Origin of the sequence: Actinoalloteichus caeruleus DSM 43889, assembly GCF_000429185.2 — a bacterium.
GTDB classification, from domain to species: Bacteria; Actinomycetota; Actinomycetes; order Mycobacteriales; family Pseudonocardiaceae; genus Actinoalloteichus_B; species Actinoalloteichus_B caeruleus.
Genome location: NZ_AUBJ02000001.1, coordinates 1,037,243 through 1,094,913, shown reverse-complemented (window position 1 = coordinate 1,094,913; position 57,671 = coordinate 1,037,243). Strand labels below are relative to the sequence as shown.

General features: G+C 70.5%; 24 protein-coding genes (2 of these 24 running past the window's edge). 18 read left to right on the top strand and 6 right to left on the bottom strand.

Features of this window, described 5'->3' with window-relative positions; all coding sequences use genetic code 11:
- On the bottom strand, window positions 1-20,425 hold the 5' portion of the coding sequence (locus G443_RS04215) for a non-ribosomal peptide synthase/polyketide synthase (RefSeq protein WP_051313660.1). Its footprint begins 7,136 nt before the window's first position; only the first 20,425 of its 27,561 coding nucleotides appear in the window; it begins with the start codon at window positions 20,423-20,425; its stop codon lies beyond the left edge, outside the window.
- Window positions 20,426-21,121: 696 nt separating this feature from the next.
- Window positions 21,122-21,340: an MbtH family protein gene (locus tag G443_RS04210; protein ID WP_026417948.1), complete on the bottom strand. Its 219-nt coding sequence runs from the start codon at window positions 21,338-21,340 to the stop codon at window positions 21,122-21,124.
- 257 nt (window positions 21,341-21,597) lie between these two features.
- Between G443_RS04210 and G443_RS04205 the strand changes: the two genes are divergently transcribed.
- Complete coding sequence (locus G443_RS04205) at window positions 21,598-22,746, top strand: aminotransferase-like domain-containing protein (protein ID WP_035291614.1); 1,149 nt, start codon at window positions 21,598-21,600, stop codon at window positions 22,744-22,746.
- A gap of 775 nt (window positions 22,747-23,521) precedes the next feature.
- Complete coding sequence (locus G443_RS04200) at window positions 23,522-25,909, top strand: beta-galactosidase (protein ID WP_035291617.1); 2,388 nt, start codon at window positions 23,522-23,524, stop codon at window positions 25,907-25,909.
- 501 nt (window positions 25,910-26,410) lie between these two features.
- On the opposite strand, the gene G443_RS04195 is transcribed toward G443_RS04200, so the two are convergent.
- A complete protein-coding gene (locus tag G443_RS04195) occupies window positions 26,411-27,364 on the bottom strand; it encodes an SDR family oxidoreductase (RefSeq protein WP_026417950.1) in 954 nt (317 codons plus the stop codon).
- A 197-nt stretch (window positions 27,365-27,561) separates the two neighbouring features.
- Here G443_RS04195 and G443_RS04190 point away from each other — a divergent pair, with 197 nt between their 5' ends.
- The 5 genes from G443_RS04190 (at window position 27,562) to G443_RS04170 (ending at window position 33,955) form a co-directional block, all read left to right on the top strand.
- A complete protein-coding gene (locus G443_RS04190; protein WP_026417951.1) occupies window positions 27,562-28,413 on the top strand; it encodes a helix-turn-helix transcriptional regulator in 852 nt (283 codons plus the stop codon).
- Between the two features lie 902 nt (window positions 28,414-29,315).
- Complete coding sequence (locus G443_RS04185; RefSeq protein ID WP_026417952.1) at window positions 29,316-30,254, top strand: ParA family protein; 939 nt, start codon at window positions 29,316-29,318, stop codon at window positions 30,252-30,254.
- On the top strand, window positions 30,251-31,003 hold the full coding sequence (locus tag G443_RS04180) for a hypothetical protein (RefSeq protein ID WP_026417953.1): 753 nt from the start codon (window positions 30,251-30,253) through the stop codon (window positions 31,001-31,003). The genes G443_RS04185 and G443_RS04180 overlap by 4 nt, the downstream gene beginning before the upstream one ends.
- A gap of 7 nt (window positions 31,004-31,010) precedes the next feature.
- The gene (locus G443_RS25320; RefSeq protein WP_051313662.1) at window positions 31,011-32,408 is read left to right on the top strand and encodes a restriction system modified-DNA reader domain-containing protein; all 1,398 of its coding nucleotides are present in this window, start codon (window positions 31,011-31,013) and stop codon (window positions 32,406-32,408) included.
- Between the two features lie 557 nt (window positions 32,409-32,965).
- Complete coding sequence (locus G443_RS04170; protein WP_026417955.1) at window positions 32,966-33,955, top strand: class I SAM-dependent methyltransferase; 990 nt, start codon at window positions 32,966-32,968, stop codon at window positions 33,953-33,955.
- Between the two features lie 652 nt (window positions 33,956-34,607).
- On the opposite strand, the gene G443_RS04165 is transcribed toward G443_RS04170, so the two are convergent.
- On the bottom strand, window positions 34,608-35,747 hold the full coding sequence (locus tag G443_RS04165) for a serine hydrolase domain-containing protein (protein ID WP_026417956.1): 1,140 nt from the start codon (window positions 35,745-35,747) through the stop codon (window positions 34,608-34,610).
- A gap of 93 nt (window positions 35,748-35,840) precedes the next feature.
- On the opposite strand from G443_RS04165, the gene G443_RS04160 reads away from it, so the two are divergent.
- The gene (locus G443_RS04160; protein WP_026417957.1) at window positions 35,841-36,431 is read left to right on the top strand and encodes a PadR family transcriptional regulator; all 591 of its coding nucleotides are present in this window, start codon (window positions 35,841-35,843) and stop codon (window positions 36,429-36,431) included.
- A gap of 156 nt (window positions 36,432-36,587) precedes the next feature.
- Here G443_RS04160 and G443_RS04155 read toward each other — a convergent pair whose 3' ends face one another.
- Window positions 36,588-37,346, bottom strand: a complete 759-nt coding sequence (locus tag G443_RS04155; protein ID WP_026417958.1) for an Atu4866 domain-containing protein — start codon at window positions 37,344-37,346, stop codon at window positions 36,588-36,590.
- A gap of 820 nt (window positions 37,347-38,166) precedes the next feature.
- Complete coding sequence (locus G443_RS04150) at window positions 38,167-39,318, bottom strand: cystathionine gamma-synthase (protein ID WP_026417959.1); 1,152 nt, start codon at window positions 39,316-39,318, stop codon at window positions 38,167-38,169.
- Window positions 39,319-40,448: 1,130 nt separating this feature from the next.
- On the opposite strand from G443_RS04150, the gene carB reads away from it, so the two are divergent.
- The 10 genes from carB to G443_RS04100 all read left to right on the top strand — a co-directional run.
- Window positions 40,449-43,859, top strand: a complete 3,411-nt coding sequence (gene carB / locus G443_RS04145) for a carbamoyl-phosphate synthase large subunit (RefSeq protein WP_155886055.1) — start codon at window positions 40,449-40,451, stop codon at window positions 43,857-43,859.
- A gap of 49 nt (window positions 43,860-43,908) precedes the next feature.
- Complete coding sequence (gene sbnA, locus G443_RS04140; RefSeq protein ID WP_308208829.1) at window positions 43,909-44,928, top strand: 2,3-diaminopropionate biosynthesis protein SbnA; 1,020 nt, start codon at window positions 43,909-43,911, stop codon at window positions 44,926-44,928.
- Window positions 44,915-45,919, top strand: a complete 1,005-nt coding sequence (gene sbnB / locus G443_RS04135) for a 2,3-diaminopropionate biosynthesis protein SbnB (RefSeq protein ID WP_026417961.1) — start codon at window positions 44,915-44,917, stop codon at window positions 45,917-45,919. The genes sbnA and sbnB overlap by 14 nt, the downstream gene beginning before the upstream one ends.
- A 5-nt stretch (window positions 45,920-45,924) precedes the next feature.
- A complete protein-coding gene (locus G443_RS04130; protein WP_162147281.1) occupies window positions 45,925-47,586 on the top strand; it encodes an FAD/NAD(P)-binding protein in 1,662 nt (553 codons plus the stop codon).
- 63 nt (window positions 47,587-47,649) lie between these two features.
- Complete coding sequence (locus G443_RS04125) at window positions 47,650-49,218, top strand: carbamoyltransferase C-terminal domain-containing protein (protein ID WP_026417963.1); 1,569 nt, start codon at window positions 47,650-47,652, stop codon at window positions 49,216-49,218.
- 145 nt (window positions 49,219-49,363) lie between these two features.
- Window positions 49,364-52,531 (top strand): non-ribosomal peptide synthetase, encoded by a 3,168-nt coding sequence (locus G443_RS04120; protein WP_026417964.1) that lies wholly within the window; start codon window positions 49,364-49,366, stop codon window positions 52,529-52,531.
- A complete protein-coding gene (locus G443_RS04115; protein WP_026417965.1) occupies window positions 52,524-53,324 on the top strand; it encodes a thioesterase domain-containing protein in 801 nt (266 codons plus the stop codon). The genes G443_RS04120 and G443_RS04115 overlap by 8 nt, the downstream gene beginning before the upstream one ends.
- A gap of 9 nt (window positions 53,325-53,333) precedes the next feature.
- Window positions 53,334-54,635: an MFS transporter gene (locus G443_RS04110; RefSeq protein ID WP_211237474.1), complete on the top strand. Its 1,302-nt coding sequence runs from the start codon at window positions 53,334-53,336 to the stop codon at window positions 54,633-54,635.
- A 340-nt stretch (window positions 54,636-54,975) separates the two neighbouring features.
- The gene (locus G443_RS04105; protein ID WP_026417967.1) at window positions 54,976-56,109 is read left to right on the top strand and encodes a serine/threonine-protein kinase; all 1,134 of its coding nucleotides are present in this window, start codon (window positions 54,976-54,978) and stop codon (window positions 56,107-56,109) included.
- A gap of 46 nt (window positions 56,110-56,155) precedes the next feature.
- Window positions 56,156-57,671, top strand: the 5' portion of a protein-coding gene (locus tag G443_RS04100) for a DEAD/DEAH box helicase (RefSeq protein WP_245588724.1). Its footprint extends 1,481 nt past the window's final position; only the first 1,516 of its 2,997 coding nucleotides appear in the window; its start codon is at window positions 56,156-56,158; its stop codon lies off the right edge, out of view.

Here is a 57,671-nt window from a genome sequence, read left to right as displayed (position 1 = left end):
TGACCTGCTCGAGGACCCGCGTCCACCGTGCGAGGAACCCCGTGATGGTCGTCCGGTCGAACAGATCGGTGGCGTACTCGACGAAGCCCGTGAGGTTCCCGCCGTCAGCCGAGTCCTCCGTGAGGGAGACCAGCAGGTCGAAGCGGGCCGTTCCCGTGCTCGTCGACAACGGGCTCACGGTCGCGCCGGGCACGGTCAGGTTCGCTTCCGGCGTGTTCTGGAGCACCATCGCGACCTGGAACATCGGGTGGTACGCCGGCGAACGGTCCGGGTTCAGTACCTCCACCAGGTGGTCGAACGGGACGTCCTGGTGCGCGAAGGCACCCAGGCTCCGCTCCCGTACCCGGCGCACCAGTTCGCGGAAGGAAGGGTCACCTGACACGTCCGCTCGCAGTACCACGGTGTTGACGAAGAACCCGACCAGATCCTCCAGTGCCTCGTCCGTGCGGCCGGCGACCCCGCTGCCCAGCGGGATGTCCGTTCCGGCGCCCCAACGGGACAGCAGGGCGGCCAGACTCGCCTGGAGGACCATGAACACGGTCGCGCCGGTCTGGCGGGCGACGTCCGCGACCCGCCCGCTGATCTCGGTGCCGAGGTCGAACTCGACGGTGTCGCCGAGGAACGACGCCACCGCGGGGCGGGGCCGGTCGGTGGGCAGGCTGACGACCCCGCCCAGTCCCGCCAGCTGGTCCCGCCAGTAGTCGACCTGGCGGGAGAACAGGCTGCCCGGGTCGTCCACCTCACCGAGGAGGTCCCGCTGCCACAGCGTGTAGTCGGCGTACTGCACCGGGAGCGGCGACCACGCGGGCGCGGTGTCGGAGCGGCGTGCCGTGTAGGCGGCGACCAGATCACGGACCAGCGGCGCCACTGACCACCCGTCGCCGGCGATGTGGTGCGTCACCAGCATCAGCACGTGCTCGCCCGGACCGACGGTGAGGGCACGCCCGCGCACCGGGAGGTCGCGGTCCAGGTCGAACGGCTGGCGGGCCAGCGCCCCGGTCACCGTCGGAAGCTGGTCCTCGGTGACGTCGAGCGTGGCCCAGTCGACGACAGCCGCCTCCGGGGAGACGACGAGCTGACGTGGTTCACCGTCCACCTCGGGGAAGATCGTGCGGAGGGCCTCGTGCCGTCCGACGACGTCGCGAACGGCGTCCCCCAGCGCCTGGAGGTCCACTTCGCCGGACAGCCGCAGCGCCATCGGCATGTTGTAGGTCGCGGAGGCGCCCTCGAAGCGCCACAGGAACCACAGCCTGCGTTGGGCGAAGGACAGGGGTACGACCTCCGGTCGTTCCCGCGCGCCCAACTCCGTCCGCACGCCGCCGTCCCAGCCCAACCCGCTGACCAGCCGCCGTACCGACGAGGCGTCGAAGAGCACCCGGATCGGCAGTTCGACGCCCAACACCGCCCTGACCCGGCTCACCAGGCGGGTCGCCAGGAGGGAATGACCGCCCAACAGGAAGAAGTCGTCATCCACCCCGACGTCGGTGACCCCCAGGACCTCGCCGAACAGGCCGCACAGCACCTCCTCGACCGAGGAGAGCCTGCCGGTGCTCACCGCGGAGGCCGTCACCGGAGCGGGAAGGGCCCGCCGGTCGAGCTTCCCGTTCGGGCTCAGGGGAATCTCGGGAATCGCGACGAGCGCGGAGGGCACCATGTACTCCGGCAGTCGTCCCGCCGCGTGCGCGCGGACGGATGCGAGCAACTCGTCCGTCGCCAGCGCCGCGAAGGGCACGTTGACGACCTCGCCGGCCGAGGCGGCCGAGGCGAGGTACGAGCCGGTCACCACCGTCTGGTCGAGCGAGGCCGGGACCAGGACGACGTCGAAGAGGTCCGGGGACTCCGACGACCACGTCGGGTACGCCGACAGCCCCCGTTCGGCGGCCCAGGCGACGACGTCCTCCGGGTCGACCAGGGAACCCACCTGTTCCCTGGACTCCCCGGCGAGTCGGGCGTTGGGCAGGCCGGTGACGCGGACGGGGTCCTCCACGCGCGCGACCAGCTCGTCCAGGGAGCCGATGGCGGAGCCCCACTCCGACACCGGGGCGGCCCCCAGGTCCAGCGCCCTGGCCGGCTCCTTGTGCAACACGACCTCGTACCGGTGCCTGGTCAGCTCGTTGTGGTGGCCGCCCCGCTTGAGCCGCAGGTCGACGGCCCCCACCCTTCGGTCCCTGGCCGCCAGACCCGCGAAGAACTCCGGGGCGACGAGCAGTTCCCGTTCCCGGTGCACGGCGTGCCGCACCGCGGCGGCCAGCCCGGAGCCCACCACCCCGTGCCGACGCCGTTGCACCGCCGTGTGCAGTGCCTCGACCGTCCGGAGGTTCCTGACATCACCCACGATGACGCGACCGCCCGGCGCCAGGACGTCCAGCAGGCCGTCCAGCACCCGCTCCAGGTACGCGCCTCCCGGGAAGTACTGCGCGACCGAGTTGAGCACGATGGTGTCGAAGTGGTCGGTGGGCAGGCCGTCCACCACGTCGGCGGCCTGGTGGCGGAGGACGACCCGGTCGTGGAGACCGGCCGAGGTGACCTCGGCGGTGAGGCGTTCGATGACGGCGCCGGAGAAGTCGGTGCCCCAGTACTCGTCGCAGTCGGGGGCGAGGCGGGAGAGCAGGAGACCCGTGCCGACGCCGACCTCCAGGATGCGGCGTGGGTGGTGGGATCGGATGAGGGAGACGATGGCGTCGCGCCATTCCCGCATCTCCGGTAGGGGGATCGGCGCCCCGGAGTAGGAGCTGTCCCACCCGGTGAAGTCCTCCCCGAAGACGTCGATGCGCGAGTCGGTGTACAGGGAGTCGTAGGTCTCCCGCCACTCGCTGAGCTTCCCCGCGACGTCCTCGCCCCCATCCCCGTCCCCGGGCACGACGTACCCGACCAGGCGGCGGTCACCAGGCTGGTCCTCCCGGACGACCACCACCGAGTGCGCCACCTCCGGATGTGACCGCAGGGCGGCTTCGACCTCACCCGGTTCGATCCGGTAGCCGCGGACCTTGACCTGGTCGTCGGACCGGCCGAGGAATTCCAGTTCGCCCGCCGCGTTCCACCGCACGACATCGCCGGTCCGGTACATCCGGGAGCCGGCCGGCCCGAAGGGATTGGCCACGAACCGACCCGCGGTGAGACCTGGTCGCCGCAGGTAGCCCCGCGCGAGCTGGCCTCCGCCGACGTAGAGTTCGCCGCTGACCCCGGCCGGCACCGGACGCAACCTGTCGTCCAGCACCCGCACGACGGTCGATGCCGTCGGCTCGCCGATGGGGGGAACGGCCGCGACCCGCTCGTCGGAGTACCACCGCGTGACGAACACCGTCGCCTCGGTGGGGCCGTAGATGTTGACGACCCGACAGCCCGGTGACACGTCGTGCAACATCTCGACGAGATTCACCGGGATCGCCTCGCCGCCGAACACCACGGTGTCCACGGTGGGCGGATGTGCCGCCGCCTCGAAGAACTGGGTGAACGCCGAGGGCACGGCGCTGAGCAGTCCGGTGGGCGCGTCAACGCCCCGGTCGAGCAGTCCCAGCAGGTCGTTGACGACCTCGACCGTCCCGCCGCACGCCAGCGGCGGGAACATTTCGAAGACCGAGACGTCGAAGTTCAGCGACGTGGTCGCGAGCATCCTCCCGAGACGACGGGGCCCCAGGTCCGCGATGGCGAAGCTGACGAGGTCACGAAGCCCGCGGTGCGGGACGACCACGCCCTTGGGCGTTCCGGTGGACCCCGACGTGTACATCACGTAGGCCGGGTGGTCCGGCAGGAGGGGCTGCCGACGCTCGTCGTCGGTGGGTGCGGTCGACGGCATGACGGCCAGTTCCCCACCCAGGGTGTCCAGCAGGGCGGTGCCCTCGTGGAGGGCGCCGAGCCGTTCCGCCAGGGAAGTGGTGGCGAGCACCTGGGTGGGGCGGGCGTCGGCCAGCATGAACGCCAGGCGGTCGGCCGGGTAGTCCGGGTCGAGCGGCAGGTACGCCGCACCGCTCTTGAGCACTCCCAGGATCGTCACGACGGTCTCGACCGACCGGGGCACCAGTACGCCGACCAGGTCCTCCGGCCCCACCTCCTTGCTGGTCAACCAGTGGGCCAGCCGGTTCGACCGCGCGTCGAGCTCCGCGTAGGTCAACTCCGAGGAACCGTCGGTCACCGCCACCGCGTCCGGGGTGCGCGACGCCTGCGCCACGAACAGGTCGGGGAGGAGCTGCCCGGGTCGCACCTCCCGCCGGACGGCGGGGGCGGACGCGGAACCATCGGTCCCCACGAGCTCCGCGTGGCTGATCGGGCGGTGCGGGTCGGCGACGAACTGTTCGAGCAGACGCAACCAGTGCTCGACCAGGAGTTCGACGGTGTGCCGGTCGAACAGGTCCGTCGCGTACTCGACGAATCCCGTCGCGCCGTCCGACCGCCCGTCCTCGGGGCGGACACGCTCGGTCAGGGAGAACAGGAGGTCGAACCGCGCCGTTCCGGTGTGCGCGGTCCACGGCGTGACGACCAGGCCCGGCAGCTCCAGTGTCGGCGCTGACGCGTTCTGCAGGGCCAACGCGACCTGGAACAGCGGGTGGTGTGCTTGGGAGCGCCGAGGATTGAGCACCTCGACGAGGGTTTCGAAGGGCACGTCCTGGTTCGCGTACGCCGACAGGCTCCGTTCCCGGACCTGTTCGACCAGTTCCGCGAAGGTGGGATCACCGGAGGTGTCGGTCCGCAGCACCAGGGTGTTGACGAAGAACCCGACGAGGTCATCAAGCGCCTGGTCGGTCCGGCCCGCGATCGGTGCCCCGAGGGGGATGTCGGTGCCCGCGCCCAGTCGGGTCAACAGCGCGGCCATACCCGCCTGGAGCAGCATGAACACCGTGGCACCGTGCTGGCCGGACAGCGCCAGCATGCCTTCGTGCAACGGCGCGGGCAGAGCGAACTCCAGGAAACCGCCGCGGTGTGACGCTACCGGCGGGCGGGGCCGGTCCGTCGGGAGCGGCAGGGTCTCCGGGAGCCCGGCGAGCTGGTCGGACCAGTACCGGACCTGGCTGGAGAGGACGCTCTCCGGGGCCTCCAGCGTGCCGAGCACCCGGTGCTGCCACACCGTGTAGTCGGCGTACTGCACCGGCAGCGGCTCCCAGCCGGGTTCGTGCCCGTCAAGCCTCGCCGTGTACGCCGCCACCAGGTCGCGGACGAGCGGAGCCATCGACCAGCCGTCGCCGGCGATGTGGTGCATGGCGAGCACGAGCACCCGGTCGTCCGAGGCCAGGTCGAACCGCCACACCCGGATCGGGGCGTCGGTGGCGAGGTCGAAGCCGTGCCGGGCGACCTCGGCCAACAGCCGTGGCAGGGCCCGCTCGGTGGCCGTCCTCGTCTCCCAACCCAGGTCGACCTCGTCGAGGGCGAGCACGTGCTGGTGTGGTGTGCCGTTGGTTTCGGGGAACACGGTGCGCAGCGCCTCGTGCCGGCCCACCACGTCGTGGACGGCCGCCGTCAGCGCCTCCTCGTCCAGACGCCCGGTGAGCCGCAGCGTGACGGGCATGTTGTAGGTGGCCGAGGGGCCCTCCACCTTGTAGAGGAACCACAGGCGTTGCTGCGCGAAGGACAGCGGAACCACATCCGGACGCGGCTGCCGCACCAGGGGTTCCCGGACCGGTCCACCCGGCAACCGGGCCGCGAGGCCAGCCACCGTCGGGGTTTCGAACAGGGCGCGGATACCCATCTCGACACCGAGGACCGAGCGAATCCGGCTCGCCAACCGGGTCGCCAACAGCGAGTGGCCCCCCAGGGCGAAGAAGTCGTCATCGACGCCGACCGAGGTCGAACCGAGGACGTCCGCGAACAGTTCGCAGAGCACTGCCTCCCTCGGGGTGCGTGGCGCGCGGAGCCCCTCCGAGACGAACGCCGGAGCGGGCAGGGCACGGTGGTCGAGTTTCCCGCTCGGTGTGAGCGGCATGGCGCCGAGGACAACGACGGCCGAGGGCACCAGGTGGGCGGGCAGGTGACGCGTAGCGAACTCCCGCAGGGTCTTGGGCAGTCCCGTCACGGCCCGGGCCGTCGTCGGTTCGTTCACGGCCGGCCGGGTGTCCGGTTCGGTCCGGTGCGTTCCGGCCAGCGCCGTCCCAGCCAACGTCGGTGGCAGCAGCACCGCGTCGAAGAGTTCCGGTGACCGGGGGTGCCAGGTGGTGACCACCAGGAGCCCTCGCCGCTCACCCCAGCTGGCGACGTCCTCGGGGTCGACGCCGTCGACGACGAGCGGGCGCCCGTGGTGGTCGAACGCCTCGCCCGCGATCCTCGCGTTCGGCAGACCCGTGATGCGGAGCGGGTGCTCCAGCGTGCCGGGAAGTCCGGCGAGGGACACCACGTCCCGCCCCCAGACAAGGGCGGGCGCGTCCTCGAGTGACACCACCTCCGAGGGCTTCCGGTGCATCACCACCTCGTAGCGGTGCCGGGTCAGCTCGTTGTGGTAGTCACCCCGCTTCAACCTGATCTCCAGCCCGTCCACGCGGTCGGCGAACCGGCCGAAGAAGCGGGGCGCCACCACCAGCTCCTTCTCCAGGAGCACGGCGCGGTCCACGGCGACGCGCAGCGGAGCCGGTCTCGGCTTCCTCCCCCCGGGGTGCCTCGCCAGGTGGATGCCGGTGTGCAGCGCGCGGAGGGTGTCGGCGTTGCGGACGTCACCGATCAGGACACGCCCACCCGGCGCCACCAGGGCCAGCGCGGCGTCGACCACCCGCTCCAGGTAGTCCCCGCTCGGGAAGTACTGGACCACCGAATTGATCACCACGGTGTCGAAGAAGCCCGCCGGTAACCCGTCGACCACGTCGGCGGCCTGGCACCGCAGCACCACCCGCTCGGCCAGTCCCGCCGTGGCGACCTGGCCACGCAACCGGTCGATGACCGCTCCGGAGAAGTCCGTGCCCCAGTACACCTCGCAGTCGTCGGCCAACTGGGAGAGCAGCAGGCCCGAGCCCACCCCGATCTCCAACACCCGCGCCGGCCGGTAGGACCGGATCAGCGAGACGATGTCCTCCCGCCACCGCCGCATCTCCTCCAAGGGGATCGGCTGGCCCGTGTACGAGCTGTCCCATCCCGTGAAGTCCTCGCCGAAAGCGAGGTCGTTCGGCCGCGTGTAAACCGAGTCGTAGGTCTCGCGCCACTCCGTGACGTGTTCGGCGCCATCACCGCCGGGCCGCTCCGCGGGAACGACGTAGGCGACGAGACGGCGGTCGTCGGCCTGGTCCTCCCGCGCGACGACAGCGGCGTGCCGGACGCCCGGGTGCTGGCGGAGCGTCGTCTCGATCTCCCCTGGCTCGATGCGGAAGCCCCGGATCTTGACCTGGTCGTCGACGCGTCCGACGAACTCCAGACTGCCGCCGCGATCCCGGCGCACCAGATCGCCGGTCCGGTACATGCGGGCCCCGTTCCCGACGAACGGGTCGGCGACGAACCGGCTCGACGTCAGGCCGGGCCTGCCCAGGTAACCCCTGGCCACCTGTTCTCCCGCCACGTACAGCTCGCCGGCGACTCCGCGAGGTACTGGGCGGAGACCCTCGTCCAGCACGAGGGCCCGGAGGCCGGGCAGCGGTCCACCCAACGGGCTGAACCCCGGGCCGCGCTCCGCCACGTCGCCGAGTACCAGGTGGCTCACGTGGACGGTGACCTCGGTGATGCCGTACATGTTGACCAGATCCGGGCCTCCGGTGCCGAACCGTTCCCGCCAGGCCGCGAGGCGGTCGACGTCGAGTGCCTCACCACCGAAGACCACGGTGCGCAGCCGGAGCGGCGGGAGTTCGGCCGAGTCCACCACGGTGTCGGCCAGCTGGTAGAACGCCGACGGGGTTTGGCTGAGCACCGTCACCTGGTGTTCGGTGAGCAGGCGCAGGAATCTCGTCGGAGTGCGGCTGACCTCGAAGGGGACGACGACCAGTCGACCACCGGAGGCGAGGGCTCCCCACATCTCCCACACCGAGAAGTCGAAGGACGTGGAGTGGAACAGGGTCCACACGTCGTCCGGTCCGACGTCGAAGAGCTGACCGGCGGAGGCGAGCAGGCGCAGGACGTTGCCGTGAGGGACGACGACCCCCTTCGGCGTACCGGTCGAACCGGAGGTGTGGATCACGTAGGCCGCGTTGGCGCGTGTCGTGCCACGGGGAGGGTCGGTGGCGGGAAGTGACTGGTCGAGGGACCAGCGCACGGAATCCGCGTCCACGACCGCGACGAGGCCGGTGTCGCGGCGGATCAGCTCCAGTCGGTCCTCCGGGTAGTCGGGGTCCAGCGGAACGTAGGCCGATCCGGACTTCAGCACCGCGAGAACCGCGACCACGAGGTCGACCGACCGGGGCAACAGCACGCCGACGAACCGTTCCGGCCCGGCCCCGTGCGCACGCAGCCAGTGCGCCAGCCTGTTCGCCCTGGCGTCCACCTCGGCGTACGTCAGGCTGATCTCGTCGTCCACCAGGGCGACCGAACCCGGCGTTCTCCTGACCTGGGCGGCGAAGAGTTCGGCGAGGTCGTCCACAACGGGCGTCGGCACGGTTGGTCCCGCCAGCCCGGGGTTCCCCGTCTCCTCGGCCCACTCCTGCTGGGAAAGCAGTGGTACCGATCCGATGGAGCGTCCGGGGTCGGCCAGCACGCCGCGCAGCAACCGCTCCCACCGGTCGACCAGGTCGCGCGCCCCGGACTCGTCGAACAGGTCGGTCGAGTACTCGAGCATGACCTCGATCCCCGCGCCACCCGCTCGTTCGGTCAGCGAGAACAACAGGTCGAACCGGGAGGTCCCGGTGTGCGCCCACACCCCGCGCGCCGTGAGGTCCGGCAGCGACACGGAGCCAGTCGGGGCGTTCTGCAGCGCCAACGCGACCTGGAACAACGGGTGGTGACCGGCGGAGCGGTCCGGGTTGATCCGCTCCACCAGGTACTCGAACGGCACGTCCTGGTGCGCGTAGGCGGCCAATGCCCGGTTGCGGACACGCGCGACGAGCTCAGAGAAGCCCGGGTCGCCCGAGGTGTCGGTCCGCAGCACCAGGGTGTTGACGAAGAACCCGACCAGGGGGTCGAGCGCTTCGTCGGCGCGGCCGGCGATCGGTGACCCGATGGGCACGTCGGTGCCCGCCCCCAACCTGGTCAGCAGGGCCGCGAGGCTGGCCTGCAACACCATGAACACCGTGGCACCGGTCGCGCTCGCCAACGCGGCGAGCTCACGTTGCACCTCACCGTCGAACTCGGCGGAGACGAACGAACCGCGGTAGGACGCCGTCGCCGGCGCCGGGCGGTCCGAGGGCAACCGCAACCGGCCGGGAACACCCTCCAGCTGGGCCGTCCAGTAGTCCACCTGCCGCTCCAGGAACTCGCTCGGAGCGTCGGGAACACCCAGCAGGTTCCGCTGCCACATCGTGTAGTCGGCGTACTGGACGGGCAGCTCGGCCCAGCCCGGTCGTGCGCCGCGTCGCCTCGCGTCGTAGGCGGAGCTCAGGTCCTCCAGCAACGGCGCCATCGACCATCCGTCGGCGGCGATGTGATGGACGACCAGGAGGAGCACGTGCTCGTCGCCACCGGTCTCCAACAACCTGGCGCGCACGGGTACCTCGCGCGACAGGTCGAAGACCTCACGCGCGTACCGGGACAACACCTCGTCCAGCCGGGCCGTCGGCACCGCCTCGACCCGCCAGTCCACCACGGCCGCGTCCGGCTCGAGGACGACCTGGTGGGGTTCACCCGACCTGTCCGGGTACACCGTGCGCAAGGCCTCGTGACGTCCCACGACGTCCGCGACGGCGGCTTGGAGCGCCACGCGGTCCAACCGGCCGCTCAGCCGCAACGCCAACGGCATGTTGTAGGTGGCGGACCTGCCCTCCAGCCGGTGCAGGAACCACATGCGCCGCTGCGCGAACGACAGCGGCACGATCTCCGGACGGGGCAGAGGGCCCAGCGCCGGCCGGGCCGGGCCGGACGCGTCGAGCCGCGCGGCGATGCCGGCAGGGGTGGGGAAGTCGAAGATCACCCGAATTCGCAGTTCGACCCCGAGTTCGGCCCGGACCCTGCTGGCCAAGCGGGCCGCCATCAGCGAATGACCACCGATCGCGAAGAAGTTGTCGTCCACGCCCACGTCGCTGACCCCGAGGACCTGGCCGAACAACTCGCAGAGCGCTCGTTCACGAGGGGTTCCCGCCGGTGCCGCACCCCGTGTCGGGACACCTCGGTCCGGAGCGGGCAGCGCGGCGCGGTCCAGTTTCCCGTTCCGGGTCAGCGGCAACTCCCGTAGGACCACCACCACTGACGGGACCAGGTAGTCCGGCGCGACCCTGGCCAGCGCGGATCGCAACACGTCCGGCTCGCACGGTCCCGTGCCGTCCGGGACGACGTAGGCGACGAGGTGCCTGTCACCCGGCGGCTCCTCCCGCACGGTGACCGCCGCCTCGGCGACACCGGGTTCCGCGACCAGCAGCGACTCGACCTCACCCGGTTCGATGCGGAAACCGCGGATCTTGACCTGTTCGTCGATCCTGCCGAGGAAGACCAGCTCACCTGACTCGGTCCACCGCACCAGGTCTCCCGTCCGGTACATGCGGTCGCCCGGGGAACCGAACGGACAGGCGAGGAACCTCGCGGCGGTGAGCCCGGCACGTCGCCAGTACCCGCGTGCGACACCAGCCCCGGCGATGTACAGCTCCCCGGTGACCCCGGGCGGTACCGGCCGCAACCGTTCGTCCAGCACGTACAGCCCCGTGTTCCACAACGGTCGTCCGATGGGGACCGTCGAGGGGACCTCGTCACCTCGGGACATCGGATTCACCGACGAGAACACCGTGGTCTCCGTCGGCCCGTACTCGTTGGCGACGACGATCCCCTGGCAGGCCTCCAGGACGCGGCTCACCGCCGCCTGGGACACCACGTCACCGCCCGCCCACAGTTCCCGGACCCCGGCGAAGCACCCCGGGTCCTCGTCGGCCAGCGTGCGGAACAGACCCGCGCTGACGAACAGTCCGGTCACGCCGCCCTCGGTGATCGCGTCAGCGAACTCGGCGGCGCCGAGCCTGCCGGGGGAGGCGACGACCACGGTGCCGCCGGTGAGCAGCGGAACCCAGATCTCGAAGGTCGACGCGTCGAACGCGAACGGGGAGTGCATCAGCACCGCGTCGTGGTTCCCCCGGCCCCAGTACGAGTTGGTCGCCAGGTGCACGACGTTGCGGTGCGTGTTGAGCACGCCCTTCGGGGTTCCCGTCGACCCCGAGGTGTACATGACGTACACCGCCTGTTCGGGGTGGGTGGTGACCTCAGGCCGGATGTCCGGGTACCCGTCCGTCACCCCCTCGTCGGTGATCCGCACGGTACCGATGCCGGCCGGCGCCACGGCGGTCGAAGCACGGTCGGTGAGCAGCAGCACGACGTCGGCGTCCTCCGCGGTCCACCGCGACCTCGCCTCGGGCTGCGTCGGGTCCAACGGGACGTAGGCGGCACCGGCCTTGAGCACGGCCACCGTCGACACCAACAGGTCGAGTGAGCGTTCCTGCAGGATCGCCACCCGCGCTCCCGGTGCCACCCCCGCCTCCACCAGCAGTCCAGCCAGGCGGTTGGCCCTGCGATCGAGTTCGGCGTAGGTGAGCGACTCGCTCCCGCGCACCGCGGCGACGGAGTTCGGCCCGCGGGCCACCTGGCGGTGGAACAGGTCGATGACGCTGACCGGTTCGACCTGGGTGGCGGTGTCGTTCCACTCGACCAGCATCCGGCGCAGCTCGCCCGGATCCAGCAGGTCGACACCGCTCAACGGGAGATCCGGCCGCTCCGCGACCGTGTGCAGCAACCGGAGCAGCCGAAGGCCGAGACGTTCGGCGGTCGCTCGGTCGAACCGGTCCGACGCGTACTCGACGGCGTAGGTCAGCCGCCCGCCCCCATCCTGGGCGAACACCACGGACAGGTCGAAGGGAACCATGCCGGTGTCGATGGTGCGGGCGGTGACGCCCAACCCCGCGACCGCGTCGAACGCCCCGGCGAGCTGGTACTGGTCAGCGGGGTCGAATTCCACCATCACCTGGAACAGCGGGTGTCGCGCGGTTGAGCGGGCCGGGTTGACCTCGTCGACCACCCAGTCGAAGGGGACGTCCTGGTTCCGGTAGGCGGCGAGCGCGGTGGCCCGCGTCCGACCGAGGACCTCGGTGAAGCTTGGGTCGCCGGTCAGGTCAGCCCGCAACACCACGGAGTTCACGAAGAACCCGACCAGGTCCTCCACCGCGTGGTCCGTCCTCCCGGCGACGGGGGCGCCCAACGGGATGTCGGTGCCGGCGCCGAGCCGGGACAACAGCATCGCGACGGCCGCGTGGGCGAGCATGTGCATCGTGGCGCCCGCATCGCGAGCGAGGGCGGCCAGCCGGGTGCTGAGCTCAGAGGGGACCTCGAACAGCACTCGTCCTCCGCCGTTGGAGGGAGCCGCTGGACGGGGTCGGTCAGCGGGCAGGGGAATTTCCTCGGGAACCCCGGCCAGCGCGTCCCGCCAGTACGCCAGTTGGTCTGACGCGGCGCTCCCCGGGGACGTCCCGGAGCCAAGCACGCCGCGTTGCCAGACCGTGAAGTCCGCGTACTGGACGGTCAACGGTTCCCACTCGGGGGTACCGCCGCCGCGGCGCGCCACGTAGGCGGAGGCGATGTCGCGGGTCAGCGGCCGCATCGACCAGCCATCCACCGCGATGTGGTGCGCCAACAGCACCAGGAGGCACGCCCCGCCGTCGGTACGCACCACCCACCACCGGAGGGGGATCTCCTCGGCGAGGTCGAAGGTCTCCGACGCCAGCTCCCGCAACAGCGGTTCGAGCCGCTCCTCGCTCACCAGGTGCTCGCGGGGTGCCGAGGGCAGGTCCGAGGTGTCCCGGACCTGCTGCCACCGTGTCCCGTCCACCTCGGTGAAGGTCGTGCGCAGCGCCTCGTGCCGGTCGACCACGTCGAGTACCGCGGCGTGCAGGGCGTCGGTGTCGACGTCCCCGGAGAACTCCAACGCGAACGGGACGGTGTAGGTGGCGGACGCACCGTCGAGTTCGTGCAGGAACCACAGCCGTTGCTGAGCGAAGGACAGCGGGACGAGCCGTGGTCTCTCCGTCGCCGTCAGCGGTACCCGTGCGGCACCGCCGAGGGTGAGCCGCGCGGAGAGGAGGGCCACGGTGGGAGCGTCGAACAGCTCCCCAACGGGCAGGTCCACCGCGAACACCCGCTGGACCTCCGCCACCAGCCGGGTGGCGAGCAGGGAATGACCTCCCAGCGCGAAGAAGTCCGCGCCGGCGTCGACAGCCTCGACCCCCAGCACCTGGGCGAACAGGCCGCACAGGATTTCCTCGTGCGGGGTGCGGGGCGCCCGACCGGTCGTCGCGAAGCCGTAGCGGGGCGCCGGTAGCGCCCTGCGGTCGACCTTGCCGTTCGGTGTCACCGGGATCTCGGGGACGGTCACGAGAGCGGACGGGACCAGGTAGTCCGGCAGCCGCCGGGCCAGCGCCCCCAACAGCGCGGCATGGTCGTGGTCGTCCCCGGCCGGGACCACGTACCCGACCAGACGTCGGTCGCCCGGCCGTTCCTCCCGGGCCACGACCACCGCGTCGGCCACGGCCGGCTGCTGCCGCAGCACGGCCTCCACCTCGCCCGGTTCCACTCGGAAGCCGCGGACCTTGACCTGCTCGTCGGCGCGTCCCACGAAGTGCAGCAGGCCCTCCGACGACCACCTGACCAGGTCACCCGTGCGGTACATCCTCGAACCGGCAGACCCGAACGGGTCCGCCACGAACCGCCCAGCGGTGAGCGTGGGCATCCCCAGGTAGCCTCTGGCCACGCCCTCACCCGCGACGTACAGCTCTCCGGCCGCGCCCACGGGCACGGGCCGGAGCCGGTCGTCGAGCACGTACACGCGCGTACCGGCGATAGGGGTCCCGATGGGTGCCTCGGTCCCGTCCAAGGGGTCGCTGATCGTCGCGCACACCGTGGTCTCGGTCGGACCGTAGGCGTTCACCAGGCGGTGGGACGCCGACCAGCGGGCCACCCCCTCGGACGAGGACACCTCGCCGCCGACGACGGCGGTCACGAGGTCAGGAAGGTCGGAACCAGGGCTGTCGGTGGGGATGGTCTGCAGCACGGACATCGGCAGCTGGACGTGCGTGACCCGGTGGCGGAGGAGGACGTCCAGCAGGGCTCCGCCCACCAGGCGGTCCTGTCCCGGCAGCACGAGCGTCGCACCCGCCGCCAGTGCCATGCACAGGTCAGCCACCGACACGTCGAAGCTCATCGAGGTGAACTGGAGGACACGACTGCCCTCGTCGACCGCGAACCGGCTGATCTGGGCCGCCGCCAACGCCGCCAGACCCCGGTGGGTCACGACGACGCCCTTGGCCCTGCCCGCCGAGCCCGACGTGTAGATGACGTAGGCGGAGCCGTCGGGACGCACCACCCGCTCGGGGGCGTCCGACGGCCATCCATCGAGGTTCTGACGCACGGAGTCCTCGTCGAGGACCAGCAAGGGCCGGGCGTCAGCCAGCATGAACCCGAGTCGTTCGGCCGGGTAGTTCGGGTCCAGCGGCAGGTAGGCCGCGCCCGTCTTCATGACCGCCAGGGTGGCCACGACCGAGTCGCGGGACTTCGACATCCGGACACCGATCACGGTCTCCGGAGCCGCGCCCTTGTCTACCAGCCAGTGCGCCAGCCGGTTGGCTCGCGCGTCCAGCTCACCGTAGGACAGCTCCACATCATCAGCCACCACCGCCAGGGCATTGGCGTCCCGGGCCACCCGTGCCGCGAACAGGTCGGGCAGGGACACCGGAGCCGGCACCGGACCGCGCTCGTTCCACTCGACCAGCACCAGTTCCCGTTCCGCCGCGTCGAGCAGGTCGACGCCGCCGACCGGACGGTCGGGGCGCGCCGACACCTCCCGCAGCAGCCGTTCCCACCTGTCGAGCAGGGCCCGGACGGTGTGTTCGTCGAACAGGTCGGTGTCGTACTCCGCGATGACGTCGATTCCCGAGGGCTCCCCGTAGGAGTCGTATCGCTCGGTCAAGTTCAACGCCAGGTCGGTGCGTGACGTGTCCGTCCCCACCCACCGGGCCTCCGTCGTCACCCCCGCCAGGTCGAAACCCGCACCCGGCAGGTTCTGCGACACGACGGCGACCTGGAACAACGGGTTGCGCGACCGGGACCGCCGCGGGTTGATCGCGTCGACGACGTGCTCGAACGGCACGTCCTGGTGAGCGTGGGCGGCCAGTGCGGTTCGCCGCACACGGTCGACGAGCGTCGCGAAGGACGGGTCGCCCCCGGTGTCCACCCGCAGCACCAGGGTGTTGACGAAGAAGCCGACCACGTCGTCGAGCGCCTGATCCGTGCGACCGGCGACCGGCACGCCCAGCGGCACGTCCGCACCGGCCCCAAGCCTGCTCAGCAGGGCCGCCGTGGCGGCCTGCGACACCATGCTGACGGTCGCGCCGGTATCCCGCGCCAATCGTGCCAGCGCGCGGTGGAGCTCGGCGGGCAACAGGGTGCCGACCTGCCCACCCCGACCGAGGGCCACGGCGGGCCTCGGCCGGTCGGCGGGGACGCTCACCAGCTCCGGTAGATCCGCCAGCTGATCCGTCCAGTACTCCAGCTGCCGAGCGGCCAGGCTGTCCGGATCGGACCGCTCACCGAGCAACTCGCGCTGCCAGAGCGTGTAGTCCGCGTACTGCACCGGAAGCGGTTCCCACGCCGGCTCGACGCCGGCTCGGCGGGCCGCGTAGGCGACTGAGAGATCGCGGGCCAGCGGTCCCATCGACCAGCCGTCACCAGCGATGTGGTGCAGCGACAACAACAGCAGGTGGTCCGTGGCGCTGACCCGGAAGAGCACGGCGCGTACCGGTGGTTCCGCGGACAGGTCGAAGCTCCGGCGAGCCGCTTCGGCGACCCTTTCCGGCAGCTCCGGCTCCTCCACCTCGAGTACCGCCCACGGGGGAGCGACCTCGGACGCGGCCAGCACGAGCTGGCTCGGGCCGCCGTCGTCGACCGCGAACACGGTGCGCAGCGCTTCGTGACGAGCGACCACGTCCCCCAGCGCGTCGCGCATCGCGTCCGCGTCGAGGTCACCGGTCAACCGCAGTGCCAACGGCATGTTGTAGCTGGGTGACTGGTTCCGCAGCTCGTGCAGGAACCACATCCGCCGTTGCGCGAACGACATCGGCACCCGGTCCGGGCGGGGCATCGGGACCAGCGCGGGCCGCGCCCTCCCACCACCCGCGATCAACTCGGCCAACTCGCGGACCGTGGGACGGTCGAACAGCGCCGCGATCGGGACCTCCCTGTCGAGGAGGGCACGAATCCGGTTCACCAGCCGTGTCGCGAGCAGGGAATGCCCGCCCAGCGCGAAGAAGTCGTCGCCGACGGCCACGTCAGGTGCTCCGGTCACCTCCGCGAAGAGGTCGCACAGGAGCCGTTCGTGCGGCGTGCGGGGAGCCTGCCCCCCGCTCGAACCGAACGCCGGCGCGGGCAGCGCGGCGCGGTCCACCTTCACGTTCGCGTTCAACGGAATGGCCGGGACCGCCACGACGACGGCGGGCACCATGTACGCCGGCAGCGTCTCGGCCAGCGCGGTCCTCGTCGAGTCCACGTGCCGACGCACGGCCTCCGCCCAGGTGGGATCGCTCGTGGTGGCATCACCCGCGAGGCAGAGGCCCGCCACCGGGCGGTGGTCGTCGGAGTCGGGGACCAGGACCGCGTCGAAGTGGAACGCATCCGACTCCGACCACGTCAGCAGCGCGCGAAGACCGCGCTCCGCGGCCCAGCGTGCCACGTCCTCCGGGTCGATCGCGTCGTCGCCGGGATCCTCGGACTCGCCACGCAGCCGGGCGTTCGGGACTCCAGCCACCCGAACCGGGGCCTCCGGCGCGGTGGGCAGGTCCTCCCAACCAGCCAGGTCCACCCCCCACTCCAGACGAGTTGCCGTCTCCAGCCGCAGCGCCTCCACTCCAGCCTTGTGCAGCACCACCTCGTAGCGGTGCCGGGTCAGCTCGTTGTGGTGCGCACCCCGCTTCAGGCGGATGTCGACGGCACCGATTCGTCCGTCACGGTCGGCGAAGGCCGTGAACCAGCCCGGTGCGAGCACGAGTTCCTTCTCGAGCATCGCGGCCCGCGCGGCACCGACCGGCAGACCCGGCCCGCCCCGCCCCTGGGCCCGTTCGACGGCGGTGTGGAGGGCGTGGAGAGTCGACGCGTTGCGCACGTCCCCGATCACGATGCGGCCGCCCGGCACCACCAGGTCCAGCACCGAATCCAGCACCCGGTCCAGGTACCCCGTACCAGGGAAGTACTGCACGACCGAGTTGAGGACGACCGTGTCGAAGTGGTCGGTCGGCAGACCGCCGAGATCATGGGCGGGACGACACCGCAGCTGAACCCGGCCCGCCAGTCCGGCCCGGACGACCCGCTCCTCGAGCTGGTCGATCACCTCCTGGGACAGGTCGGTTCCCCAGTACTCCTCACAGGTACCCGCCAGCTCGGACAACAGCAGGCCCGATCCCACCCCGATCTCCAGGACTCGGCGCGGCGCGCCCTCCCGAACGCGGGCCACCGCGGCGGCGCGCCACTCGCGCATCTCGGTCAGCGGGATCGCCCGCCGGGTGTAGGAGCTGTCCCACCCGGTGAAGTCCTCGCCGAAGGCCGCCGAGGACGACCGAGCGGGAAGCGCGTCGAACGCCTGCCGCCACCGGTCGACGGTGTCGTCCTCGGAAACGCCTCCCGCCACGTCCTGGGCCGGTACCACGTACCCCACCAGGCGCGGGTCCCCACGCCGGTCCTCCCGCGCGACGACGACGGCCTGGCGCACCCAGGGCTGGGCGAGCAGTGCGGCCTCGACCTCCGCGGGTTCGATGCGGTGACCACGCAGCTTCACCTGCTCGTCCGCGCGTCCGACGAACTCCAACTCGCCGACGGTGTTCCACCGGGCGAGGTCACCGGTCCGGTACATCCGTCGCCCGGAGTCGAACGGGTCGGCGATGAACCGCGACGCGGTCAGCCCAGGACGGTGGATGTATCCCCGAGCGACGTGCGCGCCCGCCACGTACAACTCGCCCACGACACCGGTGGGCGTCCGCCGCAGGTGGTCGTCCAGCACGTACACCTGGACCCCGTCGAGGGCGGTGCCGATCGGTACCAGGCCGCCGACACCGCCTTCGCCGTCGGCGCGGCGGCCCGTCACCATGACGGTCGTCTCCGTCGGTCCGTACAGGTTGAACAACGGCGCGTCCACCTGCTCGGCGAACCGCGCGGCCAACTCGACGGGGAGCGCTTCTCCGCAGGCGATCACCTGTCGCAACGAGGACGCTTCCCGCAGCACCGAAGCCTGCTCCTCCTGCCTGACGAGCCGGTCCAACGCCGAGGGTGTCTGCGCCAACACGGTCACGCCCTCGGCGACCAGCAGGTCCCGGAACCGCGGTGCCGACTGGGTCACCTCATCCGGGACCACGACCAGGCGTCCCCCGCTCAACAGGGCACCCCAGATCTCGAAGACGGAGAAGTCGAAGGCGGGGGAGTGGAACAGGGACCAGACGTCGTCTTCGAGGACACCGTGCCCGCCCCGGACCGCGCGGCACAACGCCACGAGATTGCGGTGCTCGACCACCACCCCCTTCGGTTCCCCCGTCGATCCCGAGGTGTGGATCACGTACACGGGGTGGCGGTCGGTGAGACCGGCGGGACTCGGTTCGGTGTCGGCCCGCGTGGCCAACGCCGACGCGGTCTCCGGTGTGCCGAGGGCGAGCACGTCCACCGGGAGCCCCGGGGCCGGCCTGTCAGTGATGACAAGAGCGGGGGATGCGCTGGCCAGGACACGTCGGATCCGCGCGGTGGGCTGGGATGGTTCGAGCGGGAGGTAGGCACCGCCAGCCTTCACCACGGCCAGCACCGCGACGATCAGGTCCAGCGAACGGGGGAGGAGGACGGCCACGGGCTCGCCCACACCGCAGCCGCGCTCCGTCAGCAACCGGGCGAGGCGGTTGGCCCTCGCGTCGAGCTCGGCGTACGTGAGGGTGCGGCCCTCGAAGGTCACCGCACCGGCGGTCGGAGTGCGGCGCACCAGCGAGGCGAACACGTCTGGCACGGTCGCAGCGTCATGAGCCCACTCCCCGGCGATCCCGTCCTCGTGCCGCGCCGGCGGCCGGAAACGCAGGACCGACGCGAGCGCGTCGATCCGCGCGGACGGCGCGGCCGTCAGGACGGCCAGGGCCTGGGTCCACCGCTCGTGGTGCTCCTCGACCTCGCCGGCGCCGTGCACGTCGGGGTTCCCGGAGAACACCACGACCGGTTCACCGCCGGTGCTGACCTCGGCTGTCTCGATGCTGATCTCCAGCTCCCGCACCGGCCCGGACGACAGCGGACTCCCCACCGCGGTCAGGCCCGCGAACCTCGGTGTCGCGGCGGGAACGAGGTTCACCGCCACGCCCGTCAGCGACGACCCACTCCCACCCAGACCCATTTCCTGGTGCAGGTGCTCCAACGGGAAACGCCCGTGTCGTGTGACCTCCTCCAGCGCGGCCGCCACCCTCCGGGCGAGCCCGGTGAACGTGGTCTCCGGTGACACCACGACACGTAACGGCAGTTCGTTGGCCACCATGGCCGGGGTGCGCGCGACGGCGGGGTCCTCCCTGCACGGCAGCGGAACCGACAGCACGACGTCCCGGTTGCCCGTCAGGCGGTAGACGTAGGAGACCACGGCGGCCACCAGCAGCGCCCGCACGGAGATCCCCTCCGCTTCGGACAGCGCGCGCAACTGCCACGCCTGGTCGGCGTCGAGCGGTCGGGCGGCGCCCCGCTCCGGGGCGGCGGGCGCGGGCACCAACCCGGCCAGCGACGTCGGACCTGTGAGGCCAGCGAGGGATGTGCGCCAGTACTCCCGGTCCCTGTGGTAGTCGGCAGAGGCCAGGTACGCGGTCGCCGAGGCGTTGATCTCCGCCAGGGGCACCGTGTCCACCGCCGGTGGCTCCTCGCCGCCGACGAACGCGCCGTACACGCGAGCGATCCGGGCCAGGTGAGCCCCGAGCCCGGCGTCATCCATCACCAGGTGGTGGGCGGCCAGGTGAAGCAGGTGGGAGTCGTCGGACAGTCGTACCAGGGTGTGCGTCACCAGGCCGTCGGCCGCGGGGTCACGCGGCTCCCGCATGTTGGCCCGCACCCAGGAGTCCGCCCTCGCCCGAGGGTCGTCCGCTCGGGAGAAGTCCCGTACCCGCAGGACGTCCTTCCCCCGAGGAGTGATGACCTGCCACACCTCGTCACCGTCGACGTCGAACCGCGAGCGGGCCGCCTCCGCGTCCTCGACGGCCCGGGCGACGCTCCGCTCCAACGCGGAGACGTCGAGCGGACCGACGAGGTCCACCACCGTGCCGACCACGAAGCGAGGGTTCGACGGGGCAACCCGGTGGCTCAGCCAGATCCCGCGCTGCCCAACGCTGATGGGCTGCCTGACGTACCGAACCTCGGACACTTGCGTTGCCTCCTACGTCACTTCTGGGTCGGCTCGGCCGCGAGGACACCAAGCCGTGGAGCACGGGGTGGGGCCGGCGAGAACGTGACGGCACCGGTCCTCGTCGACGCTCGGTCGGCAGCCCGCCAAGGCGCCAACCGAAACCGTCGATCGCCACTGGCGACCTGTCGCGCCCGGTGCGCCTGTGGCACCCGGGTCTCGGGCGGATCCAGGGTCGGAACAACGCACTTCCGTGGTGCTCCGGCATGTTCATCGGAAGGATCAGGGGGCGCGTTCGGTCCCGAGGTGGAGTCCACTTCCGTGAACGGGAGTCCGCATTCAAGCCTGGTGACGGACCCGCCCCCGCAATACCGAAAGGGGTGGTGTGGGTGAAATGTCCGGACAACGGTGCGACCAGTGGTCGCGCGGAACACGGCCCAGTCGAGTGGTGGACCGGGAAACGAGTCCGAACACCTCGAATTCGGCCGCGGCGTTCGGTCATCCAGGGCGGTTCGTCACCGGAACCCGCGGAAAGGAACGACCTGGTCGGTCTCGCGTCGCGCCTCCCTCCGGAACCACCTCCGGAACCACCTCCGGTTCCGCCCCGGCCGCGTCCCGTCGACCAGGCGCCGCCACGGAGCGCGACACCGGTCGGGATCGTCGCGGCCACCGCGCGGGAAGCCGCGGCGGCCAGGAACCGCCCTCACCCGGTCTGCCTCACCCGGCGCCCTCGGCCATGGCGTCCCGCAGGCTTTTCGGCCTCATGTCCTGCCAGGAACGCTCGATGAACTCGGTCATCTCATCCCGGGTGCCAGGGCCGTGCACCACGGTCCAGCCCGCCGGCACCTCGATGGGTTCCGGCCACAGGGAGTACTGCTCCTCCTCGTTCACCAGAACCAGGTAGGACCAGTCGTCGTTCTCGAAAGGGTTGGACATCGGTGAACAGTGCTCCATTCACGGCGTTGCGCGACTCGTGTGCGACGTGTCGACGCAACGTACATGCGACGGTATGGACTGGGGTTGAAATCGTGTTGAAACGAGGATGTACCCGCAGGTGAGCAATGCGGTGAACCGATTTACCGGAGCGTCGGGTCTGTTAGTGTCGAGCGATGTGGAACGGAAAGGGAGCGGTGGCCCCCGCCGCCGTGGAGCGAATAGTGAAAGCGCCGCCCCCGCCCATCCACGCGGCATCCATGGCCACTTCACCGGTGCGGGATCTCCTCGAACTCGCGGACCGACCCGACGTCATCTCGTTCGCGGGTGGATTTCCCGACCCGGCACTCCTGGACGTGCCGGGTATTCGCGCGGCTTTCGACACCGCGTTGTCGGGCGATGACGCCGGCCGAAACCTCCAGTACTCCTCGACGGAGGGGAACGCGGCCCTGCGCGAGCTCGTCGCGGAGCGCCTCAGCGGTCGAGGTCTGGCCACCACCGGGCGTTCGCTGCTGATCACGACGGGCTCCCAACAGGCGTTGACGCTGGTCGCGACGACGCTGCTGGACACCCGGGCGGTGGTCCTCGTCGAGGAACCGACCTATCTCGCCGCACTCCAGTGCTTCCACCTCACGGGAGCGAAGGTCGTCCCAGTTCCTGGTGACGAGCAGGGCATCCTTCCTGATGCGCTCGCCGCCGTCGCGGGCCGGGAGGGGCCGACGATGCTGTACCTCGTCCCGACCTTCGCCAATCCCACAGGACGGACGCTGCCCGCCAGACGCCGCCGGGAGGTAGTCGAGATCGCCAGGAGGCACGGGTTCTGGATCGTCGAGGATGAGCCGTACGCCGAGCTCCGCTACGCGGGCTCCGACCTCGACCCACTCGCGGCCCACCCCGCCGCCGAGCAGCACACCCTCTACCTCGGCAGTTTCTCCAAGATCGGCGCCCCTGGTCTGCGGATCGGATGGGTGCGCGCTCCCGCCTCGCTGCTGCCGTCACTCGTCGTCGTCAAACAGTCCCTGGACCTCCAGACCTCGACGGTGGACCAGGCCGCCGCCGCGCACTACCTGAGCACGGGCGCATTGGACGCGCAGGTCACACGGCTCCGCGTCGCGTTCCGCGACCGCAGGGACGCCATGCTGGGGGCACTTCCCACGACCCTGCCCGACGGCAGCGCCTGGACGCGCCCCGAAGGCGGCATGTTCATCTGGGCTCGCCTCCCCGAGGGCGTGGACGCCGGACGACTCCTCCCCGACGCGCTCGCCGAGAAGGTGGCATTCGTACCAGGCCAGCCCTTCCACGTGACCGCCACCGCGCCGGAGACGATGCGGCTGTCCTTCACCGCCAACACCACAGATGCAATCGTGACCGGCATGACCAGGCTCGCCAGCGTCCTGCGCCGATCCTGATACCACCGGCACGGGATCCGGGCCGTGAGCCCGCTCGTGATGGGACGTCGGCGACCACGCCAACCTGAACCCAGTTCCTCCGATCCCCCACCTGACGGGCTGGCCGAGCACGGAGGATGACCGAACCGTCGATCCCGCAGCGGAGCCCCCGGCCTGGTGACCGAGCGGGTCCGGGCCGCTGGCCTCGCGCGCCGGAGCGGGCGCCGAGGACCGCGGCCGCGCCGCCGGCCCGGCCGCGCACGCCACCAGCGCCGCGCGTGGCCGGTGCGCGGAACCCGAGCCGGCGGTCCCGCCCGCCGCGCCGGCGCTACCACACCGGGAGGAGCGAACGGCTCCGGTTCCGAACCCCGACCACCGCCTGACCAGCCCAGGCGACGTGGGGGGACGAGTACCGCGCACCTCGGGACGAGGCCACCCGGAACCGCCCCAGACCGTCGCGGTCACCTCGGCCCGCTCCCGATGATCGACCAGCCAGGGACCGGCCACGCCAACGGCGACGCACCAGGGGACCGAGCCTCCGCCCGCCGATCCTGGCCTCGCCCCGCCTCACTCGGCCCGGCAAGGGGCGACCCACCGGTGCGGAGACGGGGCGATGGCGCACGGCGCGGGCTCACGGTGGCGAACTCCCCCGATGGCCGACGTCGGCCGGACTGGCCGCCAGCGTCCCAACATCGCTTCACTCTTAGGAATTTATGGTTTAACGTGCGCCGCATCTGCCGGAGGGCAGGCTGCCGGACCTGGGAAGCAGGCCCGGATCCAGGGCGAGGAGGCCAAGGTGCGGACACTGTCGCTACGCCCGGTCGTGACACCGTTGACCGGCCATCTCCGGATGGGCGAGCCCGACGGGACCCCGGACCGGATCACCGCCACCAGCACCCACCTCGTGCGCGGTGGACGTCCCTGGTTCCCCGTCATGGGCGAGATCCACTTCACCCGGTGCCCGCGCTCGACCTGGCGGGAACGACTGCTCAACATGCGCGCCGGTGGTGTGACCGTCGTGGCCACCTACCTGTTCTGGCACCACCACGAGGAGCACCGTGGGGAATTTCGGTTCGACGGCGACCGGGACCTGCGCGCCTTCGTGCGGTTGGTCGGCGAGTGCGGCATGGACGCCGTGGTGCGCATCGGCCCCTGGGCGCACGGCGAGGCACGCTACGGCGGGTTCCCGGACTGGGTCGTGCGCTCGGGAACCCGCACCCGCACCGACGACCCGGCCTACCTCGACCTCGTCCGCCCCTACTACACGCGGATCGGCCAGGAGCTGACCGGCCTCTACCACGCCGAGGGCGGCCCCATCGTGGCCGTCCAGGTCGAGAACGAACTCCACGACCAACCGGAACACCTGCGGACCCTCAAACACCTCGCGCGCGACGCCGGGATCACCCCCGCGCTGTGGACCGCCACCGCCTGGGGCCCCGCGGAACTGCCCTCGGACGAGTTCCTCCCGCTCTACGCCGGATACCCGGAGGCGCCCTGGGACGACGCGCACCCCGGCTGGACCCGCCACGCACGGCGGCACTTCTTCTTCACCGAATTGCGGGACGACAACACCGTGGGGGCCGACCTGCGTCTCGAGCCCACCGCCGGAACCGGGCCTCCCCTCGACCGCTACCCGTTCGCCACCTGCGAGCTCGGCGGCGGCGTCCAGCCCACCTACCACCGTCGACCGCTGGTCGACCCGGACGACATCGCCGCCCTCGCGCTGACCAAGATCGGATCCGGGTCGTCCTGGCAGGGCTACTACATGTACCACGGCGGCACCCATGTCACCGACGCCGCGACCGGAATGCAGGAGTCGCTGGACACCGGATACCCCAACGACCTGCCCGTGGTCAGCTACGACTTCCAGGCGCCGCTGGGCGAGCACGGGCAGGTCCGCCCCACCTACGGAGCCCTCCGGCTGCAACACCACCTCCTGGCGGCCGCCGGCCGCCGCCTCGCGCCGATGCGGTTCGTCGAACCCGACCAGACGCCCCGTGACCTCGACGACCGGGACACCCTGCGGTGGGCCGTCCGCACGGACGGGACCTCCGGGATGGTCTTCGTCAACAGCCACCAACCCGGTGGCGAGACCCTCGCCGCGCACGACGACGTCCAGTTCCGCCTGCTCGGCCCCGACGGCCCCCTGGACCTCCCCAGTGAACCCGTCACCATCCCCACCGGCGCCTACTTCGCGTGGCCGTTCCGCTGGCCGTTGCCCGGCGAGGCGGTACTGGAATCCGCCACCGCCCAACTCGTGACCACACTGGACGACCTCGTGGTCCTGACCCGCACCGCCGGGATCGCGGTCGAGCTCATCGTCTCCGGCATCGACGCGACGCGGGTCGAGAGCCCGCACGCCTCCGTCGACGACCTCGGGGCCGGCCGCACCCGAATCCGGGTGCCCGAACCGGGGCCCGAGGCCCTGATCGACCTCGGCGCGCTCCGGGTGCTGGTGCTCGACGAGGACACCGCGCGTCGCACCGCGATCGGTGAGCTCTGGGGCGCCCGTCGCCTCGTGGTCGGGGACGGGGTCCACCTCGTACCCGACGGCGAACACCTCCACCTCGAGTGCGGGCCCGGCGGAGGGGCGCTCCTCATCCACCCGGCGCCCGCCGCGTCCGCCCCGCCGGCGGTGGTGGCTGACGGGGAGGACACGGCCGCGCCGTTGACGCTGCGGTCGGGCGGCACCATCGGCACCTTCGCCCGCGTCGAGGTCGACGCCCCACCCGCCGCCCCCGAGGTGGGACTGGTCGAACTGGCGGCGGCCACCGGACCGGTTCCCCAACGCCGGGGCGGGCCACTGCGACGAGCCGCCGCCCCCCGGGACGACTACTACGCCACGGCCGCCGCCTACCGCGTCGACCTCGACGAGAACGCCTTCGCCGGCGCCCACCGGCTGCTGCTGCGACTCGACTGGGTGGGTGACGCGGCGCGGGCCGAACTCGACGGCACGCTGGTCGCCGACCAGTTCTGGAACGGGGCGCCCTGGGACATCGACCTGGGCCGGCACCGCGAGGCGTTGCGCCACGGTGGGCGGCTCGTCCTGCGGCTGCTGCCGTTCGACCCCACGGCGGCGATCCACGTCCGCGATGACCTCCGTCCGAATGACGTCACCCTCCGCCTCGACGGCGTCCAGCTCGTCCCGGTGTACCGGGCCACCATCGCACCCGGCCCGTCATGACCACGGCCGCCCTCGCCAGCGGCCGGTCCGTCATCATCCCCCGCGTTCGACCCGATCCACCACCGCGCACCAGCGGGCCGGTACTCCCAGGCGAGGGGCCGTCCCCGCGGTGGGGAGCCGGCCGCTCGCTCGCCGGCCGGCCGGAGACGCCGTCAGCGTCGAGCAACCGCCGGTCGTCACGGCACGCGAGCCCAGCCACCCCGTCCGGCGACACCAACCGCGAGCCTCATCCACCCCCGGCCCGGCGGAGCATGTCAACCACGACCGACGTCGAGGACGATCGCGGCGGAAGCGGGAACGCGCGCTGGGGACAGTGGCCCACCGAGGTGGGGGCGTGTTCGATCCCGGCCCCGATCCGCTCCTGGTCTCGACCGACCCGGTGCCGGGCTGACGGAACGAGCCGGCCAACCGCCCGGGCCTGACGGCGCCGGGCGTTGTGGTGCCCCATCTGCCGTTCCCCGCCGCGGCCGACGATGAGCGCCAACGCCGAACCGCCTACGGTCAGGCACGCCCCTCGGTCGGGAACGAGGCACCGGTCAGGTTTTCGGACACCCGCCACATCCGGTCTGCCTCGTCCTCGCTCCGAAGCCGTGAGTAGAGGACCTGCTCGGCGGGCGCACCGGACAGGTGCCCGAGACCGCTCGGTCCGTACAGGCGTCCCCCGCGTGCGGCCGGCGACGTCGCGGCCATCAGGGCCGGCAGCAGAGCGGTCTCGACCGTTCCGGCGAGCACGCCGCGGCGGGCCAACGCGCGGATGAGGCGCACTCCCAGCGTGTCCCGGTCCCGACCGATCTCGGAGCGCGCGGCCAGCAGGCTGGTGGGGGCGATACCGGGGTGGGCGAGGTTGCTGGTGATTCCCCAGCCACCGGCCTGGCTGCGCCGATCCAGCTCCAGGCCGAACAGCCCGAAGGCGATCTTCGACTGGCTGTACGCGCGACGCCCGTGGTATGACCGCTCCCAGTTCAGGTCGTCCCAGTTGATGGCGTTCTGGTTCGCGGCGATGCTGATCTGCGAGGTCACGCGTGCCCGACCCGCGCGGAGCAGCGGCAGCAGGTGGGCGACGAGGGCGAAGTGCCCGAGGTGGTTGCTGCCGAACTGCAGCTCGAACCCGTCAGTGGTGGTCAGCCGGTCCGGCGGGGTCATCACACCGGCGTTGTTGACGAGGATGTGGATCGGGCGGTCCTCGCCGCGCAGCGCCGCGCCCAGCGCGGCGACGGACTCCAGCGACGAGAGGTCGAGCTCCCGGAGGGACAGCGCCGCGCCCGGGTGCCGCCGCGTGATCCTCTCGATCGCCGCTTCGCCCTTGCGGGTGTTACGAACGGGCATGACGACCTCGGCGCCCGCCCCGGCCAGGCGGGCGGCCAACCCCAGTCCGACCCCGTCGCTGGCGCCGGTGACGACGGCGAGCCTCCCGGAGAGATCAGGAACGGTGATGTCCGGTTGGGTTCGTGCCATGTGCTGCTCCTGGTCTCCCTCGACAGTGCTGTGGTCCCAGGGTGAGTCTGACCCGGAGCGGTATCCACGGCCTCCCGATCCCAGGCGGGTCAGGCCCAGTCAGCCCAGCGCGGAGAGGGGGATCAACGATCCGAGGCGAGCCACCCGGCGCCGAGGGCACACTGAACGGCACCGGGACGAGGAAGGGGACCACGGGCGTGATCGATCGAGTTGGGCTCGCCGAGTTCCTGCGCCGCCGCCGGGAGTCGCTGCAACCCGAGGACGTCGGCCTCCCACGTGGTCAACGGCGCAGGACCGCCGGCCTCCGCCGGGAGGAGGTCGCGATGATCTGCCACATCTCCACCGACTACTACAGCCGACTGGAGCGGGAGCGCGGCCCGCACCCGTCCGAGCAGATGATCGCCTCGATCGCGCAGGGCCTGCACCTGTCCCTCCCCGAAAGGGACCACCTGTTCCGCCTGGCCGGGCACAACCCACCCCCGCGAGGCGCCGGCAGTGAGCACGTCAGTCCCGGTCTGCTCCGCATCATCGACCGGCTCGACGACACCCCAGCCGAGATCGTCACCGAGCTCGGCGAGACCCTCCGGCAGACCCCGCTCGGTGTCGCACTGACCGGTGACACCACCCGCTACGTCGGCCCCGCGCGCAGCATCGGCTACCGGTGGTTCACGGACCCGGCCACCCGGTCCCTGTACCACCCCGACGACCACGCGCTGCACTCCCGCGTCTTCGCCTCGGGCCTCCGCGCGATGGTCACCCTCCGAGGACCCGGATCACGAGCAGCTCACCTCATGGAACTCCTGCTCGCCCGGAGTGCGGAGTTCCGGGCGGTGTGGGACGAACACGAGATCGGCATTCACTACAACGGCGTCAAACGTTACGCGCACCCGGAGGTCGGGGCCCTGGAGCTGACCTGCCAGATCCTGCTCGACCCCGACCAGTCCCACCGCCTCCTCGTCTACACCGCCGCTCCCGGCAGCGAGAGCCACGAGAAGTTGCGGCTCCTCTCCGTGCTCGGGCCGCAACGCACGACGTCGCCGGAGACGTGACGCCCGTCCCCATCGGAGGTGGGCGGATCGCGTGGTCGTGGCGCCCTCCAGCATGTCGTGTGATGGGTCCGGGGTACGGAGGCGGTTCGGGCACCTCCCCTCGAGCCGGACCCGACACGAGCGAGGACGGCCAGGGGCACCCCTCACCCCTGGTTCCCGGTGGGGTCGCGAGCCAGGTGGGAGGTGACCAGGGCCGGCCGGAACTGGGATCCCACCACGGCATTCAGCGGGAAACCGGGTGGGAGCCGTACGTGGCGAACGGCCCCGGCGCGCGGCGCCCGGACACCCACATCCTCCGGGTGCACGTCAGAACAGGCACAGTCGTGACTGGACCGTCCCGCGTGGTGGGTGTGGGTCGTTCCGCCGCCCGTCCCACCCTCGGCCCGGACGTGGGGACCCCGGGCCGAGGGTCGGAGGCCGGTTCACCCAGCACCGCACGGCGGGGTGAACCCGATCCGCGTCCTGGCGAGTGACCCTGGCGGGTTCTGAGGGAAGGGCCAGTGCCCGCCCGCCTCGTTGGCGGGACAACCACCTCGGCGAAATGAGCGGTGAACGACGGCGACGCGGTTCCCGGGGCCAGGGCCGAGGAGTTCTCGGGACGACGACAACGCGGTGAGATATCCCGTGACCTGGTCAGCGCGGCGACCGGTTCGGTGCCGGCCGCGTCGAACCGAATCGGATTGACTAGAATCCGCCAACGATGCGGGCAGGGGTTGTCCGCAGTGCGCGGACCAGAGTCCGACTACGGCCGAACGGACGATCGGCTGGCGTCCTTTCGGTCGATCAGGTTGATTGGTTGGTTGTCCTCGGAGTAGGGCTCTGGAAAAGTCACCGAGCCAGATCGCCTTGCGATCTCGAACAGTGTTCCCCGTACCGACGAGCGTGAGGAGCATGCGGAACTGATGCGGACCGTGGCTGTGATGAACTACAAGGGTGGCGTGGGGAAGACGACCCTGACCGCCAATCTTGGTGCGATCGCCGCGAGGCGGGGAATGCGGGTGCTGCTCATCGACCTTGATCCGCAGACCAACCTGACCTTCTCGTTCTTCTCGATCGACGAGTGGCAGGACGCGATCAAGGATTCGTGCACGATCAAGCAGTGGTACGAGGGTGACATGCCGGGGCGGGACATCTCCCTGTCGGATCTCACGCTCACCCCGGAACGGGTCAACAGGGCGTTGCGCGGTACCGGCCGCCTCGACGTGATCTCGTCGCACCTCGGGCTCATCGACATCGATCTCCAGCTCGCCGCCCTCCTCGGCGGGAACACCACCCTGGGCGGGGCTCAGCGGAAGTTCCTCGACCTGCACGGCTGCCTGCGGCGCGCGCTCGAGGACGACCACTTCGACCAGTACGACCTCGTCCTCATCGACTGCGCACCGAACTTCGGCCTCGTCACCAAGACAGCCATCGTCGCGAGCCAGCACATCCTCGTGCCCGCGAAAGCGGACTACCTGTCGACATTGGGGCTCGACTACCTCGTCGGCAACTGCGCCATGCTCGTGGACCAGTTCAACGAATTCGTCAACCACCGAGGGCTGGACGCGCATCGCCCGATCGACCCGGCGATCCTGGGAGTGGTGTTCACCATGGTCCAGATCTACTCGCAACAGGTAATCGGGGCCCAGCAGACCTATGTCGAGGAAGTGGAAGTCAACTCCCAGGTGTCGGTGTTGAAGAGCAAGATCCGGAACAGTCCTCGTCACTTCAGTGGAGCGGGGGAGAGCGGAATTCCAGCGATGCTGGGCGCGAGGGACGAGGACGACGTGGTCAAGGAGTTCGCCGCCCTGGCCGACGAGGTGTTCGGCGCGCTCGCGTTGTCCCCGGCTGGTGAGTCGTGACCGAGCTGCGGAGACTCATCGCCCTGAACGCCCGGTGGAACGAATTCCTGGAGAACCAGGACGAGGCGACGCTCGACGCCCTCATCGACGGCGCGATCCGGCTCACCACCACCAACGTCGAGGGAATCCGCGATGACGCGGCACAGCGCGGAGGAGCTCCCACTACCAGCCCTCCGGAGGGCGACGTCCTGTCACCCGACGACCCGAGGCAGGTGACGTCGACCCTTTCCGCCTTGACCTCGGAGAACGATCGGCGGGCCTACCTGGACACGCTGCGGCTCACCGTGAAGCAACTCCGCGCGGTGGCCAAACTGCGCGGCCTGACCCGCTACAGCGGGCTCACGCGTGCCGCGCTCATCACCCTCCTCGCCAGCGGTGGCCCGGAGCGGGACGACACGGACACGGCGCACCCGGGCACACCCCCCGGCGACGAACCCACCGCTACCCAGACCGGACAGCACCACGCTCCCGCCGCACCCCGGTCGTCGACCCCGTCGTCGACCGGAGGGGCCCCGGTGGTCGAGGTCGACGCGGCGGCCATCGCGACGCGGCTTCGCCGGACCGAGACGGAGGAGGACGGAGCCGCCTATCTCGACGCCCAGGGACTGGACCGGGAGGGACTGCTGGCTGTCGCCGCCGAATTGCGGCTCACCCGAATGGACCGCCTGTCCAGGACCGAACTCAGGCGAAGGGTGCTCAAGCAGGCGATCGGTGCCCGCCGCAAGTTCGCCGGACTGAGGAAGTGGTGAGGCTCCAGTGACCGCTCAGGTGGAAGTGGGACGTGGCGGCGCCGGCGGCCGGGCCAGGTACCTCATCGACGGGCGCCGCGTCACGGTCGCGGACCTGGTGGAGGCGGGTCTGGTCCAGGCCGGTGCGAAACTCCGGTTCACCCGGAACCGGATCGGGGAGATCCACCAGGCGACGATCACCGAGCAGGGCCGCATCCGCCTGGACAGCGACGGCGAGGAGTTCCGGTCGCCGTCCAGGGCGGCCATGGTGGCAGCGGGGATGCGAGCGGTCGACGGCTGGCGGGTGTGGTTGGTCGTCGACCAGGACCGACTGCTGGACGCGGTACGCCAGGAGCTGCTCGACCAGGCGATCAGCGAAGGCGACCGACCCCACCGGGACACCGCGCGGCCGAGCGTCCACGAGCGCCTGCGACAGGCCCGTCAGCGCGCCGAGGCGCGCGAACCGGAACGCGTCACCGTCCGTGAACTCCTGACGTACTGGGGAGCCGAGGACCGGGGCGACCAGGTGAGCCAGATCGAAGCGGACCTGGCCAACCACGGGTTGGTGACCTCGCCGAGCTTCCGCGCGGTGACGCTCGACACTGTGGTCGCGCTGACCGTTCCACCCGACGGCGCGGAGGGGAGCCTCACGGCGGAGGGCGCCGGGGGCGACGACATCCGGATCGTCGACGAGGACGAGGGGGACGACGACCTGAACGTCCGCCTCACGGTGGGCAACCTGTCGCCGCTGGCCGGCGTGGAGTTCGTCAAGCCCGACGGCGCGCTGGTCGAGGCGATCACGAAGATGACCCTCAACGACTACTCCCAGTTGGCCGTACTGAACGGCACTCGCAACCTGCGCGGAGCCGTGACGTGGCGTTCGATCGCACGCGCCCTGCAACGCAAGCCCGACGCCAGCGTCGCCGACGCGATCGACCCACAGGTGGAGGTCGTCTCCTACGACCGCGACCTCTTCGAGATCCTCCCCGTACTGCAGAAGCGCGACTTCGTGTTCGTCCTGGACGAGACGAAGGCGATCAAGGGGATCGTCACCACGGCGGACGTGGCCCATCGTTACGGCGAGATGGCCACCCCGTTCTTCCAGCTGGGCGAACTGGACCAAACGCTGCGCTGGGTCCTGCGGCGCAACTTCGACATCGACACGGTCCGCTCGATCTGCGGCCGGCCGACCACGAGCTTCGAACGACTCACCATCGGCGACTACCAGCGGGTTCTGGAGCACGACGCGATGTGGCGGAGGCTGGGCTGGCCGTTGGACCGGGCCACCTTCATCGCTCGGTTGAACGAGATCCGGGCCATCAGGAACAAGATCATGCACTTCCACCCGGACCCGATACCCGAGGACGCCGTGGACAAGCTGCGGATGTTCAACCGCCTGTTGCGCGACTACCGGGGGCCGACCTAGTCCAGGGTTCCGTGGCGCCCATCCGGCGATGGTCGAGGAGCACGGGGTGGTGCGGGTCAACCGTCGTCCGGGTGCAAGCCAAGCCTTCGTCACCAGGAGGGGCCGCCTCGTCGGTGACGGGGCGTCGGCCCGGAGGCCAGCGGTGGCGCCACGCGCGTTCCCCTGCCGTGCGGACGCCTCCGACCATCCGAGGTGACGACCTGATCGGACCGCCGGTAGGAGTCCGTGCTCGCTTCTGGGGGAGGGGGCGCTCCAGAGGGCCGGGTTCGGGCAGCCCTCCAGGTTCGGCGAACGGGGCCGAGGCAGCCCTGTGGCCAGTCGCTGGGAGCCAGGGCGTCCCCGCTGGTGGGAACAGGAGCACCGCTCTCCTGGTACGACCCCGGCCGCTCACGGGGTTCCTGTCCCGACGCGGTGGGGCGGATGTGCCCAGGTCGGGACAGGAGGACGGGCGCCGGTACCAGCTCCGAGTCGGGAGCGGACACGAAGCAGCGCCGGAACGAGGACACCGCGACCGCCAGGGACACCCGGAGGCCCCTACGAGGAAGGACGGACCCGGAATGACGAACGAGCCACCCTCGACACAGCACCTCACCGCGCTCGCCGCGCCCGACGCGCTCATCGACTGGCGGCTCGCCGTCTGCTACGAGACGGCGCACACCACCGGCATCCTCGACGAACTGCCCGCGACGGCAGCGGACATCGCCGACGCTCGGGACCTGGACCCCGACGCCGTCCGGGCGGTCCTGTTCGTCCTCGCCGGATGGCACTACGCCACCGTCGACGAACACGACGTCTTCTCCCTGGGGCCTAATCGGCCACAGCCGCACGAGCGCGCGGCACTGGCCCAGCATGGCTCGTGGATCCGACGCTGGGCCGCGCTCGTGCCCCGACGGGTCCGCGACCGGAAGGCGACGGCGCCGGACACCCCGCCGCCGATGGATCCGGCGACCGGGCTCGCCCTGCTGGAATCAGCCGGTCGTCCTTTCGTCAGCGCTGTCGTGGACACCTGCCTGGACGGGTGGCGGCCACGGACCGGTGATCGGGACAGCGCCCACGTGTTGGACCTCGGTGGTGGGCACGGCGCCTACGCCCGGGAGTTCGCCCGGCGCGGTTGCATCACCACGATGCAGGATCTGCCCGGGGTCATCGAGTTGGCGAGGGCGGACGGACGCTCCGCCGCCGCCGGTGTCGAACTCGTCGCCGCCGACGCCGTCACCGACCTGGCCCCAGGGCCCTTCGACCTGGTCCTGTGCGGCAACCTCACGAACCTCTTCCCACTCGACCAGGTCCGGGATCTCCTCAACCGACTGCGTGACGTGCTCGCTCCCGACGGCCAGGTGGCCATCGCGTCCTGGCTTCGTGACCACGGCCCGGTCGGTGCCGCGTTCGGCGTCCAGATGCTCGTCGCCACCACGGCCGGTGATGCGCACGGCGAGAGCGACTACCGGCGCGTGTGCGCCGACGCCGGGTACACGGATATCCGCTTCGTGGATGTCGATCACGCACGCTTCACCGTGGTGCTCGCCCGGCCGGCACCGACGACCTGACCGCTCGTCTTCGGCCTGGCCATCCCGGCGCGATCGACCGGGTTCGTGGTTGGTCGCGAGCAGCGGGCGACGGGTGGTCAGCCCGGCTGATCTCTGCCCGTGTTGGTGGACTTCCGCGCCGGCCCGGGGAGGCACGCTTGAAGCCGCCTCCTCGGGAACCAGGAGCCTGCCCTGCCCACTCCCGGCCGAGGAGCGGGCGAGTACCGGGCAGGGTGTGTCGTCACCTGGAGGGACGCCCGGCGCCGACGTCCACCGACCTCGACGGCACCCGGAGCGGCGTACGCGACCCGGCCCCGCGAGCGGGTTCGGCACGGACGTGGCAGCGGTCGAGGAAGCCGGCGCACCTGATGCCTTCGCGGTTGGGCGCGGGTGTGGCTGCCGCGAGGTCCCGTGGCGGGCGGTGTGCTCGGCAACGAGGACTGGGGCGCGGCCGTACGTGGTGGGGGACCTGGTCCGCCACGGCCCCAGTCCGGGAGATGGGGGAGCACCCGGTGCGGCCGCGGGGCATGTCGTGTCGAGGTCAGTCCCTTGGCTCCAGGCTCGGCGGGCGCTGGCCGAGCATCCCTCGGACGGTGTGCCCGCGTGGGACAGAGGTGCCCGTTCCGGCGAACCGGTCGAAGGGTGAGGCGTTCCTCCGCTGCCAGAGCGCCGGTCATGCTCGCCAGGCGTGCAGCATCCGTGCCATGAGCTGGAAGGGGAGGGCCTGTCCGGAGACCTGGTCGACGGTGCCGGCCAGGTGGAGGTCGAGTTCCGGGCAGTGGAACAACCAGGTCCCCGTGGCTCCCGAGTGGCCCACGAGAGTGAGGGGCGGCCTCCCCGCGGTCATCAGCCGTCCCACCGTGTAGACCATGGTGCCGAGCCCGTACCGGAGGACCGGGATGTCGCGGAGCCGGTTCCGCCGCTCGGTCAGGAGGTCCACGGACCGGGCGTGGTCGAGGACCTCGCCGGCCAGCAGGGCCCGCTGGAAGGTGAGGAGATCGTGGTTGGTGCTGATCAGGTCGTTGCTGGACTCGATCAGCGAGGGGACTTCGACGCGGCGTCGACCGGAGTGGAGCGGCAGCGGCGGTCCCGTGTGCGTGTCCAGCCGGGGGTAACCGGGGAGCCACGTGCGGGTGAGGCGGAGCGGGGTGGTGATCCGGTCCGCGAGGAGATCGGCGAACGGCCGCCCGGTCACCGCCTCCAGGATGCGGATCAGCAGTTGGAAGCCGGTGTCGGAGTAGCGGGCCTTCTGCCGGGGGGCCGACAGGTCCTGTGGCGCGAAACGCGGGCGCTGCTGCTCCCGGACGACCCGCAGCATGTCCTCGAACGTCCACGCCTGGTCCCGACCGGCGCGGAGGTGCTCAGCCAGGCCGGGGCCCGAGCGCCGCTTCCCGAAGTGGTCGGGGAGCCCGGACGTGTGGCTCGCCAGGTGGCGAACGGTGATCTCCGGTGTCCGCTCCGTCCCCCGGAACACGTGGAGTCCGGCGGTGGTCTCCACGGGCAGGTAGTTGGTGATCGGCGCGGACAGTTCCAGTTCGCCGCGCTCGTGCGCCTGGAGCACGAGCGCGATGACGAACCGTTTGGTGATGCTCGCGGCGAAGAACGGGCTGTCACGACGCGGTACGGGCTCGTCGCTGGCGGGAGCGCAGGCGCCCGACCAGCGGAGCTTCCCGTCGCCGGACTCGACCGCGGCGCTGACGTGGTGTACCCGGCGGCGCGCGACGAGAGTCCGCACCAGCCGTGTCAACCGCGCCGCGACCTCAGCGGTGACCGAGTTGTCGGGGGCGGATCGCGTCGCGAGTGGGGATGGCACGGCGAACTCCTCTGGTTTGCCCTGGCACGGACGTATCTCTTAGACATGTCTAGTAGATATGTCTAAGAGAGTCAAACGGCTAGACTGCCCGCCATGGCACACGTCATCCTCGGGCTGTTGCTGATCGCCCCGCAGAGCTTCTACGCCCTCGTCAGGGCGTTCGAGGCCAGCGTGACGCTCTTCTACAGCGCCAGCTCCGGCAGCATCAAACGCGCGCTCGACGGCTTGCTCACCCGGGAGCTCGTCGAGGTGGCCAGCACCCAGACCGGGGGCCGGGGCAAGAAGACGTACCAGGTGACCGAAGCCGGTCGGCGGGAGTTCCGCGCGTGGATGACGGGGGAGCTGGCCGGACGGGATCTGGAGAGCGCCGCGCTGTCCCGGCTCTACTTCCTCGGCCTCGTCGAGCCCTCGGAACGGGTGGCCGTCCTCCGCCGCATCGAGGCGCGCGTCGAACATGATCTGGCGAAGTTCTCACGACTCGACGAACAGCTCGACACGGTGAAAGTCCCGGAAGGACTCACCGAGGTCGCGGCCAGCCAGCGCGCCACCCTCGCCTACGGCATCGCCTCGCTCCAGTTCATGCTGGACTGGTTCCGCGACCACGCCGAGCGCCTGGACGGCACACCACCCGACCAAGCCCGGACTTCGCGCGAGCATGGGCGCCGCGACCAGGCCCGACCCTAGATCGGGCCCCGCCGGCACCGCCGCCCGCGAGGGCGAGCCGTCGCGGTCCGGTCGAGGAACCGTTCCGGGCACCGCTGCCCACCGCCAGAACGTTCCCCAGCGAGCTACCGCCAACCCTCCTGGCGATGACGGCGAGGACGGGGTCGGCCTGACGCGTCACCGGTCGGTCCCGCCCTCCGCCGGCTTCCGACGCAGCGTGTAACCCGCGTGGTGGAGCGTGTCGCCGTCGAACTCACCGAACGCCCAGAACCCGAGGTCGTCGAGGTAGTCGATCCGGTCGCCCCGAACCCAGTACCGCCCCTCGAACGCGTGCGTCCGACCACCTCGCGTCTCGTCGTAACGGCCCTCGGCGGTCAACTCCTGGTGGAGGAAGTCCTCGGTGTCGATCCAGACACCCACCCTGGCCGGGTCGACCGGCGCCTCGGCGAGACCCGACCCGGCGTCGTCGCCCCCGGGACCGATCCGGTGGCCGTCCCACGCGACCGGCACGCCCCGCCGGAACACCGCTCGGGTGCGTTCCGGTGCCGCCAGCAGGGTCCGGGCGGCCGAGGCGAGGTCCGGTGCGTCGGCGTCGTCGAGCACGGCGAAGTCGGCGGCCCCGCCGGGGACCAGCGCGCCAACCAGTGCGGCGCGGTCCACGAGCCCGATCGGGGCGGTCGTGTCGAGCACGCTCGGGACGAGGGTGGTGCCGGTGGCCTGGATGACGATGGCGCCGTCGTCGTCGGCGGCGCGAACGATGCCGGGGCCCACGCCGACGACGAGATCACCGCCGACGAGCAGGTCGGCCCGGGTGAGGGTGCCGATCACCGGGTCGGAGGTGAGGATCGTGGCGTCGGTGATGAGGACGGGTCGTCCCGTGCCCGTGAGCACCGCGTCGAGGTCGGCCGCGGTCCAGGTGTTCGGTGTGGAGGTCATGACGACGACCCTGCTACCGCGGCGACGGGCCCGGTAGGGCACGCGGCCCCTGGGGGTAGGAGGACCAGGCAGGGACGCGGGTACGACGGGTTCCGAGCGGGGCGAGGTGCCCGGGGCGCGGTGGCGAGGTCGGCGCCACGTCCCCGCTCCCTCCACCCGACGTGCGTGCGCACGGGGCGTGACCACGACGGCCATCAATCCGTCATTCACTATGGCTTCAGTCATGAATGAAATCAATCACCCGTGACCCATCATCCCCAACCACGCTCACGTCGAGGACATTCCCCACTTGCCAGCCCCCACGCTCCACTGACCCGCCGACAGGGCGGCTCCGAGGAACTCGCCGAGCCGAAGTGCTCGGGCCGTCACCTCGCTGAGGAGGAGGTCCTGGACAGGACACGACGAACGCGTCACCGGATGAACGTGACCACCGCGGCTCGTACCCTTTCGACGTACGCGTCAAGGGCAGGAACGACCCCGCGACGAACGCACGTCGGGGGAGGACCCGGCCGCGCCCAGCCGGGTGACGGGAGCAACCAGGGGTTGGCCAGGAGGCTGCGGGGAAGGCACCTCCCTGGCCGTGCCCCGTCCCGGTCGAACCCGACCTCGGGGGACGCGGCCACCGTCGGGGCATGACCGACCGGCGAACGATCGCGCGCCGCGCCACCGGCCGGCTCTGGTGCTCGCCGAGGGTGAACCCCACCTGGCCCCGACCGGGAACATCGCCGGCACGCCCCCACCGGTCGGCCTGGACCGCACCCGCCGCGCACGCCAACGCGCGGGGCACCGGGGTGCGGTCATTCCCGACCGGTGTCGCCCATCAGCTCAATGCGGCCAGGAGATCGGCGATCAGATCGTCCGCCGACTCGATACCCACCGAGATGCGCACCAGATCCGCCGGAACCTGGAGCGGCGAACCAGCCGTGCTGAGGTGCGTCATCCGGCCGGGGTGCTCGATGAGGGACTCGACGCCCCCCAGGGACTCAGCGAGGGTGAACAACCGGGTGCGGGAGCACACCCGCAGCGCGGCCTCCTCACCGCCCTCGACGGTGAACGACACCATGCCGCCGTAGCGACGCATCTGCTTGGTCGCGATCTCGTGGCCGGGATGCTCGGGCAGCCCCGGGTAGTACACGTGCGTCACCTTCGGGTGGCGCAGCAAGGCCTCGGTCACCCTCTCGGTGTTGTCGGAGTGCTTCTCCATCCGTACTTCGAGTGTCTTGATCCCCCGCAAGGTCAGCCACGCGTCGAACGGCCCGGGGACCCCGCCGGCGGCGTTCTGGAGGAAGCCGAAGCCGGCGTCCAGCTCGTCGTCGGAGGTGACCAGCGCACCGCCGACCACGTCCGAGTGACCCCCGATGTACTTGGTAGTGGAGTGCAGCACCACGTCCGCGCCCTGACGCAGCGGGCTCTGCAGGTACGGCGAGGCGAAGGTGTTGTCCACCAGCAGTCGCGCGTCCGCCCCATGCGCCACTTCGGCCAGCAGCGCGATGTCGGCGACGTGCAGCAGTGGGTTGGTCGGTGTCTCCACCCAGAGCAGCCGCGTCGTCGGCCGCACGGCGGCACGCACGGCGTCCACGTCCGCCAGTGGTACCGGGGTGTACTCGACGCCCCACCGCGCGAGCACCTTGTCCATCAGGCGGAACGTGCCCCCGTAGGCGTCGTTGGGGATGACCACGTGGTCGCCAGGTCGGAGGATCGTGCGCAGCGCGGTGTCCGTCGCCGCCATTCCGGACGCGAAGGCCCGTCCGTGCCGGGCGCCCTCCAACGCCGCAAGGCATTCCTCCAGCGCCGAACGCGTCGGATTCCCGGTACGGCTGTACTCGTAACCGCCGCGCAGGCCCCCTACGCCGTCCTGGGCGTAGGTGGACGTCGCGTGGATCGGCACGATTACCGAACCCGTCCGGGGGTCGGGGTCCTGGCCGGCGTGGATCGCCCTGGTCGCGAAACCGTACTCGTCAGTTTCCGTCATGACAACAGGGTATCGCTGGTCGGGGTTGTCGCCTTTCGGGTGATGCCGCTACCCGCCACCGGTTCCGGTTCGTGCGGCGTATTCGCCCCAGCCGGCGCCGCCCGAGTGGGAGAATGGAGGATTTCGCGGAACGGGCCGCAGGGTGTGCGTGGGCGCGGGTGGGGGAAGGGTCGTTTCCCTGGCGGCGGATGCCGACCAGCCGGTCGCCGCCGTCGCAGGTCGGCGGGCGATGGGTTCCGCCGTCCGGACCATCGTCGACGACCTCGGAAAAATACCGACGAACCTGTATTCGCGCGATGCCCGTGAATCAGCAACCCATATTCGTGGGGGTTCGTTCCCGGAAAATGCGGGAATGTGGTCCACCGTTGGGCCGAATGCCGACTTGTCAGGCTTTCGGAAATTGATAATCTGAGCCGGCTCGATGGCCAGCCCGCATCGGGACCGCGCTCGGACAGATGTTGACCCGTGCGGTCACCGCGCTGTGCTTCGCCCGCGGTGAGCGGGGGTGGCCGTCGGGAACGAAACCGCGCGTTCGGGGGACGCGCGAATCAACATGGGGGATCACAAATGAATTCGGAACCGGTGATCGGGCAGGGACTGCCATCACGCGACGAATCCCACCACGGAGGTTCGAGTCCGGGTGAGGCGGCGCCCGTCCCCGAGGGGGTCGACGGGGAATCCCGGTCGGGGGGCCGACCACGAGGCACCCCGGGGCGGGACGGTGAGCCAGGTGCTCCCAGCCCCGGCCCGGATGACCTCCCCTCGGTGCCCCATCCCCGATCAGGACGAGGTGCCGGGATGCGGGGGACGGCGGTTATCGCCGCTGCTCCCGTTCGTCGGCGCACTCGCCACCCCCGTGCGCGAGTCGCGGCACGCGTCCACCGAGGCGGAGTCGGCGAGTCGCGCAGGCCGCCGTTCGCCCCGACCCGCGCCACCACCGAGGGGGCCGTTCCCGCCAGCGTCCTTCCCCGTCGCCGCGGGCGGCCGGTCGTCCGGACGTTTCCCTTGGCCGTTCCCCGAACGAGCTCGCGGTGGCGATTCCTCCCGGCCGGTGCCGGCCCGCCCTCCGGCGAACGCGGCACCCCGACACCGAATGCCGACGGTGGGCTGGCGACGAGCGAGGGCCACTGATGCCGAAGCGGGACGACCTCACCCACGTGCTGGTGATCGGATCGGGGCCGATCGTCATCGGCCAGGCCTGCGAGTTCGACTACTCCGGTACCCAGGCGTGCCGGGTGCTGCGGGAGGAGGGCCTGCGGGTCAGCCTGGTCAACTCCAACCCCGCCACGATCATGACCGACCCCGAGTTCGCCGACGCCACCTACGTCGAACCGATCACGCCCGAGTTCGTGGAGCGGGTCATCGCCGTTGAACGGCCGGACGCGATCCTGGCCACCCTGGGCGGGCAGACCGCGCTGAACACCGCCATCGCCTTGCACGAGCGGGGTGTGCTGGAGCGGTACGACGTCGAACTGATCGGCGCGGACATCGACGCCATCAAGCGTGGCGAGGACCGGCAGATCTTCAAGGACCTGGTGCGCGGCCTCGGCGCCCAGGTACCGCGAAGCGCCGTGTGCCGCTCCATGGAGGAGGTCAGGGCCAGCGTCGCCGAACTCGGCCTGCCAGCGGTGATCCGGCCGTCCTTCACGATGGGCGGCCTCGGGTCGGGCCTGGCGCACGTCCCCGAGGAGCTGGAGCGGTTGGCCGCGGCCGGACTCGCGGAGTCCCCGGTCAGCGAGGTGCTGATCGAGGAGAGCGTGCTCGGCTGGAAGGAGTACGAGCTGGAGCTGATGCGCGACCGCGAGGACAACGTGGTCGTCGTGTGCTCCATTGAGAACATCGACCCGATGGGGGTGCACACCGGCGATTCGGTCACCGTCGCGCCCGCCATGACGCTCACCGACCGGGAGTACCAGCACATGCGCGACGTGGGCCTCGCGGTGATCCGCGAGGTCGGCGTCGCCACCGGCGGCTGCAACATCCAGTTCGCGGTCAACCCGGACACCGGACGGATGGTCGTGATCGAGATGAACCCGCGCGTCTCCCGATCCTCCGCGCTGGCATCGAAGGCGACCGGCTTCCCGATCGCCAAGATCGCCGCGAAACTCGCCATCGGCTACACCCTCGACGAGATCCGCAACGACATGACCGGCGAGACCCCGGCCAGTTTCGAGCCGGCACTGGACTACGTCGTGGTGAAGGTCCCCCGGTTCGCGTTCGAGAAGTTCCCGGAGGCGAACCGCGCACTGACCACGACCATGAAGTCGGTCGGTGAGGCGATGGCCATCGGCCGCAGCTTCATCGAGGCGCTCGGCAAGGCACTGCGCTCGATGGAGACCAGGGCCGCCGGCTTCGGCACCGTCCCCGACCCTCCCTCCCGCGACCGCGACGCCGCAGCCCGAGCCGCGTTGGAGGCGTTGCGCACCGGACACGACGGGCGGTTGTACACCGTGGACCAGGCGCTTCGCCTGGGAGCCACCATCGAGCAGGTGCGGGAGGCCTCGGGCATCGACCCGTGGTTCGTCGAGCAGATCGCCTGGCTGGCCGACCTCCGCCGACGGATCAGCGACACCGAGGTGCTGGACGAGCGCCTGCTGCGCACCGCGAAACGAGCCGGCCTGTCCGACCGCCAGATCGCGGCACTGCGTCCCGAACCCACCGACGAGGACCAGGTACGCGCGCTGCGGCACCACCTCGGAGTGCGGCCGGTGTTCAAGACCGTCGACACCTGCGCCGCCGAGTTCGCCGCCAGGACCCCGTACCACTACTCCGCGTACGAACTCGACCCCGACGCGGAATGCGAGGTCACCGAGCAGCGCGACCGGCCGAAGGTACTGATCCTGGGGTCGGGGCCGAACCGGATCGGGCAGGGCATCGAGTTCGACTACTCGTGCGTGCACGCGGCGACGGCGCTCCGCGCGGCCCCCCACCCTCCAGGTGGGTACGAGACGGTGATGATCAACTGCAACCCGGAGACCGTGTCGACCGACTACGACACCTCCGACCGCCTGTACTTCGAGCCGCTCACCTTCGAGGACGTGCTCGAGGTGTGCCACGCCGAGCAACGGTCCGGCACCGTCGCCGGCGTGATCGTGCAGCTCGGCGGGCAGACACCGCTGGGCCTGGCACAGCGGCTCGCCGACGCCGGCGTGCCCGTGGTGGGCACCCCACCCCATGCCATCCACCTCGCCGAGGATCGGGGCGCGTTCGGGCAGCTCCTCTCCGAGGCCGGCCTGCCCGCACCCCAGCACGGCACGGCCACGTCCTTCACCCGGGCGAGAGCGATCGCCGAGGAGATCGGCTACCCGGTGCTGGTGCGTCCCTCGTACGTGCTCGGCGGGCGGGGCATGGAGATCGTCCACGACGAGCGGACCCTGGCCGCCTACGTCGACCGCGCCACCGAGATCAGCCCGGAACACCCGGTACTGGTCGACCGGTTCCTGGACGGTGCGGTCGAGATCGACGTCGACGCCCTGTTCGACGGTGCGGAGATCTTCGTCGGCGGAGTCATGGAGCACGTCGAGGAGGCCGGTGTGCACTCCGGGGACTCGGCGTGCGCGCTGCCCCCGATCACCCTGGACCGCACCCACCTCGACACCGTGCGGCGCTTCACCAGGGCCATCGCCGAGGGCCTCGGCGTCCGAGGACTGCTCAACGTCCAGTACGCCCTCAGGGACGACGTGCTCCACGTGCTGGAGGCCAACCCGCGAGCCTCGCGCACGGTGCCGTTCGTGGCGAAGGCGACCGCCGTCCCCCTGGCCAAGGCAGCCGCGCGGGTGATGCTCGGCGCGAGCATCAGCGCGCTGCGCGCGGAGGGTGTCCTGCCCGCCGAGGGCGACGGTGCGACACCGTCGCCGCACGGCACCGTCGCCGTCAAGGAAGCCGTGCTCCCGTTCCACCGCTTCCGGACAGCGGCGGGCAGGGGAGTGGACGCGCTGCTCGGGCCCGAGATGAAGTCCACCGGCGAGGTCATGGGCATCGACGTGTCCTTCGGTCTCGCGTTCGCCAAGGCGCAACTGGCCGCCGGCATGACCCTGCCGTTGTCGGGTCTGGCCTACGTCTCGTTGAGCGCACGGCAGGCGGTGGTGGCGGCTCCTGCCCTGTGCGCCGTGCGAGGGCACGGGGTCGAGCTGGTGGCCGAACCGGCGACGGCGGAGTTGTTGGCATCCCGCGGCGTTCCCGTCCGGACGTTCCCGGCCCAGCGCGGCGAGGACGAGCTGGTGCGCCTGCTGGCGGAGGAGGTCGGGCTGGTGGTCGCGCTGGACCGGACTCAGTCGGCGCTCGTGGCGAGGTCAACCGCCAGCCAGTTCTCGACGGCCCTGGTGACGACCCTTCCCGGCCTGCTGGCCCTCGCCGCCGCGCTGACGGCGACGGCGGCGTCCGACTTCACGATTACCCCGTTGCAGCGGATGCGCACCACCAGCCAACCCGGCCACGACCTGCCGGCCGCCGCCCCCGGCGGAGCGGAGGCGCGGCTGGAGTACGAACTCGCGACGCTCGAACGGCAGGACCAGTGGTCGTCCCCGGTGCCGAGCACCTAGCCGAGTACGGGGCACGGCAGGACTTTCCCGTTTCGCCCGACAACCCGACGTGAACCCGCATTGGAGGATCGCGTTGATCACGGATCGTGTCTACGACTTGGTGCGGGACGACGTTTTCTTACGCGTGACCGGACTGAGCGACCTCAACCGCCTGTACCTGAAACTGGAGGGGCTGAACGCGGCCGGTTCGATCAAACTGAAGACCGCGCGCAGCATCCTGACCGGCGTCGAACTGTCCGGTATCGACATGGCGCGGGTGCGGATCATCGAGTCCACCTCCGGGAACCTCGGGGTGGCGCTCGCGGTGATCTGCGCCGCGAAGGGATACCGCCTCACCTGCGTCACGGACCCGAACGCCAACGCCTCGGCGGTCGCCATCATGCGGGCACTGGGCGCCGAGGTGGTCGTGATCCGGGAACGCGACGACAACGGCGGCTTCCTCGGAAGTCGAATTTCCTACATCAGGAACCGGCTGCGGGAGGAACCGGGCCTGTTCTGGGTGAACCAGTACGCCAACCCCAACAACCCGCTCGCCCACGAGCAGAGCACGGCTCCCGCCGTGCTCGACGAGTTCCACCAGGTCGACAGGCTCTACGTCGGGGTCGGAACCGGCGGGACGCTCATGGGCATCACCGACTACTTCCGCACCCACAGCCCGCGTACCCGGATCGTGGCCGTCGACTCGGTGGGATCGGTCAACTTCGGTTCGAAGCCCCAAGCCCGGCACATCCCGGGACTGGGCGCCAGCAGGAGACCCGAGCTGCTGGCACCGGACGCCCCGGACGAGGTGGTGCTGGTGCGCGAGGACGACACCGTGCGGGAGTGCCGCTGGCTGGCCCGCACCACCGGCCTGCTCGCGGGCGGCTCGACCGGCACGGTTCTCGCGGCCATCCGCGGCCAGGCCGCCGACATCGCCCCCGACGAGACCGTCGTCGCGATCGCCCCCGACCTCGGCGAGCGCTACCTGGACTCCGTCTACGACGACGACTGGGTGGTCGAACACGGCCTGGGACGGGCGTTGGCACCCGAACGGCCGCTTGAGGAGGGACAACGCGATGTTCTCGTTTGAGGTCGTTCCCGGGGCACTGGCCAAGGACATCCTGGACTCCTCGGTGCTCAGGGTGGTCGAACTGGTCGAGGACGCCTACCTGCGGCACGCCGACGGGCACACCATCAACCCGGACAGCTACTTCCTGCGGTTCCCCGACAAACCCGACGCGCGGATCATCGCGCTGCCGGCGTTCGCCGACCTGCCAGCGGCACCCGTCGCCGGCATCAAGTGGATCGCCAGCTTCCCCTCGAACGTACGACGTGACGTGCCGAGGGCCTCGGCGGTGTTGGTGCTCAACGACTACGAGACCGGGTACCCGACGGCGCTGCTGGAAGCCGCCTCGATCAGCGCGGCCCGGACCGCTGCCTCCGCCGCGGTCGCGGCACGCGCGCTGGCCGTGTCCCTGCCGGGCAACGGTGAGGTCGCGGTCTTCGGAGCCGGCGTGATCGCCAGGGCGGTCCTGCGCTACCTGGCTGCTGTCGGCTACCGGATGGACCGGCTGCGCGTGTTCGATCCGCACGCGGACTCGGCGGACCACCTGGTGCGGTGGGCCGAGGCCGAGCTGGGGCTGGTGGCCGCGCGGGTCGCCTCGCCATCCGAGGCCCTGACGGCGCAGACCGTGGTCACCGCGACGACGGCGGCGACTCCGCACCTCTCGCGGCCCTTGGAGGCGGGACAGGTGGCGCTGAACATCTCGCTGCGCGACTTCGCCCCCTCGGTGGTCCTGGGTGCCCAGAACTACCTCGATGACATCGAGCACTGCATGAAGGCCAACACCTCCCCGCACCTGGCCGAACAGCAGGTGGGTCACCGCGACTTCGTCACGGGGACCATCGCCGACCTGCTGCGTGGCCGGGCCCTGCCCGACCCGGGGCGGGGAGTGCTGGTGTCCCCCTTCGGCCTGGGAGTCCTGGATCTCGCCGTCGGGCAGCACGTGCTCCTGACCGCCCGTGAACAGCGCTCGGCGCTCGAGGTGCCCGACTTCTTCGGCGAGACGCGGAGGTGGTGACCACCGTGCGTGTAGCCGTCATCGGAGTCGGCCCGCGCGGACTGTCGGTGCTGGAACGGGTCATCAGCCACACCAGTCTCCCCGGCCCGCCGATCGAGCTGCTGCTCATCGAGCCGAACGAACTGGGTGTGGGCGTTCACGACATCAGGCAGCCCGACTACCTGCTGCTGAACACCATCGTCGCCCAACTCACCATCTTCTCCGACGGGCACATGGCACCGGGCGCGCCCGTCACCCCGGGGCCGAGCCTCTACCAGTGGTGCCACGAGCACCACGGACCGGTGGAGTTCGACGACTTCCTCCCACGCCGGCTGCTCGGGGAATACCTCCAGTGGGCGGCGCGGGTTCTCCTGGCCCGGGTACCGCCCCGGCTGACCGTGCGGCACCTCCCGACGGCCGCCCGGCATGTGCGGCCGGCCACCACCGGTGCGGTCGTCACCTTGGCCGACGGCACCGCCCACGCGGTGGACCTCGCCGTCGTGACCACCGGCCACGGCCTCGCCGACACCGAACCGCCGCCCCTCGGCGCCTTCGTCGAGACGCCCTACCCCCTGCCGGCGCGGACCGACGGCATCGTCGAGGGCACCACCGTCGCGCTACTGGGGTCCGGGCTGACGGCGATGGACGTGATCGCCGCGCTCACCGTCGGCCGGGGCGGCGCCTTCGACGACCACGGCTACATCCCCTCGGGGCGTGAACCCCGGATCGTGCTCACCAACCGGGCACGGTCCCTGCCCCGCGCCCGGCCCCGGACGAGCCAGGACCGCGTCGCGGCACCCGCCCGGTATTTCACGCCCGCCGCGATCGCGGCCCTGCGCCACCACGCGCCCGGCGGTCTGCTGGACTTCCGCCGCCACGTGGAACCCCTGATCCGCCGCGAGGCGATCAGCCGGATGGGCAAGCCGACGGCCGGGGAGATCGCCGTCGTCGACCAGGCGCTCTCGCTCGAACCGGTCACCTGGAGGACCTACGAGGAGTACCGCGACGCGACGTTGGCTGCCGCCAGGGCCGACCTGGTCGAAGCCGAACGCGGACTCGGCGTGAGCGCCGTCAAGGACGCGTTGGAGGTACTCCGCGACCACCGGGAGAGCCTGCGGGCGGCCGTCGACCCGCCAGGACTGACCGAGGAGTCACACCGGTACTTCGCGCACGAGTACGTGCCGTTGGTCAACCGCGCGGTCGTCGGCCCCCAGAAGGAACGCGTGCACGAACTACTGGCGCTGGTCGCCGCCGGTGTCCTCACCCTGGGCCCCGGGCCGGGACCCGCGCTGGAACCGGTGGGGGACCGGTGGGCGCTGACGTCGACCCGGCTGGGCCAGCCGCGGCGCATCGAGGTCGACGCCGTCGTGCGGGCCAACCTCACCTGGCCCTCGCCCGACGATGCCCGGGACCCGGTGGGGTCGTCGCTGCGGAGCTGGATCGCGGTGGACGACGGCCGGTCCCACCGACTGACCCTGGATCGTGACGGGTACGCGATCCCCCGCGAGGGGGGCGCCCCGGTGCCGATCGCCGTGTTCGGACCGCCCGCGGAAGGCGCCAGCTACTACAACCACTACGTGCCCTCGCCGGGCATGTGGTCCCGGGCCCTCACCGACCTCGACCGTGTCCTCGGCCCCACGCTGGCTCCCGCCGTGCCGGTGCCTTCCCCTCTCCTCCGCCGGCCGTGACCCCCAGCGGGCTGGCCGCCGAGCACTCACGTCCGCGACGACCCAGAAGGTGACGACGGAACCATGCTGATTCTCTCGCTCAAAGAAGGCCACGACGGTGGCATCACGGCCATCGAGGACGGCAGGCTGCTGTTCGCGTTGGAGGCCGAGAAGGACAACTACCCGCGCTACGACCGGTTGACCGGTGAGGTCATCGCCCGCGCGGCCGGGATGCTCCACCGGGCTCCCGACGTCGTGGCCCTCGGCGGCTGGGTCAAGGGCTTCCACTCCGTGGAGCCGCCCTCCCGGACCGGGTACTTCGGTGTCGGCGACGGGTCCACCTCCGACGAGGAGGGCACCTTCTTCGGCAAGAAGGTCCGCTACTTCTCCTCCACCCACGAGCGCTCCCACATCTACACCTCGCTCGGCATGGCGCCCCGTGCCACCGGGCAGGCGTACTACTCGCTGGTCTGGGAAGGCAACATCGGTGACTTCTACCGCATCGACGAGAAGGGCAACGCCACCCACCTCAAGCACGTGCTCGCCGACCCGGGCAACAAGTACGCCTACCTGTTCGCCCTCGCGGACCCCGGATTCCCCTCGGGCACCGGACTGTTCCGCTACAACGACGCCGGCAAGCAGATGGCCCTGACCGGTTTCGCCGAGAAGGGCCCGACAACCCAGGAGGAGAAGGAGACCATCGACTTCATCCTGCGGCAGGAACAGATCATCCTGAACCTGTCGAAGGACGAGATGTCCTGGTCACACATCCACAACGTCGGCGTCCAGTCGCAGGCGTACCGGAACATCGCCGCGAAGCACTCGCAGGCCATCTTCGACATGTTCCACGGCTACGCCTCCGAACACATGAAGGAAGGGCTGCCGCTGCTGATCTCCGGAGGCTGCGGTCTCAACTGCGACTGGAACGCCCAGTGGAGGGAGAGCGGGCTGTTCGAGTCCGTGTTCGTGCCGCCGTGCCCCAACGACAGCGGCTCCGCGCTGGGCACCGGCATCGACGCCCAGTGGTACTACACCGGTGAGGCGACCATCGAGTGGTCGGTCTACGCGGGCGAGGAGTTCGTCGAGGACATCCAGCCGGACCCGACGACCTACGAGGTGCGGCCGCTGGTTCCCGCCGAGGTCGCCCGCTACCTCGAACGAGGGAACATCATCGGCTGGGCCCGAGGCCGCTACGAGATGGGCCCCCGTGCCCTGGGCAACCGGTCGATCCTGGCGGCCCCGTTCACCGAGGAGACGACGACACGACTGAACGCCATCAAACGCCGGGAGGGGTACCGTCCCATCGCCCCCATCGCGCTGGAGGCCGACGCGCGCAGATGGTTCGAGGGCTCGGTCGTCGACCCGTACATGCTCTACTTCAACCGCGTCACCAGCGACCAGCTCAGGGCCGTCACCCACGTCGACGGCAGCGCCCGCACCCAGACGGTCACCCGGGAACGGAACGGTCGCATCGTCGACCTGCTGGAGGCGTTCCGCGACATCACCGGATTCAGCGTCCTGTGCAACACGTCGCTGAACAACAACGGTCGCGGATTCATCAACCGCACGAGCGATCTGATCGCCTACGGCGAGAAACACGGACTGGACGGCTACGTCATCAACGACTCGTTCGTGACTCCACGCAAATTCTGAATAGCCCGAACGGACCTCGTAACGACGGTGATTTCCGGCAGGATCATAGCCATTCGGCGAGCGACTGCCCGCCGTGTCGTGTCCGGAACCGGGACGCGACACGGCCCACGCCGTCTGGAACTTCGCAAGGGGAGAAGCACCCGACATGACCACGTCCACGCATGCCGTCACCCAGGCACCGTTGTCCTTCGGCCAGGAACAACTGTGGTTCCTCGACCAGCTCACCCCGGGCCTGACGACCTACAACATCCTGCTCGCGGCCCGGTTACGGGGACCGCTGGACGTCACGGTGCTCCACCAGTGCCTGAACACCGTGGTCAGGCGGCACGAAGCCCTGCGGATCACCATCCGCTCCTCGGAGGGCACGCCGTACCAGGTCGTCAGCCCACCCTCCGACGTGGACCTGGAGGTCGAGGCACTCGCCGGACTCGACGACGACGGGCGTGACCGGGCCATCCAGGCCGCGTTGGAGGAACTGTCCACCACGCCGTTCGACCTGGAGAACGGGCCGCTCCACCGCTACCGGGTCCTCGCCTTCGCCGAGGACGACCACGTGCTCCTCCAGAACCTGCACCACATCATCACCGACGGCTGGTCATCCGGGATCGTCAACGCCGAACTCGCGATCGCCTACCGGGCCCACAGCCAGGGACGGGAGCCCCAGTTCGACCAGCCGGGATCGCGGTACACCGAGTCCGCCCGGGCCCAGCGGGAACACATGCGCGGCCACACCCTCGACGCGGAGCTCACCTTCTGGGCGGACAAGCTCCGGGACCTGCCCACCCTGGAGTTCCCGACCGACCGGCCACGCCCGCCCACGCCCACCCGGCGGGCCCACTCGATCACCAGGAACCTGCCCGGTGGGCTGCTCACCGCCGCCCGCGCACTGGCCAGGGAACACGGCGTCTCGCTGTACATGGTGTTGGTGTCCGCGCTGAACGTGGTCCTCAGCCGCTACACCGGCCAGGAGGACATCCCCGTGGGCGTGCCCATGCTCGGCCGCGTCGACCCCGAAGCCGAGTCCGTCGTGGGCCTGTTCGTCAACATGGTGGTACTGCGCTCCGACGTGTCGGGCGACCCGACCTTCGCCGAGCTGCTCCGGCGCACCCTGGAGGACAACTTCGACCTCTACGAGCACCAGGAGGTGCCCTTCCACCTGGTGGTGGACCGGGTGCAGCCGATCCGGGTGCCCGGCCGCAACCCGCTGTTCCAGATCTCCCTGCAACTGCTCGGCGACGCCAACTCCGGCGGCGCCCTCGACCTCCCCGGGATCCGGGCCGAGCCGATCTCCCTCGCCTCCACCGGCTCCCGGTTCGACATGGCGATCGACTTCGTGGAGTCCGACGACGCGCTGCGCGCGGTCGTGGAGTACTCCACCGACCTGTTCGACCAGTGGCGGGTGGAGGCGTTGCTCGACCACATCGGCACCGTCGTGACCGCGGCGGCCTCCGACTCGACGCTGAGGCTGTCCCAACTGCCCGTGGTGACCCCCGAGGAACGGGCCGAGCTCCTCGAACTCGGTCGCGGCGAGGAGGCCGAGTACTCCGAGCTACCGCTGCACGTCGCCTTCACCGAGGTCGCCAGGGCCACCCCGGAGGCGGTCGCCGTCGTGTGCCGGGGCACCGAGCTGACCTACGGCGAACTCGACCGCCGGGCGGACCTGCTCGCCCGCCACCTGCGCGCGCTGGGCCTCACCCACGGCCAGGTGGTCGCCGTCGTCATCGACCGCGACCTCGACGCCTACGTCGCCATGCTCGGCGTCCTCAAGGCAGGCGGCGCCTTCGCGATGATGGACCCGAAGGTGCCGGCCAACCGCCTCGACTTCATGATCCGCGACACCGGCGCACCGGTCGTGATCACCCGCTCCACCCTCACCGACCGACTGCCCGAGGCCAACGGCTGGGCGCGGGTCCTGATCGACACCGACTGGGACACCATCGAACGGCACCCGACCGACGAACCGCTGGAGGAGTGGACCACCCGCGAATCACTGGCCTACGTCCTCTACACCTCCGGATCCACCGGAACCCCCAAGGGCGTGATGATCGCCCACCGGGCGGTGTCGTTCTTCTGCGAGGCCTACCGGCGCAGGTTCGACCTCGGCCCCCACGACCGGCTGCTGCAACTCCCCGCCCTCAACTTCGACATGTCCCAGGGCGAGATCTGGACGGCGTTCCTCGTCGGCGCCCGCATCGTCGCCGTCTCCCCGGACGACGCCCAGTCACCGGAGGCGCTGACGGCGCTGCTGCGGGAACAGAAGGTCACCTACGCCGGTCTGCCCCCCGCCATGCAGTCGGTGATGGAACCCGGACCGTACCCGGACCTCAGGTACGTCATGGGCGGCGCGGAGGTGCTCCCACCCGAGCTGGTCAACAAGTGGAACCTGCCCGGCCGCACCTACCTCAACCTCTACGGCCCCACCGAGTGCGCCATCGGCCAGACCGACTACCTCGTCGAACAGATCGAGTGGACCACGCCACCACCCATCGGCCGTCCCCAACTGAACCGGCAGGTCTACGTCGTCGACCGGTTCGACAACCTCGTGCCCAAGGGCGTGAACGGGGAACTGCTCATCGGCGGCGCCGAGGGCGGTCTCTCCCTCGGCTACCTCAACCAGCCGGAGATGACGGCGGAGAAGTTCATCGCCGACCCGTTCGACGCCGGTAGCACGGTCTACCGCAGCGGCGACCTGGTGCGGTGGAGCGAGCGAGGTCAGATCGAGTTCCTCGGCCGCATCGACAACCAGGTGAAGCTGCGCGGGCTGCGCGTCGAGCTGGGCGAGATCGAGACCGCGCTGCAGAGCCATCCCGGCGTCCTGCGGGCCGTGGTCCTCATGCGGCCCGATCCGCGCGGGGAGAACCGCCTGGTCGGCTACGTCACGTCGGTCGGCGAACCGCCGCCGGTGGAGGCGCTGCGCGACCACCTCGCCGAGTCGCTGCCGGACTACATGGTGCCCACGGCGTGGGTCACCCTCGACCGGTTCCCGATGAACAACGACGGGTGGAAGATCAACCGCAACGCGCTGCCGGACCCGGTCGACGAGGACGGCGACCGGGAACTGACCGAACCGCGCACCACCACCGAGATCGCCGTGGCGAAGCACTTCACCGAGGTACTGGGTGTCGAACGGATCGGCGTCAACGACAGCATCTTCGACGTCGGCGGCAACTCGTTGCAGGCCCTGCGCCTGGTGAGCCGGATCAACAGGACCTTCGGGATCCGCCTCACCGTGCGGCTGCTGTACGGCAACGCCACCGTCGGCGCGATCTCCCGGACCGTCGACGAGCTGGTGGAGGCCAAGGCGAATGCCTGACCTGGAACGGCTCGTGCCACTGCGCACCGGGGGCCACCTGCCCCCGGTGTTCTGCGTGCACGCGGTGTCGGGCTCGGCCTACGCCTACGCCGGGCTCGCCCGGCTGCTCGGCGACGACCGGCCCGTGCACGGATTCGAGGCCCCCGGTTTCGACAACGACCGGACCCCGGTGGGGTCACTGACCGCCCTCGCCGACGAGTACACCGACATCCTGCGCGCGGCCCATCCCGACGGGACGTACCTGCTGCTGGGCTGGTCGCTCGGCGGCCTGGTGGCCTTCGAGATGGCCAAACGGCTCACCCAAGCCGGGGACGTCGTGGACCTGTTGGTGCTGGTCGACGCGGGCCTGCCGAGGGTCATGGACCTGCCACCGGAACGGGACATCCTCGTCCGCTTCGTCCGGGACATGGCGGGGACCTCCGGCGAGTCACCCGCCGGGCTGGACGAGCTGGCCGCCACCTGGGCCCCCGACGTCGCACCCGGCGCGGTGTTCGAGGAGGTCGAACGGGCCGGTGTGCTGCCCGAGGAGTTCGACTCACACCTGCTCGGCGAGCAGTACGCGGTGTTCCGCGCCCACCTGAAGGCCTTCTACTCGATCGAGGTCACCGGCAGCCATCCCGGCCCGGCCGTGCATGTCCTGGCCGAGGCCTCCCCCGCCCAGGACATGCGGTGGCAGCGGTTCCTGCCCGACCTCGTCGAGCACACCGTCCCCCACAGCACCCACCACTCGATCTGGACCGGTGACAGCCTTCTGGAGCTGAGCCGGCTGGTCCGCGAGCACCTCGGCCACTAGGAGACCACCGTGTCCGTCACCGACATCGATCCGGCCGAGGCGCCCAGGGCGAAGCCCCGAAGCCTCTGGCACAACCGGGACTTCCTGAAGTTCTGGGTGGGCGAGACCATCTCCCTGCTCGGCACCCAGGTGACCATCCTCGCCTTGCCGCTCACCGCGATCCACTCCCTCAACGCGACCGACAGCGAGGTCGGCGTCCTCCGTTTCGTGCAGCTCGCGCCCTACCTCGCGTTGGCGCTGCTGCTGGGCATCTGGATCGACCGCGTCCGCCGGTGGCGGGTGATGCTGTGGTCGAACCTGGCCAGGATGGCCCTGATCGCCCTCATCCCGCTGCTCTACCTCACCGACCTGCTGACCGTCCCCGCGTTGTTGGTGATCGCCTGCCTCATCGGGGTGGCGTCGGTCCTGTTCGACCTCAGTTGGATGTCGTACGTGCCGACGCTGGTGAAGAGCCCCAAGCACTACGTCGAGGCGAGTTCCAAGATGGGCATCAGTTCGTCGACCGCCGACGTCGCAGGACCCGGGATCGCGGGCGTGGTCGTGGCCTGGCTGACGGCACCGATCGCCCTGCTCGCCCAGACCGGCACCTACCTGCTGTCGGTCGTGTCCCTGATGCTGATCCGCACCAGGGAACCCAAGCCCGAGGTGACCACCGAACGACGTGCCTCCCGTGAACTGAAGGAGGGCCTGGCGTGGGTGTTCGGCAAGCCGCTGCTGCGGTGGCTGGCCATCATCGGGTTCTGCTGCAACTTCTCCATGATCACCACCTGGACCATGTTCCTGCTCTACGGCACGCGCACGGTGGGGCTCGATTCGACGACACTGGGCCTGATCTTCGGTACCGCCTCGATCGGCGGTCTGATCGGGGCGGTCGTGTCACGCCGGGTCGTCGGGCGTTTCCCCGTCGGGCCGACGTACTTCGTGGCGCAGACCGGCCTGCTGCTCGGCCCGCTGCTGATCGTCCTCGCGAGCGGACCCCAACCGGTGGTGATCGGCATGTTCATCGCCTCCTTCTTCACCACCTACTTCGGGCTGGGCATCGCGAACGTGATCATCGTGGCGTTGCGGCAGACCCTCACTCCGCAGTCGATGATGGGACGCATGACGGCCTGCTTCCGCACGCTGCTCTTCGGTGGTGGGGCGCTGGGTGGCCTGTGCGCGGGTCTGCTCGCGGACGCGATCGGCGCCCGCAACGCCCTGGTCGTGGCCGCGGTCGGGTCCGCCGCGGTCGTCGTCGGGCTCGTCCTCTCGCCGGTCAGCCGTCTGCGGAAGATGCCGGAGGCGGTGACCGAGACGCCCCCGACCGCCTGAGCCGCCGGGCCACCAGGACAACGACGCTGGGCGGCGGTTCCACGCCGAGGAACCGCCGCCCAGCTGATCTCGATCCCGTTGGAGAGGCGGTCCAGGTCGTCCCCGCGGGCTGTTGGCCAGCGGCTGCCCGGAACCACGGACGTCGTCGCCGGGGCATCCGCTGCCCATGACCGTCACCGGCCGCGCGTTCGGCGCCCTTGCCGCAGTGCTGACCGCTCCATGAGAATCGGCGAAGTTCCCAGGTTGAGACATGGATCAGCCGAATCGCCGAGTAAGGTGTGTCCCTCGGGCTGAGACCGCCGGCGGTAACACGGGGACACGAGGGGGCGACAGGTAGGCTATGAATGCTACGCCTGCGCGGATCGGCCGCTACGTCGTGGAGCGCGAGCTTGGCTCCGGTGGCATGGGAGAGGTGTATCTCGCTTACTCGCCTGCTGGTGATCCCGTCGCGGTGAAGCTCATCCGCGGCGACCGGCTTGATCCGGTCACCCGCGCCCGTTTCGAGAAGGAAGCGTTGATCGCGCGGACCGTTGTCGGAACCAACAGGGTCGCGAGGTTTCTCGATGCGGATCCGTACGCCGATCGACCCTGGCTGGCAATGGAGTACGCGCCCGGCGACACCTTGTTCGTTCATGTCGAAGCTCATGGCCCGCTGCCCGCGCCGCTCGTCGCCAGCCTCGGGGCGCTTCTCGCCGAAGGCTTGGAGGCCGTACATGCCACAGGGTTGCTGCACCGGGACCTCAAACCACAGAACGTGATTATGGGCGACTATGGCCCGCTGCTGATTGATTTCGGTCTCGGTGCCTTCCTGGACGCCGCCAAAGACACCCTGTCACACAGCGGAATGATCATCGGCACTGTGCGTTGTATGCCGCCTGAACAGGCCATGGGGCGTCCGCAGGTCACTCCGGCGGCAGACGTGTACGGATTGGGAACAATTTTGCTGTACGCGGCGACAGGGCATTTCCCCTATGAGGGCGGACGATGGGAAGCCATCGTCGGACGGGTTGCCAACCCTCTCGACTGTCCGGACCTCGCTGGCCTCCCGGCCGTTCTGGATCCATTGGTGTCGTCAATGCTCGCGCACGAGCCGACCGATCGTCCTTCTCTCAAGGCGGTAACCGCTACGTGCGCGAAGCTGATGCACGACGACGGCCTGTCACCCGTGCGCGCCCGTCAGGCCTTGATCGACCGCACGGCTCCCAACCTGTCGGCGACGGCGGCACCGCCCCCACCCTCGGTGATTCTCGATCAGATCGAAGCAACGGCGGGGCCCCTCATCGGCGAGGGATTGGACAGCCCCCTCGACGCTCCCCACGAGGCATCCGACGCCGCCTGGGAGAATGAGGTGTCCAGCGTGGTCGAACAGGCCGCCGTAGCCCCTCCAGCACGTGTGCGTGGGGGCCGGGTGCCCGCTTCACAGCGGGTGGCCGAGGAGCTGCGGAATCAATACAAGACACAACCCGGCTTGTAGCCATTTCCGCGCGGGCGGGACGGGCGAGTTGATGAATGGAGTTCGATTGACCGGGATCGCCGGGTGGGAAGATAGCCGGGACCTCGTCGCTGATGAGATCGAAGCGGTGCGGGAGGTCCCTCAGGCCACCGCGAGGTACGCGCCCGGCGCGCAGGTGCGGATCCGCGATGAGCAGTGGCTGGTGAAGAAGGTCAGCAACACTCGACACGACGGCTGGATGCTCGAGGTTACCGGCGTCTCCCCGTTCGTTCGAGGAACTGACGCCGTCTTCTACGAGAAGCTCGAAAAGCCGTCCGGTATCGAAGTGCTCGACCCGAGAAAAACCCGGTTGGTCGCCGACGACTCCCCCAACCATCGCCGGGCGCGCCTCTACCTGGAGGCGGCGATCCGCAAGACCGCCTTGCCGCAGACAGAGCACGGGCTCGCGCTCGCTGACAGCTTCCTAATGGACAAACAGACCCATCAGTTGCGTCCAGCGGAGCTTGCGCTGTCGGCACAGAACCCGCAGCCCCGCATCCTCATCGCGGACGTCGTGGGCCTGGGCAAGACCTTGGAGATCGGTCTCCTGCTCGCCGAGCTCATTCGCCGTGGACGTGGCGAGCGAATCCTCGTGGTAACCCCCGCCCACGTTCTAGAGCAGTTTCAACGTGAGCTGTGGACCCGATTCTCCATCCCACTGATCCGGCTGGACTCGACCGGCATCCAGCGGATTCAGCAGGACATACCGGCCGGGCGCAATCCCTTCGCCTACTTCAAGCGTTCCATCATCTCGGTGGATACGTTGAAAAGTGACGTCTACGCGCACCACCTGGGTAGTACCAACTGGGATGCGGTCGTCATCGACGAGTCCCACAACCTGGTCAACCGTGGTACGCGCAACAACGCGCTCGCCAAGTTGCTCGCCCGCCGTACCGATGCCCTGCTCCTCGCCTCCGCGACCCCGCACAACGGGAACGCCGAGTCCTTCGCCGAACTGATCGCGCTGTTGGACGAGGCCGCGATCGCGAACCCGTCGAACTACGACGTGAAGAACCTTGAGCACCTCTACATCCGTAGGACGAAGACCTCCGGGGAAGTGCGTGACTCGCTCAAGGGCGCCTGGGCCGACCGGGGACCGTCGCTGTCGGTGGAAGCCAGGGCGACGAGCAAGGAAGACGCGGTCCTCGAGGAGCTCGCCTCCCGCTGGCTTCCGCGCGACCGCACGGTCGACTCAGCCAGCGCTCACCAGCTCTTCCCGTACACCCTGTTCAAATCATTCCTCTCCTCCCACCGCGCGTTGCGGGAAACGATCGGGTCGCGGCTGCGCACGTTGACCAGGGCCGAGACTCCCAGCGAGACCGAGCGGGCGGCATTGGCGGATCTCGACCACCTCGCCGCCCAGATCGGGGACGCTGATTCCTCGAAGCTGGCGAAACTTGTGGCGGTGCTCAAGGAACTCGAGGTCGGCCCTGGGTCGACGAGGCGTGTCGTGGTCTTCTCGGAGCGCATCGCGACGTTGAAGTGGCTCGCCGAGGTCGTACCGGCGCAGCTGGGATTCCCTCGGGGCGGGAGCGACGACAAGA

Bases quoted from the DNA above. Each gene is read 5' to 3' on its own strand.
- sbnB (WP_026417961.1), top strand. From the start codon at position 44,915: ATGTTCTCGTTTGAGGTCGTTCCCGGGGCACTGGCCAAGGACATCCTG.
- G443_RS04210 (WP_026417948.1), bottom strand. From the start codon at position 21,340: ATGTCCAACCCTTTCGAGAACGACGACTGGTCCTACCTGGTTCTGGTG.
- G443_RS04150 (WP_026417959.1), bottom strand. From the start codon at position 39,318: ATGACGGAAACTGACGAGTACGGTTTCGCGACCAGGGCGATCCACGCC.
- G443_RS04155 (WP_026417958.1), bottom strand. From the start codon at position 37,346: ATGACCTCCACACCGAACACCTGGACCGCGGCCGACCTCGACGCGGTG.
- G443_RS04105 (WP_026417967.1), top strand. From the start codon at position 54,976: ATGAATGCTACGCCTGCGCGGATCGGCCGCTACGTCGTGGAGCGCGAG.
- G443_RS04185 (WP_026417952.1), top strand. From the start codon at position 29,316: ATGCGGACCGTGGCTGTGATGAACTACAAGGGTGGCGTGGGGAAGACG.
- G443_RS04195 (WP_026417950.1), bottom strand. From the start codon at position 27,364: ATGGCACGAACCCAACCGGACATCACCGTTCCTGATCTCTCCGGGAGG.
- G443_RS04160 (WP_026417957.1), top strand. From the start codon at position 35,841: ATGGCACACGTCATCCTCGGGCTGTTGCTGATCGCCCCGCAGAGCTTC.
- G443_RS04205 (WP_035291614.1), top strand. From the start codon at position 21,598: ATGGCCACTTCACCGGTGCGGGATCTCCTCGAACTCGCGGACCGACCC.
- carB (WP_155886055.1), top strand. From the start codon at position 40,449: ATGCCGAAGCGGGACGACCTCACCCACGTGCTGGTGATCGGATCGGGG.
- G443_RS04170 (WP_026417955.1), top strand. From the start codon at position 32,966: ATGACGAACGAGCCACCCTCGACACAGCACCTCACCGCGCTCGCCGCG.
- G443_RS04115 (WP_026417965.1), top strand. From the start codon at position 52,524: ATGCCTGACCTGGAACGGCTCGTGCCACTGCGCACCGGGGGCCACCTG.
- G443_RS04125 (WP_026417963.1), top strand. From the start codon at position 47,650: ATGCTGATTCTCTCGCTCAAAGAAGGCCACGACGGTGGCATCACGGCC.
- G443_RS04120 (WP_026417964.1), top strand. From the start codon at position 49,364: ATGACCACGTCCACGCATGCCGTCACCCAGGCACCGTTGTCCTTCGGC.